The sequence below is a fragment of the Marinicrinis lubricantis genome (genome assembly GCF_042658665.1).
GTDB lineage: Bacteria > Bacillota > Bacilli > Paenibacillales > KCTC-33676 > Marinicrinis > Marinicrinis lubricantis.
The window spans coordinates 1-55,439 of sequence record NZ_JBHSQV010000170.1 but is presented as its reverse complement, the minus strand read 5'-3'; the positions used below and the strand labels follow the sequence as shown (position 1 = coordinate 55,439).

Sequence of the window (55,439 nt, the reverse complement as noted above, 5' to 3'; positions counted from 1 at the left end):
GCCTACGCTCTTACAGAAAATCGAGGTTCAGAGAACATTCTCCACTACTATCTCTTAAGCTGTCAAAGTTGAAATAATGAGAATGAGTGCGGAAACAGGAGAAAAAAATACTTTTTAGTAGGAGGAAGAGCTCAATTCGGCTCTCCCTCGAAATATATTGCTTTATTTCCTCTAGCCATTCTCTTCATAAAATCGGAAAGGACCAGGTTTATTATTTTTTATTTACTGACTCCAAAGTGTAGAGCAGCAGAAACAATATCATAAAGATCGATGTCGCCGTCTCGATCAACATCGTACATCGCTGCATGGCCTTCAGGTTTTTGCAGATACGACCTGGCAATTAAGGAAATATCAAGTATATCAATTTTCCCGCTGCCGTCGAAATCACCGACAATCATGGTGATGGCAGGAACGTTCACGTCTTCGCCGCTTGACACAGCAACCGCGGCCTCAGCGCCAAGATAGCCTACCGCGGAAACTTTAATGTTGTAGCTGCCAGCTTCAGGTGTGATGAACGTATATCCGCCTTGCGTATCGGTAACCGTTTGATCGATCACCGAGTGTTCTTTTTCTAAAATAACGGTGAATCCGCTCAAGTCATTTAGATGCTGCGACGGATCGACTTCTACGGAACCTTGGATCATTGGCAGATCGACAATTGGTGCACTGTATGCAGCCGTTTGGAACGAAATCGGCTCGTTCCGGCTGTTCGTCATCTGGATCGCTTCATTCACGAATCCGATCTGAACCGTCTCGCCCGCTGGCGCCAGCACCGCGAACGTAATTTCGGCAAGCTGGCCTTCGCCGCTTACTCCGGCTTCTCTTCCCAGCTTGGTTACACCGAACGTTACGGTCCCCTCCGCATGATCTGCTTCATTGGCAATCGCCGTACCGCCTAGCCAATCGCTAATGGAGACTTGTGTGCCTGGCGCGGCTGCATTCGTATCGACGACTTTCAGCTGGGAAGGATCATACGCTATTTTCACGACGGTTCCATATAGATCCTTTGCGCCCTGTGCATCAACGGATAAGGTGAAGGTGTCACCTGTGCTAACCTGAGCCGGACCACTTAATTTCAGCAGTGTTTCCGAGCTGCCTTGAACGTGGAACGCAATCGGTTTGGAATACAGATCGTATGAAGCTCCGTTCTCCAGTGTTTGCGTATATCGCAGCAGGGCATGAGCCGTTCCATAGGTTACACCTGTTACGGTTGAATCGCTCACCTGCACATATTGCTTGCCGTCCAGCAGAACAATTTCCGGCTTGATCTCCTGCTGTTCTCTTTTGTAAGTTTCAATCTTAGCGCTGATATCGACACTTTCTTGGGTACTGAGGTTCAAGGACTCGCTGCTTGGAATCAGCTCTGCCGCCCAATCGGCAGACCAATGTGCATAGTCGGTCGTTAATCCATAAGTGCCGTCCAAGAAGTACTTGATGTAATCGTCTTGATTCCGGTAGGTCCATGGCCAGATCGTGAGGCCTCGATGCTTCGCTGCTTCCATGAATTGTTCACCTAAACCGCCATAGCTTGTATTAAACGTTGCATTGAGTGGTTGCACCGTCTTCAAAGCTTCACGCAGTGAACGCAGCACTTTGTCTTCATTTGCAATGCCTCCGGTTAAGAAACCGAGAGACATGCCCGGCATTTTCTCGCCCAAGCGTTTTAATTGGTCGGCGCTGAAGGAAATGACGACAACTTGATCCTCGATATCTTTTTCTTGAATGAGCTCGATGAGTGCATCCACGATCTCCGGTTTGTAGCTCTTAATTTCCACGAAATGAACAAGCTCGGTATGTTTAAATTCATCGAAAAACTGCTCCAGTGTAGGAATTTTTGCTGTAGGGTACTCCGCCGGGAATTGATCATTCGCGAGGATATTTTGGAGTTGGGCCAAAGTGTAATCCTCGACGTTGCCTGTACCGTTCGTTGTCCGATCTAACGTCGCATCGTGCATGATGACGATGTGACCGTCTTTCGTAATGTAAATATCGTTCTCAATGATATCTGAACCGTTGGCATAGGCGACTTTCGCACCCTCGAGTGTATTTTCAGGAGCGAGTGCAGGAATGCCGCGATGTCCGATAACGAGCGGACGGCGAAGCAGGGTTGTGCCGTAATTGTACACATCAAGAGCGTTGTAAATCCCTTCGGGTGACGGTGTCACGATACCGTTGACGCCTGCTGTTAACAGCTCGTGAATGGACAGCGGATCAGACGCTTCCTGTGCTGCCGCCCATACCGTGATGAGGCGCATTTGCAAATACGATACCTGCTCACGTGTTGCAGCTTCCTTTGGAAGCTGGGCGATTTTGGCCAGACTGCTGTTCGTCGTACGGCGAATGTCCATGAGCTGTTCCTCGGTCAGCTCCCCGCTTACTTGAAATTCGACAACGCCGCGAAGGATAGGATATGCTTCCCTGGCTCGTTTGACGAGATTGCCGTCAGCTGAAATGATAAAGGCATCTTCGATTTGACTATGTTTCAAGAATTGAACGGCCGCATCCGTCTCAGCCTCGGTTCGGACGTAGATAGCAGGAATAATCTGATCAGCGACCACCGGCAATACCATCTTCAAATTACCAATGGTACTGCCTGTGCGGTCGATGATGCTCAGCTCTTCATTGATACGGAAAATGACTGTAGCCGGCATAAAAGGTGTTTCTTGGCCAATCATGTGCTGCAGATGCTCGGCTTCGGTAATAATGGAAGGCGCGAGCGGTACCGTCGACTGTGGTTCAGTTACTTGAACGAATCGGTCCGAAGGCATCTCCGGCAGTGCTTCTTGGCGCAGTGTGACGCGAATGTTGTCCACCTTCATGATGCTTCCGTTAGCCTGTAGGCCGATTCGGCCGGCTCCGTAATCGGAGGCGAGATCCGTATCGATCAGCAGCTCGTCATCGATCCATTCTCTAACACGATGGTCGTAGGCTTGGATCGTGTAGCGATACATTTTATTCGCATCGATGACTTCGGAATAAGCGCCTTTTTCAGGCACATGCCATTGATTTGCCGGCGTACGGACAGCGAACTCGACACCATTCGCCGGAGTCGCGTTCTGCCTTACAGCCATTTGATAATAGGGATAATTGTCATTCTGCACACGGAACATGATGGAGTTCCAACGCGTTGATTCGTTTGCAGCAAGATGCGTCACATCCGCTTCGATATTGTAATTGCCGAATTGCCCCAAATACGCTGGCAGCAGCACACGGGATGGGTTGTTTGGAGCGGCCGAGGCATCGATCACGAGAGAGCCGTCGACTACGCTGATTTTGCTAGCGGAGCCTTCAATGACGCTCCATTCATCCGGCAGTTGACCGCTAGTAAGCTGGTCGAACGATTGTTCATACAGCACATATTCACTTTCCGCATCTGCCCTCGCCACGATCATGACTGGGATAGAGAGCTCTTGGCTGATTGCATTCACAGTAAATACCCCAGCTTTGCTGACAGTCATCGTATCCTCGGTGAACTGAACCTCTGGGTGAGCAGACTGCCATTCCACATCGGTACCTTTTACCGTGCCTGTCGTAAAGTCATTGAAATCAGCATGGAATTCGATGCTGTTTAATGAGACAGATTCGCCCACCGTCGCTAAAATATAACCAGGTTCATGGGACAGCTCTATGACAGCTGGTCCTTGCGTGGAAGGCGTTACGGTGATTTCCGTCGTAAGTTCAGATTGATAATAGACGGCCGTGAGTGTGACGGTACCCGCTTGCATAGGATACAGCTGATTGTCAACGATTTTTAGAACTTCTTCGTTCGAAGAATGAAGCTGGAGCCCATCGGAATATACCGCCTCGACGACTCCATCCGAGTAAGCTGCGGTGAAAGCCGGCTCAAATGGCCCCGTCAGCGCTTCTACTGTTTGGGGAAGATTGCTGTGCAGCTCATCCACCGAAATTCGAGTGACTTTCAAATTGTCAAAGGACACTTTGCTTTGATCGGCCTGAAAGCCGACTTTTCCTCTCTCTACTAACAGCTCAGTCGGAAGGGTTCGATCGGTCAGCAGGGTGTACTGCTCGTCTTCCGCAGCTTTGATATATTCCTTGATGTTGCGGCCAAAGACGCGAACCTTCATCGTGTAATCTTTGCCCAGCTCCAAAGGTGCACCCCAGCTGCCGCTTTCAGGGACGGCCCAATTGTTGCTTGCGTCGCGATATGCGATTTCATATGTACCGTTTTGTCTTACGGCCATTTGATTATACGGTGCATCGCCGGAAGAAGGCGCACGGAACATCAAGGCTGCCCACCGCGCACTGTTCAATACGGATTCAAAGCGGACGTCTGCTTCGATCGTATAGTTATCCCACTGCACCGGTGCGACGATACGGCTTTGCTGTCCAGCGCTGCTTCCGTCAAATTGAAGGCGTTTATTGCCGTACGTGTCTTCCACCACCGTGAATTCAGGACTGCTTCCGTTGATACTGGAGATCCAGCCCTGCGGCGTTTCACCCATAGCATAACCCTCGAAGTTTTCGTTCAACAATACATCGTCTGCATCTCCAGCGACGATTTCCTGCGAGAGAAGCAAATCGCCATAGCCTGTTGTGTCATTCCAGAACGAAACGGAGTTGTAGGCGCTCCAGTAGCTGTTTTTCGGTGATGTACTCGGGTCGTCACGGTCCGTGACACCGATTTCAAATCCGAGCGTTTGACTTGTTAAGGGATTATATTGCAGCATATCCCACGGAATCGCGATTTCGGCCGTCCAACCGAAGTCTGTCGTTTGAATGGCTCTTAAAATAGAGTTTTCGTCTTTGCTTGCATGGTTTGGCGCTGAACCGAAATAAAAAGAAGGCGTTGTTGTATTCGGCTGATAGACCAACCCGATTTGCAGATCATTTTCGGTAAAAGGTGCGGAGCGGTGATGTGTAGGATCTAGGAAAAGGCTGACGCTGTCCTGCTCGAACCAGCTGCCGGGTGCATTATGCACATACTTCTCGTCTTCTATAGAAACGGCGACATATAAATACTGGTTGTCCCACAGTACGCCAAACCAGGCGTCTTGCTCGTTTCCTTCTTCGAATCTAACATCGACGGGTGTGTTTACTTGCCAAAGGGTCTCCGAAGGAAGTCCGTCAATGACAGGAGGTACTGCCGTTTTGCGAATCTGTAATGATTTTCTCTCCGATATCTCTTCCGCTGCATCTGCTGTCCATGGGAATGAAGTCAAAAGGATTGCCGTAATGAGTGCCCATACGAGGGATTTGCCAAGTTTCATTCGGATTTCATCCTTTCCCAAATATTTAAGATGACTTGCACACTTTCAGCTCGTGTGGTGAGACCGTGAGGCACAAAAAGCTGGTTTCCTCGTCCCAGCATCAGTCCGTATTGAGCGGCCTGCTGGATGTAGGACTTCGCCCATGATGCGGAGTTATCCAAATCTGTGAACGTCGACTGCATGCTTTCCGCTGGGCTCACAGTCGGTGCTGCATCCTGCTCTACATACATCAGCGAACGTACCGCGATCACAGCCATCTCCTGCCTGCTGATGAGCGCATTCGGAGCGAACGTGCCGTCCCCTTGTCCAGCGATAATTCCTGCATCCGCAGCCGCTTGGACATCGGCAGCATACCAGGCGGAAGGATGGACGTCGTTAAAACGTACCATGCCGCTGGCTTCTAGTCCCAGCGCCCGAGCCATAAGCGCTGTAAATTCAGCACGCGTCACTTCACGTCCCGGAGCGAATGTATTCGCATCGATGCCGGATGTGATCTGCAAAGCCGTAGCGCGCCCGATGGCATCATAAGCCCAATGTGTGCTTGAAACATCACCATACGATTTTGTAAATTCAAATATGCCAAAGGTACCGAAATTTCGCAGCTTTGCACTCAATTTTCCTTGCTCTACGCGGCTGTCTATGTAAGTGAGGACTCCATCTTCTGTAACGTCATACAGTGCAGTAAGAACTGGATTGATACTGCTGCGCACATCCATCTCAATACGCACGGGAATATCCAAAGAGTGGAGACTTTGAGAGGAGCCGTCTTCTTGCTCAACTGACAGTTGCAGCTTCAAAGCTGGCCCTGCGCTGACGATTTCTGCATAATGGAGGGCCGAGGCTCTCACAGCGATCTGCAGCGTTTCTTCAAGAGATAGCTCCTGGGCTGTGAAGACGATACGGGCATCCGTCATGTTCGGCTGATCACCGAGCTTCGACAGTGATGCCCAAATTTCATATGCTAAATGCAGGCTGACACCGGAGGGAGTCGTCACGGTTAACTGCTGTCCGTTCAACTGCATCGCCGTCTCTAAAGGAAGAATTAGCGTATCCACACCAGCTGGCATTGTGATGTTCAAGCGTCCTTGATCCAAAAGCTCTCGCAGCTGCTCAGCCGAATATTCCATTCGATCACTGTCATCCGAGATGGAGCCGCTGTTTGGCAGGTTTGGTACACTGCCAGGAGTACCCCCGTTACTCGGTTTATCCGGATGTTGACCGCCTGGATCTTGTCCATCCTCTTCAGGAACGGAGACGACAGTGTAATTCATCACTTCCAGATTAGGATTGACCAAGGTGACTTCAGCGAACTTGACTAGTGCCATATCGACGGAATCGGTCAGTGATTTAAAAGTCACCTTGTACAGGATGGTGTCTTTCATACTTAATCCGGGATGTTCTCCTATTTGGATCCAGCTAAACTCAGCTAAGCCCTGCTCCTTATTTACCTTGTTCCGTATAACGTGTCCCTCCCAATTCCCCTGCTGCACATTCACCTCACTGCTGCTCGTGTGTGCGTCGAGGGGCTCCAGCATAGAGGCCGGGAACGAGAGATTCACCGTCCCGCTGTACAGTTCCCTCGCTGTAATGTACACATGAATACGAACTTCATCACCGGATTGCACATGACCTGTCGCTTCCGCTTTAAGGGAAAGTGCAGCTTCACCAGCGGCAGAGGCGTTTTGGCTATGCCCTATCCATACACTTGCGATCATGACGATAACGACGGTTAGACTTATCCATTTTCGAATGATCCTGTAATTCACTTTCATCCCTCCTCTCCACAGAAGTAATCTGCATGGATAAATGTAGCAGTATTACAATAAAGAAGTGTAAATTCCAGATCAATTATTCGTAAATTTGGCGCATATCGCCATAAAGTGTTTGTTAACAAAATGTCGAACGCGCATCGTTTATTAGCGATGGTCAGGCAAGCAATAGCCGCATGAATTGGTTATAATATCCAAAAGGCGATTTGTTGAAAATGAGGAAACGGTAAACAGCTGCGTGAAGGAGGAAGTAGATATGGTGCAGGGAATGAAGCAGCAAATCTTAAATGAACTGAGCCGAATCGAGCAGGAAGAACAAGTTCGTATACTATACGCCTGCGAGTCCAGCAGCCGTGCTTGGGGTTTTCCTTCGAAGGACAGTGATTATGATGTGCGCTTCATCTATATTCGTCCTGTCGATGATTACCTGTCTATTTTTGACACAAGAGATGTCATTGAACGGCCGATCAGCGATATGCTGGACATGAACGGGTGGGATATCAAAAAGGCGCTGAATTTATTTCGCAAATCCAATCCGCCGCTGCTGGAGTGGCTGCATTCACCGATTCAATACGCGGAACGGTATTCGGTTGTTGAACAAATTCGGCAAATCTCACCGCTCACGTTCTCACCGAAGTCGTGTATGTATCATTATCTCAACATGGCCAAAGGGAACTTTCGCGATTATTTGCAGGGCGAGGTGGTGAAGATCAAGAAGTATTTTTACGTACTTCGGCCCTTGCTCGCATGTGCTTGGATTGAGAAACACAACTCAATGTCGTCTATGGAGTTCGATGCATTGCTAACGGATCTCATCCCGGCAGGCAGTCCTCTGATGGCAGAGATTCAGGAGCTGCTTACTCGGAAGAGAGCGGGGGATGAATTACATATGGAACCCAAGCAGCACGCGATCCATGAATATATTGAGCAGAGCATTGCTCATTTTGAACAGACGGCAGCGAAGATGCAGACGTCGGATCAGGTACAGGATTTATTTCGTGATGCCCTAAAGGAAGTATGGGGAGGCTGGAGATAGGAAGGTTGACTGTGAAACCTAATAGTCTATCTTGAACCGAAAACGAACCCCACTTTCACTAGTGGGGACTAAAGTCTGTTATAGAGATCACGTACCTTTGGTTTTATAACAGACCCTGAACATTCGTTACCATTGATTTTAATGGATGACCGATTTCCACATGGAACTCACACTCTGGAAAAAGGAGGGATTGTAACTGAAATCTTGAATAATTAGCTAATACACACAACCAAATGGGTTGAACTGTAATTCACCGTTTACATGATGGTTGTTATCCTCCTCTCAAATAGAACAACGATGGGAGGAGAAGTCTAGGAGGCAGAGGACAATGCATAGATTCAAAAGTGCATCAGGAATGCGTCAAATCTATGATTCTTATAATAGGCTTCTAGAAGCATGGAATATTCCAGTGGAGGAGCGGGATATTGAGACGTCATATGGGAAGACGCATCTCATTTCAGCAGGAGATTCGCAGAATCCGCCGCTGTTATTATTTCATGGTACAGCAGATAATTCCGCCATGATGTGGATCTACAACGCCAAGGCTTTAGCGGAGCATTTTATGTGGTTGCGGTAGATATTATCGGAGGTTCGGGTCGAAGTGAACCGAATTCGAATTATTACAGTCAGTTCAGTCAAGTAGTTTGGATCGATGAAGTGATGGACGCGCTTCAGATTCAGAAAGCCCACATTTGCGGGGTCTCGTATGGAGCTTACTTGAGCTATTTATATACGCTGAAAAGACCGGATCGGGTAAATAAAGCGGTATGTTTAGCTGGGAGAATTCCATCCAGCCAGTTCGAAGTGATGATGAAAATGATGGCGGCATTTTTACCGGAAGCCTTATTTCCGTCTGAAAAGAGCTGCAGGCGCCTATTAAACAAATTGACAGCTCCAGGCAGCATCGTGTTTCAAGAGAATGAGGCGTTGATGAGGCATTGGTACTACTTATTGAAGTATTTCAATAATCGATCGATGATGCAGCATAAGATCGAAATTCATCCAAATCATGAATTGAAGATGTTAAAAAAGAATACGCTGTTTTTGATCGGAGAGTATGATCGGCTGACGAATTACAAGAAGGCCATTCATCGATTAGATGAAAATGAACTGAACTATACAGTGATTCGAGATGCGGGTCATGCTATTAATCATGAGCAGGCCGCAGTGATTAACCGTGAGATTGTGGGATTTTTGAGTTAATTAACGATCTTCAAATAGCCAATTAGAATTGGAGTCACACATGCTTCATAAGGAGGAGTTAAGATGAGGGCACTCGTTGTCATTGATTATACGGTGGATTTTATTACAGGGAAGCTGCCATGCGGAGAACCCGGCATGCAGATTGAGAAGCGCATTGTGGAATTGACGGAATCGTTCGTTCAGGCAGGAGATGAAGTGGTCATGGCCGTTGATCTGCATGAGGAGAACGATCCATATCATCCGGAGACGAAGCTGTTTCCGCCTCATAATATCCGAAATACCGAAGGCAGAACACTGTATGGGAAGTTGAACAAAGCCTACCAACAATATCAGGATCGTATTTACTGGATGGACAAAACGAGATACAGTGCATTTTGCGGGACAGATTTGGAATTGAGATTAAGAGCAAGGCAGATTGAGGAAGTCCATCTTGTCGGGGTTTGTACGGATATCTGTGTGCTGCATACCGCAGTCGACGCATACAATAAAAATTTCTCCATATGTGTGCATGCAGACGCCGTTGCCAGCTTTAATCCGGCGGGTCATGATTGGGCGCTAGGACATTTTCAAAACACGCTTGGAGCCCAGCTGCTAAGGGACGGTAGGCCCTATAAGCTATAAGTTCATTAAGTTATTCAGTAGAGTCATCGAATCTAAATAAAGAAGCAGGTGAACATGTGATAAACCACATTCAATTAAAACAACTCACCCACATGGAGGAAGTCCGATTGCTGGATCAAGAGTTCGCCCGACGGTATCCGTGGTATAGGCAGCGTAATTATTATGAAACCTGTCTTCAAGAAAATGAAACAGGAGAGCGATTGACGCTTATGGCATACGATAAAGGCGTGTTGGCAGGCTGCTGTCATTTGCTTTACCGTTCTACCTATCCGTATTTCAGAGAGCACGATATTCCAGAAATTAATGATCTCAATGTATTTCCGGAACACCAAAGAAAAGGCATTGCAAGCAGACTTTTCGATGAATTCGAGCGAATCGCATCCCAGAAATACAGTCAAATTGGTCTGGGAGTTGGACTCTATTCGGACTATGGAAAGGCACAGAGAATGTATGGAAAACGTGGATATGTCATGGATGGCAACGGATTGATGTACAAGAACGTTCCTGTTAAACCAGGCAGTCAAGTAAGCGTAGATGATGATCTATTGATGTATTTGGTGAAGGAACTGCATATAAAAGCATAGATGATGGGAGGCGTGTCACTATGTTCGTTTATAGGCATCAGGATATCGCGGTCAGACGTCTCACGGAAGAAGATGCTCCTACATTGGTCAAATGGCTTAGTGATAAACGAGTTTTGAAGTATTACGAAGGGCGGGACCGGCCGCATGATTTGAAACGGGTCCTGGAGCATTACTTTGAACAAACCAGTGAGGTAACCCCCTGCATTGTGCAGTACAAATCCGTGGATATCGGATATATTCAATTTTATCCAATCCTTGTTGAAGAGCTTCAAATCTACGGATATTCGGATTTTACAGAGAGCATTTACGGCATGGATCAATTTATCGGGGAAGTGGACTACTGGAACAGAGGGATTGGCACGAAACTAATCCAATCGATGGTAACGTATCTGCTAGAACATGAGCAAGCCGATAAAATTGTGATGGATCCGCAAGCTTGGAATCAACGCGCATTACATGTCTATGAAAAATGCGGATTCAGGAAAGTGAAGCTCATGCCCAAGCATGAGTGGCACGAAGGTGAATATCGAGATTGCTGGTTAATTGAATATGATAAGAATCGTCAAAACAGCGTATAAGGGACTTGATTTTGATAGACTTTCATTGTGGAGAGAATAAATCACATTTAAGGGGAAGTCAATAAATGGGTTATATCGAAACATTAAGAGAACTTGTCGGGAACACACCGCTTATTTTGGTGAGACCGACCGTATTAGTGATCAATGCCAAAGGTGAAGCGCTGCTTGTTCGTTATCAGGATGATGTTTGGGGATTGCCTGGGGGAATGATGGAGCTTGGGGAATCGGTAGAAGCATGTGCGGCGCGCGAGGTGAAAGAAGAAACAGGTCTTACGGTAAGGAATCTTCAGCTGTTCGGTGTATTTTCTGGCAAGGAATTATACACGAAGCTAAGGAATGGCCATGAATACTATAATATCGTCATTGGATACATTTGCACGGACTATGAAGGAGTCATTCAACCAGACCAAGATGAAGTCTTAGAGGCGAAGTTTTTTCAACTGCAGCAGCTGCCTGAAAATACTTCGCCTTTCATCAAATCTAAGGCCAGCGAATACGCTGGACAAATCAGCAGGCTGTTGAATCAACCTCGCTGAATTTATTGAATGGGATATTTTTTGCAGCCTATTGGGCATGAACGACAATGGATGAAGATCATAAGTTTAGCCTTTTCTATACCACATGGATGGTTCAGAAGAACTAAAATGACAGATTACGAGATCTATTTATATCGAACATATGTTCGTAATTCATAGTCTGTGGTATAATATGGATGCAATAGAATCGGCTCTCAAGGGTGGTCGGCTAACCTCTATGCAGGAGGTGATGCCTGTGGAAGTGAAAGACACATTGATGATAATGATCTCATTCGCTACCTTAATTGTCATGATCCTTTCATTCCACAAAAAGAAATAGACCTCCCTTGAGCCTGGAAGCTTCGGAGGTCTAATTCATTTGAAATTCCTGTGTCGATCGCCCTTGAAGGCAGTCTATTGCAAGACCGTAGATGCGCCAACATCTGCGGTCTTTGTCCGTATGTTCTTTTATTCACGAATACATACTCATTTTAGCATAGAACACCTTGTTTGAAAAGAAATGTAAGTCGGATCTGTGATGGAGAAATATTAATCATCATGATAAATCGTACATTTACATAAAAACAAATGTTCGGTATAGTGTAAATTGGTTTTATATTCTAATTTTAGGAGTGGATTGTATGGCGAGAGTGGTAGGATTTGAAATGAACAGCCAAGATCCTCAGCGGGCCTCAAGCTTTTATTCATCTGTTTTTGGTTGGAAAGTGGGTGCACCCAATTGGGGTTATCATCCTGTGACCACAGGATCCGAGGAACAGCCTGGCATTAACGGCGGCATTGCTCTCGGGCCGCATGATTACGCACACGGCACTCGAATTCAGATCGAAGTGGACGATATCGATGAAGCGATCCGCAAATCGAAGGACGCAGGTGCACAAATCGTGAGGGACAAGATGGAATTTGATGATTTCTATTTAGCCTATTTAGTAGATCCGGTGGGCATCGGTTTTGGTTTAATTCAAAACAAATAATACAAGCTTGGTCTATAGGGGTCTGCATGCGAGCGGGCCCGTATAATAAAGTTCTTCAACTTTGCTTAACAAGGATGGAGGATGAAACATGATTCGATCCTCTCATTTTACAGATCATCAATAATATCTTCGTTCTTTTGAATTTATCAGTCGTTTAGAGGATGATCACTCTATTGTTGAAAAAGAATAGGAATGATACGCATTGAAGCATCAATGGATCATCAAATTCCCCATAATTTGCATAATTCTATCTATTTTGATTAGGTCATATGTCTACTATCAGGTTAGGTATCAAATGCAAGAGATTCAACATGTTAAACAAGATATTACCGTGGCGGCAAACAAGTATTTTAAGCAGAGAGGCATGGATGCAAAGGTTCAAGAAGTAGATATTGATTTTCATACTTATACCCTGTTTGATTCGCGGGATTGGAGGGTCAAGACGGATAATAATGATATATGGATAGCTGAGGAAGGATTAATCCATTTCTATGACGAAGATGAGAAGGTTTATTATGAATTAGATCGGAGTAAACAAGAGTTTGTGAAGACACATCATCCGAAGGATACTTATCCTGAGAGAGATCAAGGTATTCTCATGATATCAGCCCTAATCCCTTACTATCTCGCCTTTGCTTTTGTTGGTTATTTCATCATTAAAGGGTACCTTTTTATCATGAACAAGCTGGGAATCAAACCGTAGAAATTCATAAGGCGGTAAGGAGTTTCAAATGACAAGCCCTATTCGCCCAAACCGCTGGAACCGTATTTACAGCAGCTTGGGCTGGAATCGAAGTGAATTGGTTGATATCGCAGCGTCAACTTTTAAGTATTACATATTTGAAAGGGATTCTTTCTTCACATAATGACGCAGCTCAAGATTCGTGGCTTGGATCGCATGAGCCAACACGTTCGCTATGGCGTCAGCTCCCTTTAAAGTGAAATGCGTGTGATCTGTGCCATTCACAGATACCATGAAATAACTGTGCACCTCTTCTTCTCCCACTTGTGAGAAATGAGCCAAGCTTTCACTCATGAGGTCGATGAGTGGCACTTGTTCTTCGTCTGCCACTTGCTTTATCGCTTCGCAATACGTCGGAAAATCGTTTATATACGACCCGTCTACGGCTTGATGAAGTCTGGCGACGGGAGTAATGAGTAGGGGATGAGCTTGTTTTCCTCTCGCACCGGATACATATTGCTTCAAATACGCTTTGTAATCGGTAAAGGGTTCCGTGTAGCGTTCCGGCCGACTTTTTGTCGCGTCATTATGTCCCATTTGAATCCACAAATAATCACCAGGCTCCATCTTTTCTAAAATAGCATCCAGCCGTCCTTCGGTGATGAAGGTCTTGGAGCTGCGGCCGCCAATCGCATGATTATGGAAAGTCGCCTCAGAAAGGAAGTACTTATCAATGAACTGTCCCCAACCTCCTTGGGGAGCAACATCCTCCCTGTAGGTTTGTACGGTAGAATCCCCTGCTAAATAAATGTGGATCGATTTACGTTCGTTCATGCCTTCCTCTCCCTTCATTTGCTTAACACAAGGCTAACTCGTTCCAAAAGTTCATTCAATCGTACATTTTTGCATGTGGGCATTAGACGACGAAAGATGAAGTGATCGAACTGCAAGGAAGGGCTTGGTGAGTGGTATCTCGCTTCTGCAAAAGAGTATAATTTTACGATAATGTTCAGCGGTGCATCCGATGATTCAAAAAGTCGAAGCAGCAAACGATTCGTATTGAATTCAGGCAAATCGTCGACCGACATTCGTATTTCGTATGATCTATGTTTTTGTAAGATAATCACCGTGTTACAAAAAAAGATATTGCTTTTCATAGGGATTGGATTAAAATGTAATAAATTGTGATATGAGGAATTTGGGAAGGGGGTCATATGATATGCCGAATCATACCGAGATTTACAAAAATCAAGCAGAAATGTACGAGAGAATGATCAGCAAGCAGCCAAATCTATCATCGGTGATGAAAGAAATACGAGATTACCAAGGTTTAGATGTCGCAGATCTAGGAGCCGGTTCGGGCAGATTGTCCGCGGTCATCGCTCCTGAAGCAAAATCTTTAACCAGTATCGATCAATCGAAAGCGATGCTGGATGTATTGGAGTCCAGAATGCCTGCTGGCTTATCGAACCTGCGGACCGTGGTGGCGGATCATCGAGATTTGCCAATAGAGACGGCTTCCGTGGACTTTGTTGTATCTGGCTGGAGCTTATGCTATTTGGCGAATTCGAACAATCCGAATTGGCAAAATGATTTGCGCACGATCATGTCGGAGTTGGATCGGATTCTTCGTCCCGGCGGAACGATCGTCATTTTTGAAACGATGGGAACGGGAACAGAAATCCCAAATGCGCCAGACTTTTTAAAGCCGTATTATTCCAAGCTGGAAGAAGAATACGGTTTTGCTTACCGATGGATTCGAGCTGATTATGAGTTCTCAAGTTTAAGTGAGGCGGAGGAACTTATTCGATTCTTTTTCGGAGATGAATTAGCTGATCGAGTATTAGAGCATCAGTGGCAGGTCGTACCGGAATGCGCAGGCATATGGTGGAAGCATACATGCGTATAATCAGATGGTTAGTTGTGATCTTCTTTTTCCTCTTCACTGCATGTTCCACGGATTCCGATGATGAGCTGCGCACCATTTTCCAATCGGAGGGACAATCTTGGAGCGTTGCCATTACGAATGAAGTGATCGAACATGGGGGCAAACGTTATTTCCAAATCCATTATCAGTACAAAGGAGCTTTAGAAGATCTGCAGCAAGTTGAACGAATTTCGTTTGCGCAAGGGACGAGATTGAACACCCAGATAAAGAACATTTACGATCCCTCCTATAAAGAGAAGCTGCAAGGCGAAGGACAGTACCAAGAGGAATATGAAGCGCAGTATGGCATAGTGATAGAGCCCATAAAACATCGAACGACAAAGGAGTTCCTGATCTCATCGAAGGCAATGAATTCACATCGCTAGATGTGATTGAGAATGACCGCATGAATATCCAAATTCAGTGGGAGACAGCGACTGAAAAGTATCAAGATGTCGTGAAGTAGCTTTATTGAGATCGAGAAAATGCAGCTAACATCTATTTCAAGCACTAAGATCAAAATAGAGATTGCATATGAGGGAACACTGGCTGTCGATCTTCCAAACGGCCTGAAAGCAGGAGAAAGTCTCGAACTGCAAGGTAAGTCCGTCTTTAAAATCAAGGACAACAAGCTGATCATGATTGAGGATTATAGCTAGTGACCGTTTCGCCCGAAGGGAGATAACCAATGAATTTCACAAAACGTGCTATCGAAATAATTGAAAATGATTCGAAACAAGACACTTTTTCTGGAGCGATATGTATCGTTGAAAATAATGAAGTCGCGGCTGAAGGTTACGGATTTGCCAATCGAAGTGAGAAAATAAACAATACAGCGACGACACGCTTTGGCATGGCATCGGGCTGCAAAGTATTTACCGCTGTGGCGATTTGCCAGCTTGCCGAGCAGGGGAGATTGTCTTTTGAGACGAGATTAAAAGATTGTCTGTCCATCACGTTTCCACACTTTGATCCTGAAATCACAATTCATCATCTACTCACTCATAGTTCGGGCATTCCCGATTATTTCGATGAAGAAGTGATGGACGATTTCGAACAGCTGTGGGAGACGGTTCCGATGTATCGCATACAAGAACCGAAGGATTTCTTACCGCTCTTTCAGCATGGCGAGATGAAGTTTCGTCCGGGAGAAAAGTTTTCATACAGCAATGCAGGCTATATTCTGCTTGGGTTAATTGTAGAGCAAGTATCAGGTAGATCCTTCACAACCTATGTGGAAAATAACATATTTCGGCGATGCGGAATGAATGATTCTGGATATTTCAGGATGGATCAGCTGCCTGAACGAACCGCCTTTGGATATATCGAACAAGGTGAATCATGGAGAACGAATATCTATTCACTGCCTGTACAAGGGGGTCCGGATGGAGGCGCCTTTACGACCGTCTTGGATATGAAGACGTTCTGGGATGCTCTCTTTTCGAACCAGTTATTATCTCCACAGAACACAGACAAGTTGCTGTCCCCTTTAATCCAAGTGAATGAACGTACGTATTACGGTTACGGAGTATGGATGCTCGGGTTTGAAGGCAGGATTAGAAAGCATTTCGTCATGGGCTCGGATCCCGGCGTAAGCCTGCAGTCTTCGGTTTATAAAGATCGGAAGCTGCAAGTCCATTTGATCGGAAATGTGGGTGGTAGAGCTCATTCGCTTTCAAGAGTATTGGATGAGATGCTGTTTAGCGAATCGGATTAAAACTTATAAATTTGAAAAAAATTAGGTACTGGTCAAGAAGAAAGAGAATAATAGACTTGCGCGATGAACTGGGGGAAGCGATATGGAAGTATCATTTGCAGAATATATGATCAGCACGGACAAATCGAAGCTGGATCATCCGACCATTCATCGGCTGTTAGCGGCTACGTATTGGGCGAGTTTGAGGATGAATGGGAGTGGAGAATATTAGATGAGGAGTCTAAGAGTGTATATTATTATTTTGACAGTATCCCTCATTCTCGCAAGCTGTAGTAATTCCTCCGGGAATTCAAGCGGTGTCGCTGCCGAGAAAATCACGGACTCTCATGGCGTGGATACAAATCAAAACCCCTTTACCATCAGAATCGATGTGCTTTCAGAAATTAAAGTGAATCAACCCTTCAATGTGGTCGGAACTTTGAAAAACAATACAAATGCTCCGATTCGGATTTCATATGGTGCGAACCTATTTACGTATCAAATCATGGATCAAGAGGGAAAACCCATCGAACAGGATGCTGAAATTCTTCTTGCAGTCAATGATATTGGTTTTGAAACCGAATTAGAGCCGGGTACAGCATTTCGATACAATGGGGAGGACCATCGAAGTAAAGCATATTACGAATTTACAATGAGTGAACCGGGGACATATCGAGTTCGAGCGACTGCAACTTTTTAAACGTATGATGGTGACACGCGACAAGAACAAGAAATCACATCTGTAGATTAAGTATTCACGGTGGAGTAGTGTGCCGTTTTAAATATCTTTCATTCTGCTCACTCCAGACCGATATGTACGTTATTCGTATCGTATAATATCACAACGAGAATGTCATGTGTACACCATTCATTGAGGAAAGTGGATCTTCGTGAAAGAGTTCGAAATCAGGCAGGCAGTGTTTATATGAACGGAACGGCTACGAAAAGGATTCTCAGTTTCTTCATTATGATTTAACCTTATTAAAATACAGAACCTCATTTCATCGCTTGCCATGGAAAGGCTCACTCCACAAAGATTATTTATTGTGGAATGAGCCTTTTTCTCTCCGCACAAGCTAAAAAAAAATGTTGACAAGTGCGGAGTGGGGCCTATATAATTCCTTTTGTACTAAAACGTAACACTTACGATTAAGAAATGAGGGATCAAGAATGAAAAAGGTAACAGGTTTTATTGTACTGATTATGATGATGATCGCACTCGCGGGATGCGGGGATGATAGTAAATTTACTTTGGAAGAAGGCAAGACGAACGTTGTGACGACATTTTATCCTGTCTACTTCTTGGCTTCTGAAATTGGCGGAGACTACGCCCACGTGATCAACCTCGTTCCTGCCGGTGTGGAGCCGCACGATTGGACGCCGAAGAGTCAAGATCTCGTGAATATGAAAAAAGCCGATATGTTCGTATACAATGGGGCCGGGTTTGAAGGCTGGGTCGAAGATTTTCTAAGCAGTCTGGACGCTTCCGAGGATCTGAGCATTATCGAGGCTACGAAAGGCGCCGACTTGATACATACCGATGAGGAAGAGGGATCGGAAGAGGCTCATGATCATGAGGAAGGTGCTGCGGGAGAAGACGAAGCAGCTCATGATCACGAAGAAGAAGCAGCGGAAGAGGAGCATGGGCATAGTCACGATCATGGTGTGGATCCTCATGTATGGATGAGTCCGGTGCAGATGAAGACAATGGCTCAAAATGTATACGATGGATTTGTTGCAGCTGATCCGGAGCATCAAGTGGTGTATAAGGAAAACCTCGATCAGCTTGTAGCGGAACTGAATACATTGGATCAGCAATATCGTGACGTAGTAGACGCGGCATCAAGGAAGGAATTGGTCGTTTCCCATCAGGCCTATACTTATTTGGCTAGAGAGTACGGACTAACGCAAATCGGCGTCATGGGCCTTTCCCCGGAAGCGGAACCTACCGCACAGGATATTAAGAAGGTATCGGATTTCATTAAAGAGCATGATGTGAAATATATATTATTTGAAGAGCTCGTCTCCCCGGAAATCGCCCAAATGCTTGCGAATGACCTGGATATCGAAAGTCTGGTGTTTAACCCGCTGGAAGGATTGTCCGAAGAACAGGAAAAAGCTGGGGAAGATTATATTAGCCTCATGAAATCGAATTTGACATCCTTGGAGAAAGCTTTACAATAGTAACGATATACACAAGATCATATGTGTTTCATCTAATCGAATTCTACGAGGAGAAGTGTCTTATGCTTGACCAGAGTGTTTGTCACGAACCGGTCATTACTATAGAAAATGTATCCTTCGGCTATGAAGATCGGCAGGTCATCCGCGATTTGAATTTGAACGTGCTGCAGCGGGATTTTGTCGGATTGATTGGCACGAATGGAGCGGGCAAAACGACGCTGCTGAAAATGATTGTCGGTCTGCTTCGGCCAAAGCAGGGAACCATTCGTCTCTTTGGGACCCCGATCAAACAATTTAAGGATTGGGAACGTATCGGGTATGTACCGCAAAAGAATTCCTTCAATCCATTGTTTCCGGCAACGGTGAAAGAAGTGGTCATGTCCGGATTATATAATCGAAAGAAGTTGTTCCGGCCGATTCATAAGAAGGATCAGAAGAAATGCATGGATGCCATGAAAGCTTTAGGTGTTGAGCATCTTGCCGATCATAAAATCGGCCAATTATCCGGTGGACAGCAGCAGCGGGTGTTCTTGGCAAGAGCGTTGATCAACAACCCGGAGCTGCTCATTCTCGATGAGCCGACCGTCGGTATTGACAGTGAGACACAACAATCATTCTTTTATATGATTCAGCATATGCATCAGCACCATAATATTACATTCTTGATGGTATCACACGATCTGGACATGATGAAGGCCTATTTGGGGCATGAGCCGAAGCAAAGCAGCGGCAAGCTGAACTTCTTTGTGAAGCACTCACACGAGGTTCAGGACTGTGTGGAGACGGATTTGATGCACTCATTGGAGTATTTTCACAAGCAGGCTGTCCGTGAACCGGTACAGATAGGGGAGTAAGAACATTGGATATCATCTATGAACCTTTTTTTCAGAGAGCGCTCATTGGCGGGGGGCTGATTGGTCTCATGGCACCGTTAATCGGCATTTTGCTCGTACTGCGCAGATTGGCCATGATTGGGGACACACTCGCTCACGTATCGATCGCTGGAGTGGCTCTCGGCGTACTGATTAATTGGTATCCGCTCGCTACGGGCATTCTTTTTGCGGTGGCGGCGGCTTTTATTATCGAGAAGCTGCGTAAAACGTATAAAACGTACGCGGAGCTTTCGATCGCCATCATCATGTCAGGAGGGGTAGCGTTAGCGTCCATTCTGTTCACGGTAGGCAAAGGATACAATATTAATGTACAGAGCTATTTCTTCGGCAGCATCTTTACGATGGATCAGACGGATTTATCGACGATACTGATCGTCACCATCGTTGTGCTTGGTCTCGTCAGCTTCCTGCTGAAGGAACTGTTTTTGCTCACATTTGATGAGGATGCGGCCGCTGTGAATGGACTCCCAGTCCGATGGATGAATATCGTATTAACTGTCCTGACAGCCCTAGTCATCAGCTCAGCGATTAAAGTCGTCGGGGTTCTGCTCGTGAGCGCCTTGTTGACCATACCGGCTGCCAGTGGCTTGGCACTTGGCAAAAGCTTTAAGCATACCGTTATCGTATCTGTCATTATATCGGAGGCGGCAGTGATCGCGGGGCTAATGGCTGCAGGCTTGTACAACATCGCTCCGGGCGGATCCATCGTGCTGCTGTTAATTGGCATTTTGGTGACAATCCTGTTCTTCAAAAAAGGATTTCGTGTATAATAAACGAATACGGTTCAGAGTATGAATCCCGCAAAAGATCTTGGAAACCCATTTTCAACTTTTGTGGGTTTTCTCTTTGTCTCATATATCCTAGAGGATTCATTATTTGGAAGGAGTGGATTGGATTTTGGAAGTCAACCTATGGATCGCGTTGTGGGCAGGTGTTGCATCCTTCATTTCACCTTGCTGCTTGCCGCTGTATCCTTCCTATATTTCTTACATAACGGGAATTTCCGTGAATGAGTTGAAGTCTGGACAGACGAAGGAAATGCGTGTCAAGACCATGACACATACTTTGTTCTTCATTCTTGGATTCTCCGTGATTTATTACACATTAGGAGCTGCGGCTGGATTTGTCGGCGACTTATTTCGGGACAATCGGGAATTGATCAGTTCTCTGGCAGCAATTTTGATTATCGTCATGGGATTGTTTCTGATGGGGGTCTTTAAGCCGCAGCTGCTTATGAAAGAAATGAAGCTGAATGTCGGCTTGAAACGAGCGGGCTATCTTGGGACATTCTTGATTGGTATCGGCTTTGCAGCAGGCTGGTCGCCTTGTGTTGGACCGATCCTGTCGGCAATTATCGCCTTAGCTTCGACAGAGCCAGGCAGCTGGTTTCCGCTGATGACGGCTTACACGATCGGTTTTGCAGTTCCGTTTTTCGTGATGGCGTTTTTCATTGGTTCTACACGTTGGATTTTGAAGTATTCGAATATCATTATGAAGATTGGCGGAGCGTGTATGATCGTGTTCGGTATTTTACTGTACACCGGTCACATGAGCAAAATCACTCAATGGCTTAACAGCATTACACCGGAATGGCTGACATTCTAATATCATAGAAAGAACCCGTAGAAGACTGACGCAGCTTTCTACGGGTTCTTCGTCATGGTATGAAAATTTTAAGTGAAATACTCAATCCGCGCATCGGGAAAATGCAAAAATATTTGCTCCGTAATGAACATCCTAAGGGCTTCAGCCTGTTCGTCTGGATAGACGTATTTGCCCTGTCCCCAACGTCCCCATTTATACTTGCGCTTTGCTTCATCCATTTCCAGTTTCGTTTTCGGATATCTTTGCTCAATAACGCGCTTGGCCGTCTTCGTAAACCGGTGTTGGATCAATTCGAACGTAAGATCCGTCTTTTCTTGCAGCTCCAGCCGCTCAGCAAGCTTCTCGAGAAGCTCCGTATATCCCTGCTCCCATCCGTCATACCATATGATCGGAGCAATAATGAATCCCAGCGGGTATCCCGCTTTTGCAATTTTCGAAGCCGCTTCAATACGTTCTTCGAAGCGGGACGTTCCCGGTTCGAACGTCCGAATGACATAATCGCTGTTTATACTAAAACGAATACGCGTATGAAGCTGGTGGTTTAGCCCGATCAGCGGCTCTACATGGTGGTACTTCGTCACGAACCGAAGCCGTCCATATTCCTGCTTGCCCATAAACTCAATTAAATCCTGCAGCGATCCCGTTATATGCTCCAAACCGACTGGATCTGAAGTGCACGCCGCTTCAAAACGGGTGATTTCCGGTTTGCGTTCATCGATATACTGCTGCGCCGCCCGCAAAATATCGTCCGTGTTCACATACACTCTGACATAAGGCTTCGCTCCCAACGTGGTCTGCAAGTAACAATAATGACAGTGTCCCATGCAGCCTGTAGAAATCGGAATCGCATACTCTGCGGAAGGCTTGGAGGTATCGAATTTTAAGGTTTTGCGAATGCCGACAACGAGTGTTCTTTTCGCATTTCGATATTTCTCCAGCTCCGTATCTCCGGGAAGATCGGTGATCCGATTATGCGATGTCGTCATTCGGATGGGAAGGCCATGCGACTTGGCCCAATCATATATTTTTCGTCCTTTTGGATATTCCAGTGCATCTGGCTCGAAATAGACAAGATCGGGTAAAAAGGGCTTCGTGACAAGCTTCTTCCGACCGGCTTCCAATACCTGTGTAGGCATAGATGAATTCTCCTTTTCACTCATTTTAAAGCTAGTTTCTACTGGCTGCTGTGCCTTCATGAAGGGAAACATTGGGCCGCAGACGGTTGCAAACGAAAAGGAATAAAGTGTAATATACTAAGAGTGGAACGCACAATCGGAGGAGGAATCAGAATTGGCTACGCCAAGTATGGAAGACTATTTGGAACGCATATATCAACTCATCGATGAGAAAGGGTATGCCAGAGTTTCTGACATTGCAGAAGGTCTGGAAGTCCATCCTTCTTCCGTGACGAAAATGATTCAAAAGCTGGATAAAGACAATTATTTGATATATGAAAAGTACAGAGGCTTGATCTTGACCGCGAAAGGCAAAAAAATCGGCAAGCGGCTTTTGGACAGGCACCAGCTGCTTGAGGATTTTCTAGGTTTGATCGGGGTCAACGAAGAGGAAATTTACAGAGATGTCGAAGGGATAGAACACCATCTAAGCTGGGAATCTATAACATGTATTGAAGCGTTGGTTGAATATTTAAAGCAAAATCCGGAATCCAAGCAGCAGCTGCTTAAAATTCGTTCCGAAATGGAATCAGGTTAAATCATGGCGTCATCCGTATGAATCGGGGGACGCCTTTTTTCATGAAATCGGTCATAGGGCAAGCGATCATTGCATACATCATAACATGCAGGAATCCGTCTGGGGGAGCGATGGCGATGAAGTGTAATGCGGTATTCGAAGGCGGGGGTGTAAAAGCAATTGCCATTGTAGGAGCGGTCAAAGCGGCAGAGGAGAAGGGCATACGCTTTGAGTCTGTCGCCGGAACATCCTCTGGTTCGATCATTGCGTCTTTTTTGGCCGCAGGATACGATGCTGATGAAATAAGGCAAATGATTATCGATACGCCGTTTACGATGTTTACGAAGAAAACAGTGATTCATAAGACGACCTTCGGACCTATAGCCAGAATGATCATTAAAAAGGGACTCTATTCAGGCAATGAATTGGAGGATTGGGTTCGCCGCATTTTACTCCAAAAGGGCATTCGCACCTTCTCGGATCTGAGGCCGAATCAACTGCGGATTATCGCGTCGAATATTACAGATGGGAAGCTGATGGTGCTTCCGAACGATATTGCCCAGCTGGGTGTGGATCCAGGCAAATTAGAAGTGGCCAGAGCAATCCGAATGAGCTGCAGCATTCCTTATTATTTCGATCCTGTCGTGATCCGCAAGCCTGCCGCATTATCAACGGGGGAAGGAAAAAAGAAGCGCAAGTTCGCTTCACAGGTCACATATATAGTCGACGGCGGCATTCTTAGTAATTTTCCGCTTTGGTTGTTTGACGAGGAGCAGCAGCAATCGAAGATGATTCCTACGATCGGTTTTCAGATTGTCGGACGCAAGGATGCGAAAACGAAGGAAATCCACGGGCCGATCAGCATGTTCCAAGCGCTGTTCTCAACGATGATGGATGCACATGATGAGCGTTATATTGAAACACATAATCGCTTTAGAACCGTTAAAGTACCTTCACTAGGTGTCCGAGCAACTCAATTTGACCTGTCTAAGGAAGAGAGCTTGGAGCTGTTTGAGGCAGGGTATTTGGCTGGACGAAAGTTCTTCCAGCATTGGTCCTACTCTGGATATTTGGATGCGTACAGCAAATATGTGTTGGGAAACGGAGAAAAAGTTCAAATCCTGAAGGCATAGATTGATAGGCTATTCAAAAATAAAACCGCTTGGGCTGCATAGGCACCGAGCAGTTTATTGCTTGTGAATTAATGATACATTCGCTTTGGCGGATCATCGGGATCTTTATTTTTGTTTCCATCAATAACGCGAAATTTGGCCTTTTTGGCTTGTTTGGATCGTTGGATTTGATTCAATCGCATACGCGTCCAGATGAGCTTCCATCGTTTCGGAGGAAGCTTGTATAGGACGAAAATCAGACCCAGTACGATGATCGGAATCAATAATTGACGTACGCTGCTGACAATTCCGATGATCATGACGATGATGATTACGGCTGCAATCCATTTTTGATTTTGGCGCATGGGGTCACCATCCATTTATTTCGTATTTAAATTTCGCTGCTCTAGCTCCAGCATATGCTTGAAGGAAGCAATCGAGACTTCGACCTGAGAATCATCCGGCTCCTTCGTTGTCAGCTTCTGCAGCCACAGTCCGGGATAACCTAAATATTTTAATACCGGAATATCTCTTAAACTGTTCGTGAGTCGAAGCACCTCGAACGATACTCCGATGACAACGGGAAGAAGCAGGATCCGATCGAGCATTCGATCCCAGATGTTATCGTATTCAAAGAACGAATAGATCAACACTCCGACAATGACCGTAAACACCATGAAGCTGCTGCCGCATCGATAATGCAGCGTATTGAATTTTTGTACATTTTCTACGGTTAACTCCTGCCCGGATTCATAGCAGCTGATCACTTTATGCTCTGCGCCATGGTATTGAAAAAGGCGCTTGATAAGCGGTGTTAATGAAATGAAGTAAATGTAAGAGAGCAGCAAGATTAATTTGATAAGTCCCTCCAGAAGGTTATGAAGGAAAAGATGATCGAACATTTGCCCGAAAATTAATTGTTCTAACGCCGTAGGTACTAAAGTAAATACGAATTTGCCGAAGAGGAACGACAAAACGCCGACAACGGCAACGCCCAGAATCATCGATAAGCTGTTACGCGATTTTTTTTCGGCGGGTTCTCCTTCTTCCTCCGCAAAAACCTCTGCAGAAAAATTCAGATGCTGTGCGCCCTTTGCGCTGGAATCAATGATGGCCACGATCCCTCGGATGAACGGAATTTTCTTGAGGGCAGCCACCCATTTTTTATCGCTGCGAGGGGCATCAAAAAATTCAATCTCCTGGGTTGATTTTCGCCGAACAGCCGTTACATTCACCGTTTTACCGGCGAACATCACCCCTTCGATGACGGCTTGGCCCCCGTAAGCCACGTTTGCATTCTTTTGAGGCAAAAAACACACCTTCCTTACTCATTCGTCTATTCCCATTGTACTCAATTTATGTTGGAAAAGCCAACTGTTTACCTGGAGGGAATTTGTACATAATAGGAGATGAATGTTGGAGAACAAACGAGGAGGATATACATCATGAGCACCGTTTCTCAAACCGTTCATCGCAGTAACAAATGGCTGTATGCGCTGCATATCGGATTTTTCGCTGGTTTGATTTGGGGCGGAATCCAGAGCTTGCTGTATTATTTTGAAATGACTGAATGGTTTCCTGCTTTTCTCGCAGAACCATTTTATAAGCATGAGTATCTGCAATCGACCGAAGGAAGAGTTTTGGGGTGGCTTTACTTCATACTGTTTTCCATTTTGGCTTCGTTCATCTATACCTTGTTTTTGGCCAAATTCAACGGGCCATGGATTGGTCTTATTTACGGCTTCGCTTGGTGGGTGATCATTGCTGTGGCTATCGGGCCTTTCATGGGTATCATTGAACCGATCACAAGAGTGAGCCTCAATACAATGACGACGGAGTTTTGTTTATTCCTACTGTGGGGGATCTTTATCGGCTATTCAATTACTCTGGAATTTAATGATGAACGGAAGCGTGAGCCAGAGCCGTTAACGAAGATGCTGAACAAATAATAGTTAACAAACGAAACATGGATATGGTAAAATGGCTAGTGGTAATTGCAGGGTCTAATTTGGTTGTTAGAATGGATGAAGAAAATGAATAAAACCTGTAAAGTCGTTGTCATCAACGGCCCTAATCTGAATATGCTTGGCGTTCGAGAACCGTCAGTTTATGGTACGTTAAGTCTGAAAGCGATTGAACAGAAACTGAATGTTCTGGCAGAGTCCTTAGGATGCGAGCTGGAATTTTTTCAATCGAATCATGAAGGGGCATTAATCGATCGAATTCATGAGGCGTATGGCAGCGCCGACGGCATATTGATAAACCCAGGAGCGCTGACTCATTACAGCTATGCACTCCGGGATGCCATCTCGACGGTTCAGCTGCCGACGGTTGAAGTTCATATTTCCAATATTCATCAGCGTGAAGCATTCCGACATGTGTCCGTTACCGCTCCGGTGGTGATAGGCCAAATTGCCGGATTTGGACCGTTAAGCTACGAACTGGGTTTAAGAGCATTGATCGAAAATATCCATAAAGCCGGGTGAATGAAAATGGAGACAGCAAGAGTGGAGAAACTTCGCCAAAGAATGGAACATTTGGGCTATGAAGCTTATTTTACAAGCCATAGCTATAATCGGAGATATATTAGCGGTTTTACTGGCAGCTCTGGTTATGTGCTTGTCACGAAGCATAAAGCCATTCTATTTACGGATTTTCGGTATATGACCCAAGCGCCGATGCAGGCGAAAGCCTTTGAAGTGATTGAGCATGGTCCGAATGTGATGGAGCACGTGCTGAAATCTCTGCAGGAGCAAGGCATTCGCCAGCTTGCTTTCGAGAAGGAACATGTATCCTATGCAGAATATGAGCAGTTTCAATCCAGCTTGTCCGGCATCGAGTTGATTCCGGCGGATTCGTTAATTGAACAGCTCCGGATGTATAAGGATGCAGAGGAAATTCAAATCATGCAGGAAGCTGCGGATTTGGCGGATCGCACGTTTGAGCATCTGCTCCATCTCATTCGTCCGGGAATGAAGGAATTGGACGTCGCACTGGAGATTGAAATGTTCATGCGCAAGAACGGTGCTGCTTCGACGTCGTTCGATACGATCGCCGCTTCGGGGGAACGTTCAGCGATGCCGCATGGTACAGCATCTGATCGCGTACTCGGGAAGAATGAGTTTTTGACATTGGATTACGGTGCGTATTATAAAGGGTATTGCTCCGATATTACCCGTACGATCGTGATCGGCAAGCCTAGCGAGAAGCATAGGGAAATTTACAATATTGTCTTAGAGGCGCAGCTGGCCTGCTTGGAAGGTCTGAAACCTGGCTTGACGGGCAGGGAAGGTGATGCGCTCGCTAGAGACATCATCGCGAAGTATGGTTACGGAGATCATTTTGGCCACGGTACAGGTCATGGCTTAGGTCTGGAAGTGCATGAAGCGCCACGGTTGTCGAAAACATGTGATACCGTATTGGAATCGGGGATGGCAGTGACAGTGGAGCCAGGGATTTACTTGCCTGGATTTGGCGGAGTCCGGATTGAAGATGACGTCATTTTGACAGATTCAGGGATTCGTGTATTGACGAAGGCACCAAAAGATCTCATTACTATAGACTAATTATTTTGTGAGCAGGGCAATTTTGTTGCTTTTCATATTATTAGGAGGGAATACATTTGATTTCAGTTAACGATTTTAAGACAGGACTTACGATTGAGGTAGAGGGAGACATTTTCACAGTTCAAGATTTCCAACACGTTAAACCCGGGAAAGGCGCCGCTTTCGTAAGAGCTAAAATTAAAAACCTGCGTAACGGCAATATCGTAGAGCGTACCTTTCGTGCAGGTGAAATGGTAGGAAGAGCTCACATTGAAAATAAAGAAATGCAGTATTTGTATGCAAGCGGCAATGAGCATGTCTTTATGGATTTGGAAACCTATGATCAAATTACACTGGACTCTAACCAGTTGGAATGGGAACTGAAGTTCCTGAAAGACAATATGAATGTCAACATCCAAAGCTATCAAGGTGAAATTCTGGGTGTCAGCTTGCCGAACTCGGTCGAATTGAAAGTAACGGAAACCGAGCCGGGCATCAAAGGAAACACAGCAACAGGTGCTACGAAAAATGCGGTCCTTGAAACAGGTCATACGGTTCAAGTGCCTTTATTCATTAATGAAGGCGACGTTCTACTGATCAACACATCGGATGGCAAGTACGTATCCCGCGCTTAAATTTGATGATCGAACCAGCCCCTCGGCTTACTCCAGCTGAGGGGTTTTCTGTGAAAAGGTGCTGAACTAACGAAGCTCCTATGCTATAATATGCCTTATATGCAAAAGAGCAATCTAGGGAGTGAGAAAGCTTTGTCATTATATGTAATGAAATTCGGAGGCAGTTCTGTAGGTTCTGCGGAACGTATGCAAAAAGTTGCTCAGCGAATTGTGGAAAAGAAACTGGCTGGCCATCAGTGCGTCATTGTCGTATCGGCCATGGGAGATACAACAGATGAATTGATCGACTTGTCGAAGCAGATAACGGATCGTCCATCCGCTAGAGAAATGGATATGCTTTTAACGACGGGGGAACAGGTTTCCGTTGCCCTCTTGTCAATGTCGATTCAACAATTGGGTCACGAAGCTGTATCATTCACCGGCTGGCAAGCAGGGATGCGAACGGATGACGGCCATGGTAGAGCGCGTATAAAAGATATTAAGCCGGATCGAATCATGAAAGCTCTGGATGCAGGAAAGATTGTCGTTGTCGCAGGCTTTCAAGGAACATCGGATGAAGGCGAAATTACAACACTTGGCCGCGGTGGCTCCGACACGACGGCCGTTGCGCTTGCTGCCGCAGTGAAGGCGGATTTTTGTGAAATTTATACGGATGTGGACGGGGTTTATTCCACGGATCCGAGAATTGTTCGCTGCGCGAAAAAGCTGGATGAAATATCTTACGATGAAATGCTGGAATTGGCCCATTTAGGGGCTGCGGTGCTGCATCCAAGAGCAGTGGAATACGCCAAGCAGTATCAGGTGCCTCTCGTTGTGCGTTCCAGCTTTACGAATAATGAAGGGACTTATGTAAAGGAGGAAGCCGTTATGGAGAATGGAGCATCCGTTCGCGGAATTGCTTACGATAAAAATGTTGCGAGAATCAGTATTTTGGGCGTAGAAGATCAGCCGGGTGTCTTGGCAAAGTTCTTCAACGCACTGGCTGAACATCATATTAATGTAGATATCATCGTCCAAAGCGGTGTCCTGAACGGTAAAGCAGATTTTTCTTTCACCGTCACGTTAGAAGAGATGGACCGAGCTGTTGAAATCGTAGAGAATACGAGATCCGAAGTGAATTTTGATGAAGTGACCTCTGAGACGAATTTGGTGAAAGTATCCATTGTCGGTGCAGGGATGGTCAGCAATCCGGGCGTTGCTGCGAAAATGTTTGATGTGATTTCGAAGCAGCAGGCCAGCATTAAACTGGTAAGCACGTCTGAAATTAAAGTGTCCTGCGTCATTGAACAGTCTTATCTGACTGAGGTGATTTTGGCGTTACATACCGCGTATGACTTGGACACAAATCAAACGGTGTTTGTCGGCGGCCCTAAAGATCGCAGATAATCGCATTCATTAGAAAAGTAAAAGTTCCATTCTCCTCTTGCTGCGCGCTTGGAGAATGGAACTTTTTTTGGGATCCGGGACTTTGTCATTCCATGATCTATGTCTCGCTTATATCAAATAAGCGCTAATGGAATTTACCAAAAATGTAATAAACCAGCTTCAATAAAAATGCAGTAATGCCGGCAGCCATAAGGGGGCCGACGGGGATTCCTCTCATGAAAATAATCCCAAAGATAGAGCCGATGACGAGACCGACGATCAATTGGGGATCCATCTTCAGTAGATCAAGGCCTTTGCCGTTCATATACGTAGCGATGGCGCCGCCTGCTAATGCGATAATGCCGGGTGCCGTCGTAAAGACAGAAGTAATATCCTTCCACGCGATCTTTTCCGTTGCGAAAGGAACGAGCACTCCCATCGTTAGAAAGAGCAAACCTAATTCTAATCCTCTTCTCTCAATCGTGGGCAAGTACCGCTCAAGATGGATCAGCTTAACGATCAGCAGGATGCATGCGGCGGTTGTAATAATGTTCGAGCGGCCGACCATTCCGATAATAATTAAGATGAGTAATAGGATATCACCATTCACATTGATTAACCCCTGTCCTTACGTTCTCTTCAACATTGTATGGACAAGGGATCGCTTTTAGAACCTATAAGGAGTCAGCATCTGACCGTTTAAGATCGGTACGACAGAATATTCATTCAGCCGCGCACAAAAACGAATATCCGCCTCAAAACCGATTTTGCACATTCTTCTGCCGTTGTCGCTGGACATCAGGACTTCTTCAAGATGCTCTGCCATTTGAAGGTACGCTGCACGCATTGCGGTGGCAAAATCGTTGCAGACAAGCTTCGGGTCCGCTTCACTCAACCGCTGGATTAATAAACCTGCACACAGGCCATCCTCCAATGAAAAACGATCTTGGGTACCGGAGCATACGATCGCGACATCCTTCTTGGATTCGAGCGCGAATTGGATGCATGCGTCTATGTTCAGGAAGCAGGCCGCGATCACTTGACTGCCTTTGATTGATTTCTGAATGGCACGGGTGCCGTTTGTCGTAGTGAGTACAATCCGCTTATCTTTCACGATATCCGTTCCATACTCTAAAGGGGAGTTTCCCAAATCAAAGCCATTAATTTTTTTACAGAACCGTTCTCCGCCCAATAGGATTTCTTGATCTGCGCTCTGATATTGCTTGGCGCGGCATACCGTTTCAACCGGTATGACACCGGAGCTGCCGTTGGCTAGAGCTGTAGTTATCGTGCTAGTCGCACGCAGCACATCGATGACCATCACGGTCTTCCCTTGAAGCTCGTCGCTTCGAATTTCATTAATGCTTGGAATCACATCTGCTAACAAAATGCCACCTCCCGGATTTCATCTCCCGTGAGTGTACTGTACCTCAAGACGAGACAGTTTCTTAGAGGGTCATGGTATCGGAGCGAAGGCCTCTTCTTAAGGCTTCCAAAGACATGACATCCTGAGGAGAGATGTTGCCTAAATTCACATTTTGGCCGAAGTGCTGGAGTAAAAACAGCTGTTGAGATTTCAGAGGAGCCTCCCACAGCAATTTATCAGGAGCCGGGAGATGCTTCATAATTTCACTGAACTGCTCCGCCTCCAGCTCTCCTTTTTCATCGAATAAACCGACTCCCACCCCGGATTCTCTGCCTTCCACCGTAACCATCCGAGCGCCGTGCTCAAGATCGAAGGTAAGTGTGCTGAGCAGCTCTTCCGCATCCACTTTTGAGCCGAGCAGCTTTTTACCGTATTCCGTAAATACCTCTAGCCCCAGATCAAAGGAAGTTTGAATAATCTCATTTCTAAGCAGTCGGCTCATTTCGATCGTACCGTCGGAAACCTCAATCGCGTCAAAGCCGAAATCGATGACAGAATGGAAGAAATCCTTCAAAGCGCCTTGCACAATGGCTACCTCTAAAAATGTGCCTCCGGGCATGACAAGCACCTGATACTTCTTGATCAGCTCGATTTTTTGTTTAAGCACCTCTTTGGGATATAGTGCCGATGTTCCGAAGCCCAGCTTGATAATGTCCACGTGCTCCGAAGCGGTTTGCAGAAAATCCTCCAGCGCAGTGATCCCGAGTCCTTTATCTAAAACCATCGTAATGCCTGTGGTAGTTCTTGGCTTTTTATTTCGATTCTTGGTCGGATCAACAAGTCTCGGGTTCCATCCCAACTCAGAAATGATCTCCATTTCTACCTATCTCCTTACTGTAAAAGAATGTATGTGGTTTGTAGGCAATATATGCGGGCATCTGTCTCGATGTGATTGTGTACGAACCGCTCCCCGTTCTGCTCAACTTTCACAGCATGTACTCCTAAAATCGAACAAGCCCGCATATGGTTAAAAAGGAACTTATGGAGGTGTGAGAATTGCTGAATAAATTTGTGATGGCGATGGTTTGTTTACGAGTGCTGTCCGGAACGATAGAAATCATAGCAGCATTCATTATGTTTCGGTTGAATCAAGTGGATAAAGCGCTTTTGGTCAATTCAGCGTTGGCCTTAGTAGGACCCATCATTCTGATTACTACGACAGCGATTGGTCTAGTAGGAATGGCGGATAAACTGTCATTTTCCAAATTGGCATGGATCTTTCTAGGTGTCAGCTGTCTATTTATCGGCATTTTAAAAAAATAGAGTTCGTGTGATCCGCAGTCATAATTTGATAGTCCAAGCATACATATGTGGTAACAGACTGGACAACTTGGGGGATTGAAGATGACGCAATGGATCGATATGCTGCCTGTCTCGATGCGACAAATCTTTCAAAACATGCCGCAAACTATGAAACAACAGCTTGAAGAAATAAGAGTTAGAGAACGAAGACCGTTAGAGATCGCTTTTGCCGGTGGTTTTGGCTTTGTAACGCCCAGCGGTGCGGTTGGAGGGGATCCGCAGCTGGCATATATGCCGAGTCAAGAAGATTGCAGACAATTTATCGATTGCATAACCGAGCATTCTTTATATTCATATGAAGAGCAGCTAAAGCAAGGATACATTACGATAACCGGCGGACATCGTGTGGGCCTCAGCGGGACGGCCGTAACTGCAGACGGAAGAGTCAAGCATTTGAAGGAGATCAGCAGCTTTAATTTTCGCTTGGCCAAGGAATACAAGGACAGTGCACTTCCCATGATCCCTTATCTTTGGAGCCGCGAGAAACATACGTATCTGCATACCCTGATACTTTCTCCACCCATGTTAGGCAAGACGACGATGGTTCGTGACCTGGCCCGCCTGCTGAGCAGCGGAATCATCCAGGGACAGGCCTCTTATCCCAGCTTGAAAGTTTCGATTGTGGATGAACGATCTGAAATTGCTGCGTGCCATAGAGGGGTTCCCATATTCGATGTTGGACCGAGGACCGATGTTCTCGATCGCTGTCCGAAAGCAGAAGGCATGATGATGCTGATTCGTTCGATGTCCCCCGAGATGATCGTCGTTGATGAATTAGGCAGCGCTGACGATGCGGCTGCGGTAAAGGAAGCCGTTCGGTCCGGAATCAAGCTTTTGGCGACGGCCCATGCAGCTTCTTTGGCGGAACTCCGTTCCAGGCCGGCGATGAAAGAGCTGCTGGAGATGAAAGCATTTGAGAGATACATCCTATTGGAGAGCAGGTCAGGACAGTTTTATCAGGCTCGAATCCTGGACGGAAACGGGCAAACCATGGGAACGGTACGCTCTTTGGTAAAGGCGGGTAGTCATATTGCTTCAAATCATAGGTAGCCTGTTCATTCTAGTTGCCAGCACGGCAGCCGGATTTTATCAGGCGTCGCTTATTGCCAATCGTCCGAAACACATTCGCCAGCTGATCCAAAGCCTGCAAAGACTGGAAACGGAAATTTTTTATGCACTTACGCCTCTTCCTGAAGCAGTGCATCGGGTAGGAATGCAGTGCAGTTCACCGCTTCATTCGATCTACATGCACATTGCCGATCTCCTGCGGGAAAAAGGAGGCAGAACGGCGCAGCAGTGTTGGAATCAAGGGATTGAACAGGGATGGGGAAACACCGCCATGCGTAAAAACGAAAAGGAGATCATGCTTCGTCTGGGGCATACGTTAGGGATTTCAGATCGGGAGGATCAGATGAAACATATTAAATTAGCTGTCGGACAGCTTTCGGCCGAGGAAGATACAGCCAGGGAAAACCAACTGCGCTATGAAAAAATGTGGAAAAGCTTGGGGGTCCTTTTTGGCGTATTGGTTGTGATCCTATTGTTGTAGCAGCGAAGCTCTAGAAAGAGGTGCTCTAGGAACTATGGGTATGGACATCAATGCCATTTTCCAAATTGCAGGTATCGGCATCATTATCGCGATGATTCATTCCGTATTGAAACAAATGGGTAAGGAGGATATGGCGCATTGGGTAACCGTCATTGGTTTTGTCATCGTCTTGTTTATGGTCGTTAAGCTGCTGGATCAGCTGTTTACCGAGATCAAAACGATATTTCTATTTCAATAAAGGTCAATCTATATGGGTAGCTGACGCAAAATTCTGCATTTGAATCTTGGCAATCCATTTCATAAATGATCTAAATACCGAATTTGTAACTACATATGGACCGATTGAACCGTTCGATACAACATGTAGTATTGATGAAAGCTGCTGAAGGTATTATGAAATTGATTTGGCTGTAATGGACCTTCGTGCGATTCGAATGCGATGGAGTGAATTGTTTTGGAGATCGTTCAAATTGTCGGGCTGGGACTCATCGCGACCATACTCGTCCTTGTCATAAAGGAACAGAAGCCGTTGTTCGCTTTCCTGTTAACGGCGTTTACGGGCATCATGATATTCATGTTTCTGATTGGCAAGATCTCATCTGTCATTAAGGTGATCGAAGATTTGGCGATGCAATCGAACGTCGATCTTATTTTTCTAAAAACGATACTTAAAATTATCGGAATAGCCTATATAGCAGAATTCGGGGCGCAGATCATTCGAGACGCCGGACAGGAATCCATTGCCTCCAAGATTGAATTGGCAGGAAAGGTGCTCATCTTGTTCATGTCCATACCAATTATTACGGTCATCATTGAGACGGTGCTCAAGCTGCTCCCCGCTTAATGGAGTTGGAATGAATGAAATGGAAATGGGCAGTGGTGATCGCGGCTATGATCTTCATCGGGACGCATGGCGCGACCCTTGCTGCGGGACCCGAAGAGTACATCATCGAACAGCAAGCGGAACGACTCCATACGGAGCCGGTGGAGCAGTATTGGAATGAGCTGATGAAGCAGTACAAGGAAGCGGTTCCCGGTTCCGAGCCGCCGACATTGATGGAAATGATCGTCCCTGGGGGAGAAGGCTTCAGTCTGAAGCAGATCTTCATGCTGCTGCTGCAATTGTTCTTTAAGGAAGTGCTGTATAACGGCAAGCTGATGGTGAGTATCATCATGATTACGATTTTTAGTGTTCTGTTAGAGACGCTGCAAAGCGCGTTTGAGAAAAAAGCCGTGAGCAAAGTCGCCTACACCGTTTCCTATCTCGTCTTGATGATCATCGCGGTGAACAGCTTTAGTGTCGCCATTGGATACGCTAAGGACGCGATATCCAGTATGATTCATTTCATGATTGCCATGGTACCGCTGCTCATGACTTTGCTCGCTTCCATGGGGAATATCGTGACGGTTTCCGTCCTTCATCCTTTAATCGTATTTATGATTCATGCGGTGGGGACGTTGATATATACAGTGGTTTTCCCGCTGCTCTTCATCTCAGCAGTGCTGCATATCGTCAGCTCGATGACGGAAAGGTACAAAATTAACCAGCTGGCCGATTTGTTCCGCAATATCGGGATCGCCTTGCTGGGAGGCATGCTGACGATCTTTCTAGGCGTCATCTCGGTTCAGGGGGCGACAGGCGCCAGCACGGACGGAGTAACGATCCGAACGGCAAAGTACATTACAGGCAACTTTGTACCGGTCGTAGGAAGGATGTTCTCCGACGCTTCGGATACGGTCATCGGCGCATCATTGCTTGTCAAAAATTCGATCGGGATCGTCGGCGTCATCATTATTATCATGCTCTGCGCTTTTCCGGCGATCAAAATATTGACCTTGGCGCTCATATACAACTTGTCCGCAGCCGTGCTTCAGCCGCTTGGGGCAACGCCGATCAGCGAATGCTTGAAAACAATTGGCAAGAGCATGATTTATGTGTTCGCCGCCCTCGCTGCCGTCGGATTTATGTTTTTCTTAGCCGTGACCATCATGATCGCAGCAGGCAACTTATCCGTCATGATGCGCTGAAGCGGCAAGGTTTCGAGTAACCGTTGTTTGATCTTGCAAAATTGAAACTGCGCTTCATTCAGTACTCAAGGAAAGGATGGAGGTCTATAGGTGGGTTGGTTATATGATTGGTTGAGAGAAATTATTATGATCATCATGCTGGCCACCTTTGTGGAGCTTTTGCTCCCCAACAATAAGCTCCAGCGGTATGTGAAAGTCGTCATCAGCTTAGTGATATTGCTGACCATCCTTCAACCTGTTGTACGGTTTTTGTTAAGCGGTACGGAGCTGGAGGTATACACCGCATCCTTGAGCAGAACTGAGGCGCAAATCAATCAAAATGAGATGACCGGGCTGGGGTCGATCATCGACAATGCGGAACAGATGAAGAAGGAGCAGGAGCAGCAAACGCTGGCCGTGGTGCAGAGGGAAATTGAAGAGCAGACCCGAGCAGGGCTGCAGCAGGAACTGAATCAGGAGGTGTTGGAGGTTCATGCGGAGCTGAATATAAGCCCCGATGGGGAACCGAGGCTGCAGCGGTTGGAAGCAGTTATTTCAAATCAGCCTACAGCTGCAGTGGAGAAGGAAGAAGAGAAGTTTGAACCAATTGAGGTTCAGCCTGTCGAGTCTGTAGATATCAAAGTGAATGTCGGCGAACAAACGAAGCCCAAAGAAGAACGGGTGAATGAAGAGGATAAGCAGATCATTGAGCAGTCGCTAAAATGGCTTGAGCAGCAGTGGGGTTTAAACCAGGAACAAATCCACGTTTCCGTTATTGCGGAAAACGTTGACCATAAATTCTAACTCGATCTTCGAAGGAGGTGAGGCCAGATTGGGGAAATGGCTGCAGTTTCTTGAACGATGGATTGGCGGTGGAAAGGATGGAGAAAAGAAGGTCAAAACGCTGCGCATGCTCATTTTACTTGGACTTGTCGGTGTTGCGTTCGTTGTTCTCAATTCTTTCATTACGGATCAAAGCATGAACTTAAACGACGACCGCGCCTCTCCTCCGGAGGAAGGTCTGGAACAGCCGTTGTCATTAGAAGAAGGCGCATCCGATTCACTCTTCTTGGAGTATGAGAGAGATGTAGAGAATCGTGTAAAGGAAGTGCTTTCAAAAATCGTCGGTGTTGGGGCAGTGGATGTGATGGTCAGCATTGAGTCAACCGAGGAAAAGGTGGTCTATCGCAATACCCGTGAATCTCAACAGCTGACCAATGAGAAGGATGTCGACGGTGCAACCCGCCATATTACGAGCATTACGAAGGATGGCGAGATTGTACTGTATGAAGTTTCGGGCGGTCAACAGCCGATTATTCTGAAAACGATCAAGCCCAAAATTAGAGGAATTATCATTGTGGCCGGCGGAGCAGAGAATGCGACAGTCAAGCAGCTCATCGTGGAGTCGGTCAGGAAGGGACTAGGCGTCCCAAGTCATCGATTGTCAGTCGTACCGAGAAAGCAGTCTTAATTGAACGATAAAAATGAAATGATAACACAATTCAGGAGGTAGAATAGAATGAATTCGAAGAGACAAACAATTTGGCTGGTCTCCATGTTAAGTTTAATGGTGGTGCTGTCTGCTTACTACTTGTTCACAGAGGATGTAAATGAAATCGATACGGCAGCGCCAACCGGTACTTTCACATCTGAAGAAATTGTCATTGATGATATCACCGCCCAAGAAACAGCAGATGAAGAAGTTGCAGAAGAGTATGTTGCAGATGTATCGGCAGAACCGGGTGCAGAGGAAGATGTAGCAGCGAGCACATCCGAGGACGCGAACATCCTTGAAATGCTGGAGCAAGGTTCCAATTTAACAGCTGAGGATTATTTTGCGACAATGCAAATGGAACGGAATGAAAATTTCGACAAAGAATACGAAAAACTGATGACAATCATCACCGAAGGGGACGCGGAAGCCCAAGCGAAAGCCTATGAGGATATGCACGCTTTAGAAGAAAAAGATAATAAAATCAGCCAGCTGGAAGAGCAATTGATGCAGGAATACAGCCATGCGCTTGTTTCTGAGCAGAATGGAACCTGGAAAGTAAGCATCAAAGCAGACAGTCTTGAAAAAAGTGATGCTGCCAGCATTGCGAATATGCTGATTAAAGAGCTTGGCGTACATCAAAGCGATATCGTCATTAATATGGTCCACTAAGACTTGAAAAGTCGATATTTGGCGAAGAGCTCGTGATACTCGGGCTCTTTCTATTTCTTGCGTTTATGTTATAATACTAACGTTGCAGTTGGGACAAACTGCCTCTGGCATTCTTAAGATTTTACATAAAGGATAAGGCATAAACGCAAGGGAGTGATTGTTGTGATGTATAAATTAAATGAAATTAAAGAATTAATTAAACTAGTCAATCAATCGGATATTCAGGAACTGGAAATAGAAAATGAGGGCTCTCGTTTGCTTATCCGTAAACCAGGCAAAACGGAATCGATCGTGATTCCTTCTGCGCCTTCTCAACCTGCTTTTGCTCCGGCAGTTCCAGCCCAGCAGCCTGTAGTACAGCAGCAGCCTGAAACAGCGCCAGCAGCAGAGAAAAATACGGAAGCAGCTGCTCAGGAAAGCGGTCAGTATCATCAGATCACTTCCCCGATGGTAGGCACTTTCTACGCTTCCCCATCTCCGAACGCGGCTCCTTTCGTCAGCAAAGGGGACAAGGTGGATGAGAAGACCGTGGTATGTATCGTAGAAGCGATGAAGCTGATGAATGAAATCGAAGCGGAAGTTAAAGGAGAAATCGTGGAGATTCTAGTAGAGAACGGTCAGCTGGTTGAATACGGTCAGCCGCTCTTTAAAGTAAAGGCGCAGTAAATTAGGGGGATCTTACGAATGAAATTCAACAAAGTACTGGTAGCCAACCGCGGTGAGATTGCAGTTCGTATTATTCGAGCATGCCGTGAAATGGGAATCTATACGGTCGCGGTATACTCGGAGGCAGATCGGGACGCGCTGCATGTAAGGCTCGCAGATGAAGCTTATTGTATCGGTGCAACCGCTTCGAAAGACAGCTATTTGAATTTGACGAACATTATGAGTGTGGCCACTTTAACGGAATGCGACGCCATTCATCCAGGCTATGGCTTTCTTTCCGAGAATGCTGATTTCGCAGAAATTTGCGAAAGCTGCAATATCAAATTTATTGGCCCATCTCCCGAAGCGATCAGCAAAATGGGCGACAAGTCTGTGGCGAAGCAGACGATGAAGGATGCAGGAGTGCCGGTCATTCCTGGTTCCGATGGATTGATCGAGGATATTGACGAAGCGTTGATGTTGGCTCGCGATATCGGCTATCCGATCGTCATTAAAGCAACGGCAGGAGGCGGCGGTAAAGGAATCCGTATCGTTGAGAACGAGGAAATGCTGATACGCCAAATTACGGCTGCCCAGCAGGAAGCTCAGAACAACTTCGGCAATGCCGGTGTATATATGGAGAAATTTTTGACCGGCATGAAACACGTAGAGGTCCAAATTCTTGCCGATCAGCATGGGAATGTCGTGCATTTGGGCGAGCGGGATTGCTCCGTGCAAAGACGCAGGCAAAAGCTGATCGAGGAAGCGCCATGTCCGATTCTTACGCCTGAGCTTCGCAAAGAAATGGGAGACGCGGCAGTGAGAGCGGCAATGGCCGTAAATTATTCCGGCGCGGGAACGCTTGAGTTTTTGCTTTCTCCGGACGGTCAATTCTACTTCATGGAAATGAATACACGAGTACAGGTGGAGCATCCGGTGACGGAGATGGTGACAGGCATAGATATCATTAAAGAGATGATCTCTGTTGCAGAAGGCAATCCGCTTTCCATCTCTCAAGAAGATTTTCACATTAACGGCTGGTCGATTGAATGCCGGGTCAATGCGGAAGATCCTGAACGCAACTTTATGCCTTCTCCTGGAGAAATCAAGTTCTATCTTCCGTCAGGGGGTCCCGGAGTTCGTGTGGACAGCGCCGCCTATCAGGGCTATCGTATTCCGCCGCACTATGATTCCATGATTGCGAAGCTGATTGTATGGGGAGCCACAAGAGATGAAGCGATAGCAAAAATGAAGAGGGCATTGTCTGAATTTGCGATCGAAGGCGTTCACACGACGATCGGTTTTCATCTAAAGGTGCTGGATCATCACCGCTTTGTTCGCGGAGATTTCGATATCAAGTTTTTGGAAGAACACGATGTGAACGATCCGAACTCCTAAGGACATCCGATTTGTCATAAAAAATGCCGAATGTTATATTATTATTATAAGACAACTCTGTGTCCAGCAATCCAAGCTTCACAGCTGGATCATCTCTTCATGAATGCCCCCAGTTCAATTTCCGGTAGGGTCCGTGAAATTCATGGAAAGAGTTTTTGACTTTACAGGAGGTGTAGGTTATGGCAACGATCACCCCGGATTATGAAAAAACGGATTTAGGCACGATACAAATTGCACCGGAAGTGGTGGAAATTATCGCCGGTTTGGCAACGATCGAAGTAGAAGGTGTCGCAGGAATGAGCGGAGGATTGGCCGGCGGTATAGCGGAATTTCTAGGCCGCAAAAATTTGGCCAAGGGCGTTAAGGTTGAGGTCGGAGACAAGGAAGCTGCAGCAGACGTATCCGTTATTGTGGAATATGGACATCGGATTCCAGATGTCGCAAGCGCTATTCAGCAAAATGTGAAAAATGCGATTTCCTCTATGACGGGACTTCACGTTGTTGAAGTGAATGTACATATCCATGGTGTGCATTTTAAATCTGCTGACAAGGAAGAAGAAGAGCCGAGCAGCTTAAGAGTGAAGTAACATTTTAATACACACATGAACCCCCTCGGTACATGAGGGGGTTTCTCCTAATTGAGAGGGTGGACAAGCTATGATACGGATTTTCGACCGTCTGCTGCTGTTTCTTCTCAGCACGGCAGCGGCAGCAGTTTCCGTCTTTATGATGGTAACGGCGTTTTGGAAGGATCATGAAATCTACGATTGGTTGAATCTTCAGCACACCGCGAATAAGTCGGTTGTACTCATCATTTCCATTGCTGCGTTTCTCATCAGTCTTCGTTTTTTTGTCGTTTCCATCCGTGTCGGAGAAGGAAAGCCGGAATCGATTGACCAGAGAACCGATTACGGTGATATTTCCATCTCTTTGGAGACGGTTGAAAATTTAACCTTGAAAGCGGCATCGCGGGTCAAAGGCGTCAAGGATTTAAAGGCAAGAGTCCAGGTTGGACAAGCCGGGATCGATCTGAAAATCCGTGCGTTTGTTGACGGTGATGTTTCCATACCTGTACTGAGTGAAGAGGTTCAAAGAACCGTTAAGGACTATGTGGAAGAGCTAACAGGCATTCCCGTGACTCGTGTCTCGGTTTTTGTTTCCAACATTGTTCAGTCGAACACCTTCAAAAGCAGAGTTGAATAGAGGTGTAACCATTGAGGGACTTATGGGAACAGCATAGGGGCAAATGGATCGGAGCCGCTGCTGGCTTGTTTTTTGGTATCATTTATTTATTTGCAGGTTTTTGGGATATGCTGATAGTTCTGCTGTTAGTGGGCATCGGGTTTTGGTTCGGGAAGAAATCGGATGAAAGAGAGTCCGCGCTTCAGGCTATTTGGGAGTGGTTAAGAAGGTTGAACGATAGATGGAGAATGTTCCGATGAATACTCTGTGAATTAGGCGCGACGCCCACAGAGTTTTTTCATGGTATCATGACCTGTCCCATTTTAGGTAAAAATGTTAGTGCCGCCGCAAAGACGGCAAACAGGAAGATGCAGGTAGTTTTAACGAGACAATAATTATCAGGAGGAATACATGAGACGCAGGGCAGCGAGGGAAATCGTGGTTCAAAGCTTGTATCAGCTGGAGATGAATGAAGCGTCTACGCTGATGGATGCCATTCAGACGGTGCTTGATTCTGCAGATGAATCGGATGGCAACAATCCGTATTTCAATATGGATGTAAATTATGTGACTGGTATTTTGAACGGCGTCATTCAGCGAAAGGATCAAATTGATCAAATTTTGACCCGTTACTTGAAAAGCTGGAAGGTGGACAGACTGTCAAAAGTAGACCACCAAATCTTAAGACTGGCCGTTTACGAAATGCTCTTCGTAAGTGACGTGCCGGAGAAGGTCGCTGTGAATGAAGCGATTGAGCTTGCCAAGCATTTTGGTACGGATGAATCCGGAAAATTCGTGAATGGCGTACTAGGAAAAATGTTGAAAGAATTTGAGGCATAAAGCTTCAAATTGAAGAGCAGTAAGGTGTACACATAATTCCATGGGCGGAGGTAGATGATGAAATGGCGAAAGTGATTGATGGAAAACAAATTCGCGATGAGATGTTATCCGAGCTGAAGGGCAAAGTTCAAGAGCTGACGGAGAAAGGAATGCAGCCTGGCTTGGCTGTCGTGCTGGTTGGAGAAGATCCGGCTTCGAAGCTGTACGTTGGGATGAAAACGAAAAAATGCGGAGAAGTCGGTATCTATTCTGAGATGCACAAGCTGCCTGAGACCGCGACAGAGCAAGAGCTGCTTCAGGTAATCGATCAGCTGAATAAGGATCCGCGCATACACGGTATTCTTGTACAGCTGCCGCTGCCAAAGCATATGAGCGAGAAGGCTGTTATCGACGCCATTGCGGTGGATAAAGACGTAGACGGATTTCATCCGGTCAATACAGGAAACCTGCAAATTGGTGACGATTGCTTCGTTCCGTGTACCCCGGCTGGAATTATTGAGTTGATTAAGCGGACCGGTGTCTCGCTTGCTGGCAAGCACGCTGTTGTCGTGGGCCGAAGCAATATTGTAGGCAAACCTGTTGCCATGCTGCTGCTTCAAGAAAATGCGACCGTTACGATCTGCCATTCCAAGACGGAGAATTTGGCTGAGGTGACGAAACAGGCCGATGTTCTGATTGCGGCAGTGGGAAGACCGGGACTGCTCGGAAAAGAACATGTAAAGCCGGGTGCAGTCGTGATCGATGTAGGCAGCCCGCAGGGCGACGTGAAATACGAAGAAGCCGCTGAAATCGCATCCGCAATCACTCCCGTCCCAGGAGGAGTAGGACCGATGACGATTACGATGCTGCTTTACAATACTGTGAAGTCGGCTGAGATGGCGCTTCGGGCCAAAGGCTAAGGGTGTGAGCGAATGACTTCATCCTCGCAAGAACGTGTATTAACCGTCAAAGAACTGACGAGATGGATTAAGCTGAAGCTGGAGAAGGAACCGCTCTTCAATGACGTTTGGGTGCAGGGGGAAATCTCCAATTTCACGCGTCATTCCAGCGGACACATGTATTTCACCTTGAAGGATAAAGACAGCCGAATCAAATGCGTCATGTTCGCCTCGCAAAACCGATATTTGAAGTTTCTTCCGAAGGAAGGCTCCAAGGTGCTTGCACGAGGCTCGGTTTCCGTATTTGAGAGGGACGGACAGTATCAATTTTATGTGAATCAGATGCAGCCGGACGGGGTTGGCAGTCTATATTTGGCTTATGAGCAGCTGAAGCAGCGTTTGGAACAGGAAGGCCTATTTGCTCCTGAGCGCAAAAGACCTATTCCGAAAATTCCGAAAGCCATCGGCATCGTAACATCGCCGACCGGAGCCGCCATTCGGGATATGATCATTACGCTGCAGCGAAGGTTTCCATCTGTTCCCATATTGCTGTATCCAGCCAGCGTACAAGGGACGCTCGCTGTACCTTCGATTGTAAAAGGGATTGAAATATTCAATCGTCTGAATGAAGTCGATGTCATCATTGTCGGCCGAGGCGGCGGTTCTCTTGAGGAACTGTGGGCTTTCAATGAGGAGAAGGTAGCTAGAAGCATTCATGCCTCTCAAATTCCAATTATCTCCGCGGTCGGACACGAAACGGATTTTACGATTGCTGATTTTGTTGCTGACTTAAGGGCGGCAACACCAACGGCCGCTGCAGAGCTGGCGGTGCCTCATGTGCTTGATTTGAGGCAGCAAATTGGACATTTTCGGCATAGACTTGGCGGCGCGCTGACTTCCAAACTGCAGGAGAGTAAAGACCGATTGGAACGATTGAAAAGCTCAGCGGCTTTGCAGCAGCCGAAGAAAAATCTGCTTCATGATGCTTATCAACAGGTAGACCGGTTTAAAGAGCAATTGGTATATCAATTAAAAAACCGATTGCATCAGTCTAAATCGGCCTGGATGGTAGCGGAGCGTTCATTGCTTAAGCATCACCCTCAAGAACGAGTCGCTTCCGCCCGGAAAGATGCATCATCGCTGCAAAAGCAGCTCAAGCAATCCATGAGCGACTTTATGAAGACGAAAAAGCAGTTTTTTGCTTCGGAAATTAGACAGCTCGATGCGCTCAGCCCACTCAAAATCATGAATCGTGGCTATAGTTTAGTATATGACGAAACATCCCAAAAATTAATAAAATCGGTAGAACAGGTTCAGCTTGGAGATATCCTCAAAATTCGGCTGAAGGATGGTCAGTTGGATTGTCAAGTATGGTCCATGAAGGGAGAGGAGCAGCATGGAGGAGAATAACAGCCTCAGCTTTGAACAAGCGATACAGGAATTGGAGCAAATCGTCAGACAGCTCGAAACGGGGGATGTGCCGCTTGAGGAAGCGATAGACTTGTTCCAAAAAGGAATGAAGCTCTCACAAATTTGCTCGGGGAAACTGGAACAAGCAGAACGGAAAATTGAAATCTTGATTGAGGAAGAAGCGGGCTTAAGCAAAAAACCGTTCCAGCCTTCGGCGGAGGACAAAGGTGATTAAGGTGAATGCCGGAATAATGGATTATATACGAGATTGCGGGCTGCTCGTTGAAGAGCACTTGAAGCTTATTTTTCGGAATGATTCGGAAATTAATGAAGTATTAAAGCAATCGATGGAATATTCAGTGCAGGCGGGGGGAAAGAGACTGCGTCCCGTCCTGCTGCTTTCCGCATGTGAGGCCGTAGGAGGAGAGTTCGGCAGTGCATTGTCTGCGGCGTGCGCAGTGGAAATGATACATACGTATTCCCTTATTCACGATGATTTGCCTGCGATGGATAACGATGATTATCGCAGGGGAAAACTAACCAATCATAAAGTGTATGGGGAAGCGATGGCGATATTGGCTGGAGACGGTTTACTGACGCATGCCTTTTATATGCTCAGTCGGTGTGCGGATGACGTGTCCCCAGAAATCGTCTGCAAGCTGATTGCAGAAATGTCCTATTATGCAGGTCCTTACGGTATGGTCGGCGGACAGGCATTTGATATGCAGGGAGATCAAAGTCCGAATGCCACACTTGAGCAGCTCGAGCAAATTCATCGTCATAAGACGGGCGATCTCATTGTATTTGCTTTAAGAGCAGGTGGAAGGATTGGCGGGGCGGATGAGCTTCAGCTTGAGGCCCTGAAGAAGTATGGCTATGATATTGGACTTGCATTTCAAATTCAGGACGACATATTGGATATTACCGGGGATGAATCTAAGCTTGGTAAAAAAACGCTCAGCGATGAAAAATTGCAAAAGCTGACATACCCGCATTTATTAGGGCTTGAAGCTTCCAAAGAAAAAGTAAAAGCATTGACGGAATCCGGAAAGAAGGCCCTTCTGGAAGCTCGCATTCCAAAGCCTGAAAGGCTGCTCGACATTGCAGACTACCTTGTATATCGGGAGTTTTAGCGCAAGAGAACAATTAACTTCATTGACTTCCAGCGAAGCTGAAGGATGTTCCATTGAGCTATGATTTTAAATTGTGCTATAATGAACATATGACGGGTGGCGCAGTATTCTAGTCAGCCTACCATTTTGAAGGCGGGCCTAAAAATTCGCCGAAGGGCACATCGATGAAGTTCCTTGTGTTGGCTTCCGACGCCCAGTCGGGGGTTGATGCTGGGAGTTAAGGTTGCAGGGCGATCCACAATGGCATGTGGGCGTTGACCCTGCTTCCGCGGAGGCCCAAGTGCGTGGCTATCGTCGGCATCGTCCGCGGGTTACGGCTTGGGGTATGAACCTGCAATTTGCGAGCCTCACCTGCATTTATATTTTTTATATAATGCTAAAACGGCTTGTGTGCAGCGTAGCCTGCCTTGAGCGAATCAGTGGGGATTACAGATGGTAGGATTCGAATTCTTGTGGCCAGAGAAGACGTTTCCGGATGCTGTATGAAAACTGCTTTGCAAAAGAGGCTAAGAGATGGGTCAGGGCTGTAGAGGAAAACTCCTAGACTGTTCGTAAGAGGCTTCTTGGGGATTATAGTGTGGTCTAAGTGGTAATCTAGTCTGATGCTCGGCGACGACATCAAAGCAGGCATAATGGGAAACCGCCCTTTCGGCAACGATCGGGTGATCTGCTTGGGAAAGCCTACTGGACCTAAGCCACAGTGTTTACTCAAGAAGCTGCCACTCCATATATATCAGCTGGTTTCTACATAGGATAAGGAGACAGCCTGAATGAAATTTTCGTTGAGAAACTCCATGAAATGGAGTGTTTTTATATTTTTTCTTACTTTCATACTTTCCTGTGTGTTTTCCGTCGTATCGACGGCACTATTGGAAAAAGTGGTCTGGGGAATCGGCATGCTGATTGTTTTCCTGCTGGTTCTTACAGGAATTATATTTGATATGGCGGGTCTTGCAGCGGCGGCTGCCAAAGAGACACCGTTTCACGCCATGGCTGCAGAGCGAATGAAGGGAGCAAGGCAAGCGATTCGCATTGTCCGCAATGCAGACCGCTTCTCTAACTTCTGTAACGATGTGATCGGAGATATTTCCGGGATCATCAGCGGTGCGGCTTCTGCAATGGTAGTGTTGAAAATTATGACTTCAATGGATGCGGAAAATACCATATTGCATACGACGATCAGCGTGATCTTTACAGGGCTTGTATCAGCGCTAACCGTAGGCGGTAAGGCGTTAGGCAAGTCGTTTGCGATCCACTATGCGAATGAGATTATATATTGGGTAGGAAAATTGTTTTACTTTTTAGAGCGCAGATTGGGAATCAAGCTGTTAGCGGGGAAGAAGAAAACTTCGAATGGAAAGAAGGGAAAGCAAAGTGCTTCTGGATCAAATCAACAATCCTAGTGACCTCAAACAGTTGTCCCTCTCTCAGTTGGAGACGCTTGCAGGTGAAATTAGGACCTTTCTTATAGAACAATTGTCAAAGACGGGAGGACATCTGGCACCCAATCTGGGTGTTGTTGAGCTGACTATTGCCCTTCATTATCTATTCGACAGCCCTAAAGACAAATTTATTTTCGATGTCGGTCACCAATCTTACGTTCATAAAATACTCACCGGTCGAAAAGACCGCTTTGACACGCTTCGCAAATATAAAGGCTTGTGCGGCTTTGTAAAAAGAGACGAAAGCGAGCATGATGTGTGGGAAGCCGGGCACAGCAGCACCTCTTTGTCCGCAGCGATGGGAATGGCGCTGGCGAGGGATTTGAAAGGTGAAAAGAACAAGGTTGTGGCGGTCATTGGGGACGGCGCGCTTACGGGCGGTATGGCGCTGGAAGCCATGAATCATATCGGTCATGAAAAGCCGAATTTGATGGTCATTTTAAACGATAATGAAATGTCGATCGCCCCTAATGTTGGAGCGATTCATAATTATTTGAGCAAAATTCGTTCCGATAAGAAATACTTGAAAGCGAAGGAAGAAGCTCAATATTTACTTAAGAAGATTCCGGCCATCGGAGGGAAATTAGCGAAGACGGCTGAAAAGCTGAAGGATAGTGTGAAATATTTGCTGATGTCCGGCATGCTTTTTGAAGAATTTGGCTTTACCTACATCGGTCCGGTAGACGGTCACGATTTGAATAAGCTTCTTGACACGTTAAAGCAGGCAGAAAATATTCAAGGACCTGTGTTGGTGCATGTCTTAACGGTAAAAGGAAAGGGCTACAGCCCAGCTGAGCAGGATTCGCATAAATGGCACGGGATTAGTCCATACAAGATTGAATCCGGTAAAGTATTAAAAGCGGCGGATGCGCCGCCTACGTATACCGAAGTGTTTGGAAGCACCTTAATTGAGCTTGCGGAGCAGGATGACAGGATTGTGGCGATTACGCCAGCAATGCCTGGCGGATCAGGGCTCATGGAATTTGCCTCCAAGTTCCCGAATCGGATGTTTGATGTCGGAATTGCTGAGCAGCATGCAGCGACACTGTCCGGTGCACTTGCGATCGAAGGCATGAAGCCGGTCTTTGCCGTTTACTCGACATTCTTACAGCGGGCTTACGATCAGGTTGTGCACGACATTTGCAGGCAAAACCTGAATGTGATCTTCGCCATAGATCGTGCCGGTTTTGTCGGTGCAGATGGAGAGACCCACCAAGGGGTATATGATATTGCATATTTAAGACATATACCGAACATGGTGCTGATGATGCCCAAGGACGAAAATGAGCTCAGACATATGATGAAAACCGCTGCTGAATACGATGGCGGACCGATTGCAATCAGGTATCCCCGCATGAACGGGAAAGGTGTAGAAATGGACCAGTATGCCAGTCTACAGCCTATCCCTATCGGGAAATGGGAAATTCTCAAGGATGGAAACGATGCTGTCATCTTAGCCGTAGGGCCGATGATGGATTTGGCAATGGAAGCCTCGAAGCTTCTCGCCAAGGAAGGCATTTCCATACAAGTCGTGAATGCTCGTTTTATTAAACCGCTGGATGAAGAGATGCTTGGTGAGATATACGAGAAATTCAATGCGGTTATTACGATCGAGGAAGGGTCTGTGTTGGGCGGATTCGGAAGCGCCGTATTAGAGCATTACGCTTTGCACCGAATGAATGATATATCTGTGGAACCGTTGGGCGTTACCGATCGATTCATTGAGCACGGCAGTACGCAGGAGCAGCGGCAAGAAGTTGGTCTCACGATCGACAATATTGTGAATGTCATCAAGAATAAAGTGCCTCTTCAAGTGAAGAGAGCTTGAGTTGTACAGGAGAATCGCATGTCATCAGATAAAGAACGAGTAGATGTGCTGCTTGTGGAACAAGGCTTTTTCGAAAGCAGAGAGAAGGCGAAGGCTGCGGTCATGGCCGGGCTCGTGTTTCAAGAGCAGGAAAGGATAGAGAAAGCGGGCACGAAAATTCCGAGATCTTCGAAGCTGCAGGTCAAAGGAGCGGTTCATCCGTATGTAAGCAGAGGCGGACTCAAGCTCGAGAAAGCGATTCGAACATTCAAAATCGACATGAAGAATCGGGTTATGCTCGATATCGGCGCGTCCACTGGCGGGTTTACAGATTGCGCTCTGCAGCATGGCGCAGCGTATGTATACGCCATAGATGTAGGATATAACCAGTTGGATTGGTCTCTCCGCAATCATGAGCAGGTGAAGGTCATGGAAAGAATGAATTTCCGTTATATGACGAAAGAGGATATTCAGGGACCTGTACCGGATTTGGCAACGATTGATGTGTCTTTTATTTCATTGAAATTGATCCTTCCTCCGCTCGTTGAAATTTTGGATAGGAAGGGCAGCATCATTGCGCTGATCAAGCCGCAATTCGAGGCGGGCCGGGACAAAGTAGGCAAATCCGGTGTTGTAAGAGAGCCTTCCGTTCATCGGGAAGTATTGACGCAAATTATTCAATTTGCACAGGATGAGCTTCATTTGAATTTACAGGGGCTTACCTTTTCTCCGATTACCGGTGGAGAAGGGAATATCGAATTTTTAGCCCATTGGTCTTTCGAGGCACCTGCTCGGATAGAAGCGGCTCAAGCCATAGACATCGTTCTCGATGCTGCATACCATTCCTTCTCGCGATCATAACATCATATCAGATTCATTAGGCGGGTAAAGTAATCCGGAGGAAGCACCTCGTCGGCAGAGCCGAACAAGGCGTAAGCTCAGGATCGCTTTACCTTTTTGAATTTTAAGATCGTGCGACAGGCATGGCCTCGTGGAATAGAAGGAAATGGATGAATCCTCTAGAATATATGTACCTGAGGTGATGACATGGCGCAAAACAGTGACTTGTACGTGATCATCATATTAAGTATTTTGATTGTGATCTGGGCCATCAGCTCGTTTCGAAGATGGCTGTTCGCACCGCCAAAATATATTTTGCCCTTCGATTTCTCAGAGGCGGAAGAACCCGAAGGGGAGGCCGTAGATATTTTAGAGGAAGCCGGTTATGAAGTTTGGGCAGGTAAATTGAAAATCCCGATTCATATAGAAAAAGACGATGAAGTGCTGGGTAGTCGGCTGTTTATCGATTATATAGCGAAGCAGCATGGGGAATGGTACGTCGTAAAGGTCAGCAGAGAACGCATGCCGATGGAATGGACAGGCAGCGGGATCCGTGAGAGGCTCATGCCGTATTGGATGATATTTGGGCCGGCGGTCAAAGGCTTGCTGTACGTCGATTGCATGAACCAGCAGGTACATAAAGTAACGTTCCATCTAGGAGGTAGGCCATGAAAGGTCAGAGGCATATTAAAATCAAAGAAATTATCAGCAGTAAAGAAGTGGAAACACAGGATGAACTGGTTGAATCGCTGAGAAATGCTGGATTTCGTGTAACACAGGCGACGGTGTCCAGAGATATTAAGGAGCTCCACTTAATTAAAGTCCCCACCAACAGCGGGAAATATAAGTATTCGCTGCCGATGGATCAAAGGTTCAATCCGTTGCAAAAACTGAAGAGAACATTAGCGGATCATTTCATCAGCGTCGATTATGCAGATCATTTAGTCGTTCTGAAATCTTTACCAGGTACTGCGAATGCCATTGCGGCATTAATCGATCATTTGGAATGGGAAGAAATATTAGGAACCATTTCCGGAGATGACACCTTGTTAATTATTTGCCGAAATAAGAAACAAAGCGAGCACGTTGTGCAGCAAATTATAAGCTTCATTGGATAATCCGTTAAACTTGCAAATGAGGGGAAGTTGTCATAAATGCTTCTGGAGTGTACCATTCGAAATTTAGCGGTTATTGAGTATGTCAGCGTAACATTCTACAAAGGCTTCCATGTCATTACAGGGGAAACGGGGGCGGGGAAATCAATGCTCATTGATGCCCTCAGTTTAATTGCTGGCGGCAGAGCATCCGCCGATCTTGTGCGCCATGGGGAAGACAGGGCTGAAATTGAATGCTTGTTTGAGCTGCCGAATCAGCATCCAGCGCTTGCGTTGCTTCGTGAGTTGGGCATGGTCTCTGAAGAATCAGAGGATCATCAAGTGATCATTCGCAGGGAAGTAACGGCATCCGGTAAAAGTGTAGCTCGAATTAACGGACAATTAGTCAATTTGTCCATGCTGAAGCAGTTAGGGGAGCGAATCATCAACATTCACGGCCAGCATGAACATGGATCTCTGCTGAAGACCGAGGAGCACATTCATCTGCTCGACGCATATGGAGGATCAGAAGTATATCGTGTGCTTGATGAATATTCAGCTGTGTATGGACGATACAGCGACATCCAGAAGCAGCTGCGGATACTGGAACAGACGAGTAAACAAAATTTGCAGATGATGGATTTGTTTCGCTTTCAAATTGAAGAAATCGAAAATGCAAAATTAAAAGCGAATGAAGATGAATGGTTAGCTGAAGAAAAGAGAAAACTAGGTAATGCTGAAAGATTGCTCCACGCAGCTTCGAGTGCTTATGACCATTTATACGGCAATGCGATGGCATTGGACCAAATTCGCAAAAGTCTCCATCTGCTGGAGGATATCGTCAAGTTTGACCAGACAACACTGGGTCCGGTCGCTGAACAAATATCTTCCGCGTTTTATCAATTAGAAGATGCCGCATTCAATTTAAGGGATTATAAAGAAAATATTGAATTCAATCCGGAACGTCTTGAGGAAATTGAGGAGAGACTCAATCTGATTCACAGCTTAAGAAGGAAATATGGAGCTACGACCGAGGAAGTATTGGCCCACTTGGAGGATATTAAGCAAAAGTATGATCAGCTGGAAAATAAAGATGAACGGATTCATGAATTAAACGGGCAGCTTGAACAAATGAAAGAACAGCTGAGGAAGCTTGCGGCTCGGTTAACCACGTTGCGGAGTAAGGCGGCCCATCAGCTGGCTGAGCAGATTGAATTGCAGTTGAAGGATTTGCAAATGAACAAGACCCGATTTGACGTTCGTATAAGCCAGTCTGAACAGCTAGGCCCATTTGGACAAGATACGGTCGAATTCATGATCTCGCCTAACCCAGGCGAGCCGCTTCGTCCGCTGCATAAGATTGCCTCCGGAGGAGAGCTTTCGAGGATCATGCTTTCATTGAAATCGATATTCGCGGAATTAGATCAGGTGCCGGTATTAATTTTCGATGAAGTAGATACAGGCGTAAGCGGCAGGGCGGCACAGGCGATTGCTGAGAAGATGTCGAGGCTCTCTGCGAACTGCCAAGTGTTCTCCATTACACACTTGCCGCAGGTGGCATGCATGGCAGATATTCATTATGAAATCACGAAAACAAGCGATCAAGAACGTACATATACCAAAGTAGAACGATTGGATGAAGCAGGTCGGATCAAGGAATTAGGACGAATGCTCGGAGGTGTGGAAATCACCGAAACAACGCAGCATCATGCTGAAGAAATGCTTGTCATGGCGGCTCAGAAAAAGCAATCGTGGAATCATTTACAGTAATAAAACAAATTCGGTGAGGACAACTTAAAGGTACGCAAGCGGCGCCTGCCGCCATGGCTAGGAGAAGGAAGAAAAGGGAGCGTGATGTTATTGCGACCAATCATCAAGAAATGTTTCGGACTTGTGCTCGTTTTCTTCATCTGCTTCATAAGCATGTCAGCACCGTTACAAAGCTTTGCAACTTTTCCTACGGAACTCCGTTTGTTCAACGGGCAAGATAAGACCTTGCAGCTTGCCGTTCCTGTTCAAGCCAAAGTTACCGTGAAAGACCCCGACATCGTTAAAGTCAACGGCCATTCTACTCCATCCTTTAAATTAAATTTGAACCAGCCCCTTGCTTTTCATTCAGGGCGCACCGGACAAACCGAAATGAAGCTCAAATTATTTGGTGCGATTCCTTTTAAAACGGTAAAGGTGAGTGTCGTACCGGAACTGAAGGTCATTCCGGGCGGGCAGACGATAGGCGTTCGCATGAAATCAGCCGGTATTTTAGTCGTGGGTCATCATTTAGTGCAAAATGGTGAGACGAAGCTGTCACCAGGAGAAGCGGCAGGCGTACAGCTGGGGGACTTAATTACGAAAATTAACGGAGAGACTTTAAATGATGTGTCCAAGGTTTCCAAGTATGCCGAGGAAGCAGGCAAGAGCAAGAAAGCATTGAAATTGACCATTGTAAGAGACGGAAAGACCATAACGAAAGAGCTGAAGCCTCTTCTTGACACAGCGGACCAAACATACCGGCTTGGCTTGTATATTCGGGATACGGCTGCTGGGGTGGGAACCTTGACCTTCTATGCACCGGATCAGCGTGTATATGGGGCATTAGGTCATGTCATTACAGACATGGATACCCAAACCCCTGTTGTTGTCGGGGACGGGACTATTGTTCACTCCAATGTGACTTCCATTTCCAAAAGTCAAGACGGCTCTCCAGGTGAGAAGAGGGCGCACTTTTTTAAAGAAAATCAAATTTTAGGTACGATTGAGAAAAATACGGAGTTCGGCATATTCGGAAAAATGAACAGCAATCCGGATTACGGTATGATGCGAGAAGCGATTCCCGTCGCGTTTTCAGAGGAAATTGAAGAAGGGCCCGCACAAATATTGACGGTCGTCAAAGGGCACAAGGTCGAAAAATTCGATATTGAAATTGTGCATGTTGCCAAGCAGAAGGCTCCGGCTACGAAGGGCTTAGTCATCAAAATTACGGACCCTGATCTGCTGAATAAAACCGGCGGTATTGTACAAGGAATGAGCGGAAGTCCGATCATTCAGAATGGCAAAATGATTGGAGCCGTCACGCATGTATTTGTTAATGATCCTACATCAGGCTATGGATGCTTCATTGAATGGATGCTCAAGGATGCAGGCATCGAACTTAGACCTTCTACCGAAGAGGAACAGCAGCCGGAGGCAAGCTAAATGCTTCCGGCTTTTTCTTTTAGTTTGATGTTTGCTTCGTCTTCGACGGGTCTTTTAGTTCGACAACTCCCAGTGTCTTTAGCATCATTTTATGTCGATCAAACCATCTTTATGAATTCTTTTGTAGAATTATCATATAAATTTTTAATTATAGCGAATTTATTAGAAAAAATAAACATAAACATTCAGAAAAATATTTTTCGACAGAAGGAATTTGAACTGGGATGTCGAAAACTTTACAGGAAGCGGAAAGATGATTTATCTAGGGAGAAGAGAATAGGAGGACTTGCAGTGCAAAAAATTCAAGTTTTATTGGCTGATGATAACAGGGAGTTTACGAACTTATTGTCCGAATACATTTCCGGCCAGGAAGACATGGAGGTCATCGGCGTTGCTTATAATGGCGACGAGGTGCTGAACCATATCAATCAAGGACGAACACCGGACATTTTAATCCTGGACATTATAATGCCTCATCTAGATGGCTTGGGTGTATTAGAGAAATTGAGAGAGATTGACCTGCAGCCGCAACCTAAAATCATCATGCTTACAGCTTTCGGTCAAGAAAATATTACACAAAAAGCAGTTCAACTCGGTGCCTCATATTACATATTGAAGCCTTTTGATATGGAGGTACTCATTAATCGGATTCGTCAATTAGCGGTACCAGGCGGCGTCTCCACGGGAAGCTCATCAATGAGTACGGCAAGACAAAATGTCATTCCAATGTCTAAAGGAAAAAATTTAGATGCGAGCATTACCAGCATTATTCACGAAATTGGTGTTCCGGCACATATTAAAGGTTATCAATATTTAAGGGAAGCCATTACAATGGTATATAACAACATTGAAATTTTGGGTGCGATTACGAAGACGCTTTATCCTGCCATCGCTGAAAAATATAAAACAACACCTAGCCGTGTAGAGCGTGCGATCCGTCATGCGATCGAGGTCGCCTGGACGCGCGGCAACATCGACTCCATCAGTCATTTGTTCGGATACACGATCAACATCAGCAAATCCAAACCAACCAACAGCGAATTTATCGCCATGGTCGCGGATAAGCTGCGCATCGAGCATAAGGTGAGTTAATTTTCACGTAAAAAACACCACTTCATGAGTGTATGACTGGACTTACCCTTGTCAAGTAGACAGCTTTAAAAAGACTAAGCAGCCATCTGGTGTCGATATTGTATCGGTGCCAGATGGTTGAGTCGTTTTTGGAAGCGTTGGAAGTTATAGAAGTAGATATATTGCTCAACGGCTTG

64 protein-coding genes are annotated in these 55,439 nt (G+C 46.1%); 54 read left to right on the top strand and 10 right to left on the bottom strand.

Annotation, left to right across the window (positions count from 1 at the left end; translation table 11 throughout):
- Positions 1 to 218: 218 nt before the first annotated feature.
- The gene (locus tag ACFPXP_RS15445) at positions 219 to 5,228 is read right to left on the bottom strand and encodes a glycerophosphodiester phosphodiesterase family protein (protein ID WP_379895218.1); all 5,010 of its coding nucleotides are present in this window, start codon (positions 5,226 to 5,228) and stop codon (positions 219 to 221) included.
- Complete coding sequence (locus ACFPXP_RS15440) at positions 5,225 to 6,994, bottom strand: S-layer homology domain-containing protein (RefSeq protein ID WP_379895217.1); 1,770 nt, start codon at positions 6,992 to 6,994, stop codon at positions 5,225 to 5,227. Before ACFPXP_RS15440 ends, ACFPXP_RS15445 begins: the two co-directional genes overlap by 4 nt.
- Before the next feature lie 259 nt (positions 6,995 to 7,253).
- Between ACFPXP_RS15440 and ACFPXP_RS15435 the strand changes: the two genes are divergently transcribed.
- From ACFPXP_RS15435 to ACFPXP_RS15390, 10 genes are all read left to right on the top strand, one after another.
- Positions 7,254 to 8,033: a nucleotidyltransferase domain-containing protein gene (locus ACFPXP_RS15435; protein WP_379895216.1), complete on the top strand. Its 780-nt coding sequence runs from the start codon at positions 7,254 to 7,256 to the stop codon at positions 8,031 to 8,033.
- Positions 8,034 to 8,361: 328 nt separating this feature from the next.
- Entirely contained in the window at positions 8,362 to 8,610 is a 249-nt protein-coding gene (locus ACFPXP_RS15430) for a hypothetical protein (protein ID WP_379895215.1), read from the top strand.
- Positions 8,598 to 9,236, top strand: a complete 639-nt coding sequence (locus tag ACFPXP_RS15425; RefSeq protein WP_379895214.1) for an alpha/beta fold hydrolase — start codon at positions 8,598 to 8,600, stop codon at positions 9,234 to 9,236. Before ACFPXP_RS15430 ends, ACFPXP_RS15425 begins: the two co-directional genes overlap by 13 nt.
- A gap of 63 nt (positions 9,237 to 9,299) precedes the next feature.
- Positions 9,300 to 9,857 (top strand): cysteine hydrolase family protein, encoded by a 558-nt coding sequence (locus ACFPXP_RS15420; protein WP_379895213.1) that lies wholly within the window; start codon positions 9,300 to 9,302, stop codon positions 9,855 to 9,857.
- Positions 9,858 to 9,913: 56 nt separating this feature from the next.
- Complete coding sequence (locus ACFPXP_RS15415; protein WP_379895212.1) at positions 9,914 to 10,441, top strand: GNAT family N-acetyltransferase; 528 nt, start codon at positions 9,914 to 9,916, stop codon at positions 10,439 to 10,441.
- 20 nt (positions 10,442 to 10,461) lie between these two features.
- Complete coding sequence (locus tag ACFPXP_RS15410; protein WP_379895211.1) at positions 10,462 to 11,019, top strand: GNAT family N-acetyltransferase; 558 nt, start codon at positions 10,462 to 10,464, stop codon at positions 11,017 to 11,019.
- A 65-nt stretch (positions 11,020 to 11,084) separates the two neighbouring features.
- Positions 11,085 to 11,555 (top strand): NUDIX hydrolase, encoded by a 471-nt coding sequence (locus ACFPXP_RS15405; RefSeq protein WP_379895210.1) that lies wholly within the window; start codon positions 11,085 to 11,087, stop codon positions 11,553 to 11,555.
- 142 nt (positions 11,556 to 11,697) lie between these two features.
- On the top strand, positions 11,698 to 11,874 hold the full coding sequence (locus ACFPXP_RS15400; protein ID WP_379895209.1) for a putative holin-like toxin: 177 nt from the start codon (positions 11,698 to 11,700) through the stop codon (positions 11,872 to 11,874).
- A 301-nt stretch (positions 11,875 to 12,175) separates the two neighbouring features.
- Positions 12,176 to 12,526, top strand: a complete 351-nt coding sequence (locus ACFPXP_RS15395; protein ID WP_379895208.1) for a VOC family protein — start codon at positions 12,176 to 12,178, stop codon at positions 12,524 to 12,526.
- 295 nt (positions 12,527 to 12,821) lie between these two features.
- Positions 12,822 to 13,229, top strand: a complete 408-nt coding sequence (locus ACFPXP_RS15390; RefSeq protein WP_379895207.1) for a hypothetical protein — start codon at positions 12,822 to 12,824, stop codon at positions 13,227 to 13,229.
- 129 nt (positions 13,230 to 13,358) lie between these two features.
- Here the strand turns inward: ACFPXP_RS15390 and ACFPXP_RS15385 are convergent, their stop codons facing one another.
- Positions 13,359 to 14,042, bottom strand: coding sequence for a rhamnogalacturonan acetylesterase (locus ACFPXP_RS15385; protein ID WP_379895206.1), 684 nt, complete (start codon positions 14,040 to 14,042; stop codon positions 13,359 to 13,361).
- Positions 14,043 to 14,427: 385 nt separating this feature from the next.
- Here ACFPXP_RS15385 and ACFPXP_RS15380 point away from each other — a divergent pair, with 385 nt between their 5' ends.
- From ACFPXP_RS15380 to ACFPXP_RS15335, 10 genes are all read left to right on the top strand, one after another.
- Positions 14,428 to 15,117 (top strand): class I SAM-dependent methyltransferase, encoded by a 690-nt coding sequence (locus tag ACFPXP_RS15380; RefSeq protein WP_379895205.1) that lies wholly within the window; start codon positions 14,428 to 14,430, stop codon positions 15,115 to 15,117.
- A complete protein-coding gene (locus ACFPXP_RS15375) occupies positions 15,108 to 15,521 on the top strand; it encodes a hypothetical protein (protein ID WP_379895204.1) in 414 nt (137 codons plus the stop codon). The genes ACFPXP_RS15380 and ACFPXP_RS15375 overlap by 10 nt, the downstream gene beginning before the upstream one ends.
- A 99-nt stretch (positions 15,522 to 15,620) precedes the next feature.
- On the top strand, positions 15,621 to 15,794 hold the full coding sequence (locus ACFPXP_RS15370; RefSeq protein WP_379895203.1) for a hypothetical protein: 174 nt from the start codon (positions 15,621 to 15,623) through the stop codon (positions 15,792 to 15,794).
- 29 nt (positions 15,795 to 15,823) lie between these two features.
- Positions 15,824 to 16,852, top strand: coding sequence for a serine hydrolase domain-containing protein (locus ACFPXP_RS15365; protein WP_379895202.1), 1,029 nt, complete (start codon positions 15,824 to 15,826; stop codon positions 16,850 to 16,852).
- An 82-nt stretch (positions 16,853 to 16,934) separates the two neighbouring features.
- Complete coding sequence (locus tag ACFPXP_RS15360; protein ID WP_379895201.1) at positions 16,935 to 17,063, top strand: hypothetical protein; 129 nt, start codon at positions 16,935 to 16,937, stop codon at positions 17,061 to 17,063.
- A 15-nt stretch (positions 17,064 to 17,078) separates the two neighbouring features.
- A complete protein-coding gene (locus ACFPXP_RS15355; protein ID WP_379895200.1) occupies positions 17,079 to 17,531 on the top strand; it encodes a hypothetical protein in 453 nt (150 codons plus the stop codon).
- A 470-nt stretch (positions 17,532 to 18,001) separates the two neighbouring features.
- A complete protein-coding gene (locus ACFPXP_RS15350) occupies positions 18,002 to 19,015 on the top strand; it encodes a metal ABC transporter solute-binding protein, Zn/Mn family (RefSeq protein ID WP_379895199.1) in 1,014 nt (337 codons plus the stop codon).
- A gap of 62 nt (positions 19,016 to 19,077) precedes the next feature.
- Positions 19,078 to 19,869 carry a metal ABC transporter ATP-binding protein gene (locus ACFPXP_RS15345; RefSeq protein WP_379895198.1) on the top strand — a complete coding sequence of 264 codons (792 nt, stop codon included), beginning with the start codon at positions 19,078 to 19,080 and terminating at the stop codon, positions 19,867 to 19,869.
- 5 nt (positions 19,870 to 19,874) lie between these two features.
- Complete coding sequence (locus tag ACFPXP_RS15340) at positions 19,875 to 20,678, top strand: metal ABC transporter permease (RefSeq protein ID WP_379895197.1); 804 nt, start codon at positions 19,875 to 19,877, stop codon at positions 20,676 to 20,678.
- Positions 20,679 to 20,802: 124 nt separating this feature from the next.
- Complete coding sequence (locus tag ACFPXP_RS15335; RefSeq protein ID WP_379895223.1) at positions 20,803 to 21,513, top strand: cytochrome c biogenesis CcdA family protein; 711 nt, start codon at positions 20,803 to 20,805, stop codon at positions 21,511 to 21,513.
- A gap of 68 nt (positions 21,514 to 21,581) precedes the next feature.
- On the opposite strand, the gene splB is transcribed toward ACFPXP_RS15335, so the two are convergent.
- Positions 21,582 to 22,649 carry a spore photoproduct lyase gene (splB, locus tag ACFPXP_RS15330; RefSeq protein WP_379895196.1) on the bottom strand — a complete coding sequence of 356 codons (1,068 nt, stop codon included), beginning with the start codon at positions 22,647 to 22,649 and terminating at the stop codon, positions 21,582 to 21,584.
- Between the two features lie 154 nt (positions 22,650 to 22,803).
- Here splB and mntR point away from each other — a divergent pair, with 154 nt between their 5' ends.
- Positions 22,804 to 23,226, top strand: a complete 423-nt coding sequence (mntR, locus tag ACFPXP_RS15325) for a transcriptional regulator MntR (RefSeq protein WP_379895195.1) — start codon at positions 22,804 to 22,806, stop codon at positions 23,224 to 23,226.
- 41 nt (positions 23,227 to 23,267) lie between these two features.
- Entirely contained in the window at positions 23,268 to 24,338 is a 1,071-nt protein-coding gene (locus ACFPXP_RS15320; RefSeq protein WP_379895194.1) for a patatin-like phospholipase family protein, read from the top strand.
- A gap of 68 nt (positions 24,339 to 24,406) precedes the next feature.
- On the opposite strand, the gene ACFPXP_RS15315 is transcribed toward ACFPXP_RS15320, so the two are convergent.
- On the bottom strand, positions 24,407 to 24,682 hold the full coding sequence (locus ACFPXP_RS15315) for a hypothetical protein (RefSeq protein WP_379895193.1): 276 nt from the start codon (positions 24,680 to 24,682) through the stop codon (positions 24,407 to 24,409).
- A 15-nt stretch (positions 24,683 to 24,697) separates the two neighbouring features.
- A complete protein-coding gene (locus ACFPXP_RS15310; protein ID WP_379895192.1) occupies positions 24,698 to 25,627 on the bottom strand; it encodes a DUF1385 domain-containing protein in 930 nt (309 codons plus the stop codon).
- 135 nt (positions 25,628 to 25,762) lie between these two features.
- On the opposite strand from ACFPXP_RS15310, the gene ACFPXP_RS15305 reads away from it, so the two are divergent.
- The 5 genes from ACFPXP_RS15305 (at position 25,763) to ACFPXP_RS15285 (ending at position 29,883) form a co-directional block, all read left to right on the top strand.
- Positions 25,763 to 26,266: a YqhR family membrane protein gene (locus ACFPXP_RS15305; RefSeq protein WP_379895191.1), complete on the top strand. Its 504-nt coding sequence runs from the start codon at positions 25,763 to 25,765 to the stop codon at positions 26,264 to 26,266.
- 84 nt (positions 26,267 to 26,350) lie between these two features.
- A complete protein-coding gene (gene aroQ, locus ACFPXP_RS15300) occupies positions 26,351 to 26,803 on the top strand; it encodes a type II 3-dehydroquinate dehydratase (RefSeq protein WP_379895190.1) in 453 nt (150 codons plus the stop codon).
- 6 nt (positions 26,804 to 26,809) lie between these two features.
- On the top strand, positions 26,810 to 27,883 hold the full coding sequence (locus ACFPXP_RS15295; RefSeq protein WP_379895189.1) for a M24 family metallopeptidase: 1,074 nt from the start codon (positions 26,810 to 26,812) through the stop codon (positions 27,881 to 27,883).
- Positions 27,884 to 27,939: 56 nt separating this feature from the next.
- On the top strand, positions 27,940 to 28,497 hold the full coding sequence (efp, locus tag ACFPXP_RS15290; RefSeq protein WP_379895188.1) for an elongation factor P: 558 nt from the start codon (positions 27,940 to 27,942) through the stop codon (positions 28,495 to 28,497).
- 132 nt (positions 28,498 to 28,629) lie between these two features.
- Positions 28,630 to 29,883 carry an aspartate kinase gene (locus ACFPXP_RS15285; RefSeq protein ID WP_379895187.1) on the top strand — a complete coding sequence of 418 codons (1,254 nt, stop codon included), beginning with the start codon at positions 28,630 to 28,632 and terminating at the stop codon, positions 29,881 to 29,883.
- 124 nt (positions 29,884 to 30,007) lie between these two features.
- On the opposite strand, the gene ACFPXP_RS15280 is transcribed toward ACFPXP_RS15285, so the two are convergent.
- The 3 genes from ACFPXP_RS15280 to ACFPXP_RS15270 form a co-directional block, all read right to left on the bottom strand.
- The gene (locus ACFPXP_RS15280) at positions 30,008 to 30,472 is read right to left on the bottom strand and encodes a DUF441 domain-containing protein (protein WP_379895186.1); all 465 of its coding nucleotides are present in this window, start codon (positions 30,470 to 30,472) and stop codon (positions 30,008 to 30,010) included.
- A 57-nt stretch (positions 30,473 to 30,529) separates the two neighbouring features.
- Positions 30,530 to 31,249, bottom strand: coding sequence for a 2-phosphosulfolactate phosphatase (locus ACFPXP_RS15275; protein WP_379895185.1), 720 nt, complete (start codon positions 31,247 to 31,249; stop codon positions 30,530 to 30,532).
- A 61-nt stretch (positions 31,250 to 31,310) separates the two neighbouring features.
- On the bottom strand, positions 31,311 to 32,105 hold the full coding sequence (locus tag ACFPXP_RS15270) for a phosphosulfolactate synthase (RefSeq protein WP_379895184.1): 795 nt from the start codon (positions 32,103 to 32,105) through the stop codon (positions 31,311 to 31,313).
- Between the two features lie 179 nt (positions 32,106 to 32,284).
- Here ACFPXP_RS15270 and ACFPXP_RS15265 point away from each other — a divergent pair, with 179 nt between their 5' ends.
- From ACFPXP_RS15265 to spo0A, 27 genes are all read left to right on the top strand, one after another.
- A complete protein-coding gene (locus ACFPXP_RS15265; RefSeq protein WP_379895183.1) occupies positions 32,285 to 32,551 on the top strand; it encodes a YqhV family protein in 267 nt (88 codons plus the stop codon).
- Between the two features lie 81 nt (positions 32,552 to 32,632).
- Positions 32,633 to 33,640 carry a stage III sporulation protein AA gene (spoIIIAA, locus tag ACFPXP_RS15260; protein WP_379895182.1) on the top strand — a complete coding sequence of 336 codons (1,008 nt, stop codon included), beginning with the start codon at positions 32,633 to 32,635 and terminating at the stop codon, positions 33,638 to 33,640.
- On the top strand, positions 33,621 to 34,139 hold the full coding sequence (gene spoIIIAB / locus ACFPXP_RS15255) for a stage III sporulation protein SpoIIIAB (RefSeq protein WP_379895181.1): 519 nt from the start codon (positions 33,621 to 33,623) through the stop codon (positions 34,137 to 34,139). Before spoIIIAA ends, spoIIIAB begins: the two co-directional genes overlap by 20 nt.
- A 34-nt stretch (positions 34,140 to 34,173) precedes the next feature.
- Positions 34,174 to 34,377, top strand: a complete 204-nt coding sequence (gene spoIIIAC / locus ACFPXP_RS15250; RefSeq protein WP_379895180.1) for a stage III sporulation protein AC — start codon at positions 34,174 to 34,176, stop codon at positions 34,375 to 34,377.
- A gap of 216 nt (positions 34,378 to 34,593) precedes the next feature.
- Positions 34,594 to 34,983, top strand: coding sequence for a stage III sporulation protein AD (gene spoIIIAD, locus ACFPXP_RS15245; RefSeq protein ID WP_379895179.1), 390 nt, complete (start codon positions 34,594 to 34,596; stop codon positions 34,981 to 34,983).
- 14 nt (positions 34,984 to 34,997) lie between these two features.
- Positions 34,998 to 36,167, top strand: coding sequence for a stage III sporulation protein AE (gene spoIIIAE, locus ACFPXP_RS15240; protein WP_379895178.1), 1,170 nt, complete (start codon positions 34,998 to 35,000; stop codon positions 36,165 to 36,167).
- Positions 36,168 to 36,257: 90 nt separating this feature from the next.
- Complete coding sequence (spoIIIAF, locus tag ACFPXP_RS15235) at positions 36,258 to 36,950, top strand: stage III sporulation protein AF (RefSeq protein ID WP_379895177.1); 693 nt, start codon at positions 36,258 to 36,260, stop codon at positions 36,948 to 36,950.
- A gap of 28 nt (positions 36,951 to 36,978) precedes the next feature.
- Complete coding sequence (gene spoIIIAG / locus ACFPXP_RS15230) at positions 36,979 to 37,617, top strand: stage III sporulation protein AG (RefSeq protein WP_379895175.1); 639 nt, start codon at positions 36,979 to 36,981, stop codon at positions 37,615 to 37,617.
- A 48-nt stretch (positions 37,618 to 37,665) separates the two neighbouring features.
- Entirely contained in the window at positions 37,666 to 38,310 is a 645-nt protein-coding gene (locus ACFPXP_RS15225; RefSeq protein ID WP_379895174.1) for a SpoIIIAH-like family protein, read from the top strand.
- Between the two features lie 165 nt (positions 38,311 to 38,475).
- On the top strand, positions 38,476 to 38,976 hold the full coding sequence (gene accB / locus ACFPXP_RS15220; protein ID WP_379895222.1) for an acetyl-CoA carboxylase biotin carboxyl carrier protein: 501 nt from the start codon (positions 38,476 to 38,478) through the stop codon (positions 38,974 to 38,976).
- A gap of 18 nt (positions 38,977 to 38,994) precedes the next feature.
- A complete protein-coding gene (accC, locus tag ACFPXP_RS15215) occupies positions 38,995 to 40,353 on the top strand; it encodes an acetyl-CoA carboxylase biotin carboxylase subunit (RefSeq protein ID WP_379895173.1) in 1,359 nt (452 codons plus the stop codon).
- Between the two features lie 179 nt (positions 40,354 to 40,532).
- A complete protein-coding gene (locus ACFPXP_RS15210) occupies positions 40,533 to 40,940 on the top strand; it encodes an Asp23/Gls24 family envelope stress response protein (RefSeq protein ID WP_379895171.1) in 408 nt (135 codons plus the stop codon).
- Between the two features lie 70 nt (positions 40,941 to 41,010).
- Positions 41,011 to 41,556, top strand: coding sequence for an alkaline shock response membrane anchor protein AmaP (gene amaP, locus ACFPXP_RS15205; RefSeq protein ID WP_379895170.1), 546 nt, complete (start codon positions 41,011 to 41,013; stop codon positions 41,554 to 41,556).
- A gap of 11 nt (positions 41,557 to 41,567) precedes the next feature.
- Positions 41,568 to 41,795 (top strand): DUF2273 domain-containing protein, encoded by a 228-nt coding sequence (locus tag ACFPXP_RS15200; RefSeq protein ID WP_379895169.1) that lies wholly within the window; start codon positions 41,568 to 41,570, stop codon positions 41,793 to 41,795.
- 151 nt (positions 41,796 to 41,946) lie between these two features.
- Positions 41,947 to 42,375, top strand: coding sequence for a transcription antitermination factor NusB (nusB, locus tag ACFPXP_RS15195; RefSeq protein WP_379895168.1), 429 nt, complete (start codon positions 41,947 to 41,949; stop codon positions 42,373 to 42,375).
- Between the two features lie 62 nt (positions 42,376 to 42,437).
- Entirely contained in the window at positions 42,438 to 43,274 is an 837-nt protein-coding gene (locus ACFPXP_RS15190; RefSeq protein WP_379895167.1) for a bifunctional 5,10-methylenetetrahydrofolate dehydrogenase/5,10-methenyltetrahydrofolate cyclohydrolase, read from the top strand.
- Between the two features lie 12 nt (positions 43,275 to 43,286).
- Positions 43,287 to 44,663 carry an exodeoxyribonuclease VII large subunit gene (gene xseA, locus ACFPXP_RS15185; protein ID WP_379895166.1) on the top strand — a complete coding sequence of 459 codons (1,377 nt, stop codon included), beginning with the start codon at positions 43,287 to 43,289 and terminating at the stop codon, positions 44,661 to 44,663.
- Entirely contained in the window at positions 44,650 to 44,898 is a 249-nt protein-coding gene (xseB, locus tag ACFPXP_RS15180; protein ID WP_379895165.1) for an exodeoxyribonuclease VII small subunit, read from the top strand. Before xseA ends, xseB begins: the two co-directional genes overlap by 14 nt.
- A 16-nt stretch (positions 44,899 to 44,914) precedes the next feature.
- Complete coding sequence (locus ACFPXP_RS15175; RefSeq protein WP_379895221.1) at positions 44,915 to 45,796, top strand: polyprenyl synthetase family protein; 882 nt, start codon at positions 44,915 to 44,917, stop codon at positions 45,794 to 45,796.
- Positions 45,797 to 46,566: 770 nt separating this feature from the next.
- On the top strand, positions 46,567 to 47,199 hold the full coding sequence (locus ACFPXP_RS15170) for a hypothetical protein (RefSeq protein ID WP_379895164.1): 633 nt from the start codon (positions 46,567 to 46,569) through the stop codon (positions 47,197 to 47,199).
- Positions 47,150 to 49,066: a 1-deoxy-D-xylulose-5-phosphate synthase gene (gene dxs / locus ACFPXP_RS15165; protein ID WP_379895163.1), complete on the top strand. Its 1,917-nt coding sequence runs from the start codon at positions 47,150 to 47,152 to the stop codon at positions 49,064 to 49,066. The genes ACFPXP_RS15170 and dxs overlap by 50 nt, the downstream gene beginning before the upstream one ends.
- Positions 49,067 to 49,084: 18 nt before the next feature.
- Complete coding sequence (locus tag ACFPXP_RS15160; protein ID WP_379895162.1) at positions 49,085 to 49,906, top strand: TlyA family RNA methyltransferase; 822 nt, start codon at positions 49,085 to 49,087, stop codon at positions 49,904 to 49,906.
- 186 nt (positions 49,907 to 50,092) lie between these two features.
- Positions 50,093 to 50,557: a hypothetical protein gene (locus tag ACFPXP_RS15155; protein WP_379895161.1), complete on the top strand. Its 465-nt coding sequence runs from the start codon at positions 50,093 to 50,095 to the stop codon at positions 50,555 to 50,557.
- Positions 50,554 to 51,003, top strand: coding sequence for a transcriptional regulator AhrC/ArgR (ahrC, locus tag ACFPXP_RS15150; protein ID WP_379895160.1), 450 nt, complete (start codon positions 50,554 to 50,556; stop codon positions 51,001 to 51,003). The genes ACFPXP_RS15155 and ahrC overlap by 4 nt, the downstream gene beginning before the upstream one ends.
- Before the next feature lie 36 nt (positions 51,004 to 51,039).
- A complete protein-coding gene (recN, locus tag ACFPXP_RS15145; protein WP_379895159.1) occupies positions 51,040 to 52,749 on the top strand; it encodes a DNA repair protein RecN in 1,710 nt (569 codons plus the stop codon).
- An 84-nt stretch (positions 52,750 to 52,833) separates the two neighbouring features.
- Entirely contained in the window at positions 52,834 to 54,171 is a 1,338-nt protein-coding gene (gene spoIVB, locus ACFPXP_RS15140; protein ID WP_379895220.1) for a SpoIVB peptidase, read from the top strand.
- 291 nt (positions 54,172 to 54,462) lie between these two features.
- Positions 54,463 to 55,263 carry a sporulation transcription factor Spo0A gene (gene spo0A / locus ACFPXP_RS15135; RefSeq protein ID WP_379895158.1) on the top strand — a complete coding sequence of 267 codons (801 nt, stop codon included), beginning with the start codon at positions 54,463 to 54,465 and terminating at the stop codon, positions 55,261 to 55,263.
- Positions 55,264 to 55,337: 74 nt separating this feature from the next.
- Here the strand turns inward: spo0A and ACFPXP_RS15130 are convergent.
- Positions 55,338 to 55,439 (bottom strand): IS3 family transposase (locus tag ACFPXP_RS15130; RefSeq protein WP_379895219.1); only part of this gene is annotated, 102 nt, incomplete at its 5' end.

Excerpts from the sequence above, each read along its gene's own strand:
- ACFPXP_RS15420 (WP_379895213.1), top strand. The coding sequence starts at position 9,300 with ATGAGGGCACTCGTTGTCATTGATTATACGGTGGATTTTATTACAGGG.
- ACFPXP_RS15345 (WP_379895198.1), top strand. The coding sequence starts at position 19,078 with ATGCTTGACCAGAGTGTTTGTCACGAACCGGTCATTACTATAGAAAAT.
- nusB (WP_379895168.1), top strand. The coding sequence starts at position 41,947 with ATGAGACGCAGGGCAGCGAGGGAAATCGTGGTTCAAAGCTTGTATCAG.
- ACFPXP_RS15365 (WP_379895202.1), top strand. The coding sequence starts at position 15,824 with ATGAATTTCACAAAACGTGCTATCGAAATAATTGAAAATGATTCGAAA.
- ACFPXP_RS15210 (WP_379895171.1), top strand. The coding sequence starts at position 40,533 with ATGGCAACGATCACCCCGGATTATGAAAAAACGGATTTAGGCACGATA.
- ACFPXP_RS15445 (WP_379895218.1), bottom strand. The coding sequence starts at position 5,228 with ATGAAACTTGGCAAATCCCTCGTATGGGCACTCATTACGGCAATCCTT.
- spoIVB (WP_379895220.1), top strand. The coding sequence starts at position 52,834 with ATGTTATTGCGACCAATCATCAAGAAATGTTTCGGACTTGTGCTCGTT.
- ACFPXP_RS15190 (WP_379895167.1), top strand. The coding sequence starts at position 42,438 with ATGGCGAAAGTGATTGATGGAAAACAAATTCGCGATGAGATGTTATCC.
- ACFPXP_RS15385 (WP_379895206.1), bottom strand. The coding sequence starts at position 14,042 with ATGAACGAACGTAAATCGATCCACATTTATTTAGCAGGGGATTCTACC.
- ahrC (WP_379895160.1), top strand. The coding sequence starts at position 50,554 with ATGAAAGGTCAGAGGCATATTAAAATCAAAGAAATTATCAGCAGTAAA.
- recN (WP_379895159.1), top strand. The coding sequence starts at position 51,040 with ATGCTTCTGGAGTGTACCATTCGAAATTTAGCGGTTATTGAGTATGTC.
- spoIIIAA (WP_379895182.1), top strand. The coding sequence starts at position 32,633 with ATGACGCAATGGATCGATATGCTGCCTGTCTCGATGCGACAAATCTTT.
- ACFPXP_RS15375 (WP_379895204.1), top strand. The coding sequence starts at position 15,108 with ATGCGTATAATCAGATGGTTAGTTGTGATCTTCTTTTTCCTCTTCACT.
- ACFPXP_RS15175 (WP_379895221.1), top strand. The coding sequence starts at position 44,915 with ATGGATTATATACGAGATTGCGGGCTGCTCGTTGAAGAGCACTTGAAG.
- xseB (WP_379895165.1), top strand. The coding sequence starts at position 44,650 with ATGGAGGAGAATAACAGCCTCAGCTTTGAACAAGCGATACAGGAATTG.
- ACFPXP_RS15225 (WP_379895174.1), top strand. The coding sequence starts at position 37,666 with ATGAATTCGAAGAGACAAACAATTTGGCTGGTCTCCATGTTAAGTTTA.
- ACFPXP_RS15390 (WP_379895207.1), top strand. The coding sequence starts at position 12,822 with ATGCAAGAGATTCAACATGTTAAACAAGATATTACCGTGGCGGCAAAC.
- ACFPXP_RS15295 (WP_379895189.1), top strand. The coding sequence starts at position 26,810 with ATGGAGACAGCAAGAGTGGAGAAACTTCGCCAAAGAATGGAACATTTG.
- ACFPXP_RS15170 (WP_379895164.1), top strand. The coding sequence starts at position 46,567 with ATGAAATTTTCGTTGAGAAACTCCATGAAATGGAGTGTTTTTATATTT.
- splB (WP_379895196.1), bottom strand. The coding sequence starts at position 22,649 with ATGCCTACACAGGTATTGGAAGCCGGTCGGAAGAAGCTTGTCACGAAG.
- ACFPXP_RS15400 (WP_379895209.1), top strand. The coding sequence starts at position 11,698 with ATGTTCGTAATTCATAGTCTGTGGTATAATATGGATGCAATAGAATCG.
- ACFPXP_RS15305 (WP_379895191.1), top strand. The coding sequence starts at position 25,763 with ATGAGCACCGTTTCTCAAACCGTTCATCGCAGTAACAAATGGCTGTAT.
- ACFPXP_RS15380 (WP_379895205.1), top strand. The coding sequence starts at position 14,428 with ATGCCGAATCATACCGAGATTTACAAAAATCAAGCAGAAATGTACGAG.
- ACFPXP_RS15430 (WP_379895215.1), top strand. The coding sequence starts at position 8,362 with ATGCATAGATTCAAAAGTGCATCAGGAATGCGTCAAATCTATGATTCT.
- accC (WP_379895173.1), top strand. The coding sequence starts at position 38,995 with ATGAAATTCAACAAAGTACTGGTAGCCAACCGCGGTGAGATTGCAGTT.
- ACFPXP_RS15320 (WP_379895194.1), top strand. The coding sequence starts at position 23,268 with ATGAAATCGGTCATAGGGCAAGCGATCATTGCATACATCATAACATGC.
- ACFPXP_RS15315 (WP_379895193.1), bottom strand. The coding sequence starts at position 24,682 with ATGCGCCAAAATCAAAAATGGATTGCAGCCGTAATCATCATCGTCATG.
- aroQ (WP_379895190.1), top strand. The coding sequence starts at position 26,351 with ATGAATAAAACCTGTAAAGTCGTTGTCATCAACGGCCCTAATCTGAAT.
- spoIIIAE (WP_379895178.1), top strand. The coding sequence starts at position 34,998 with ATGAAATGGAAATGGGCAGTGGTGATCGCGGCTATGATCTTCATCGGG.
- ACFPXP_RS15360 (WP_379895201.1), top strand. The coding sequence starts at position 16,935 with ATGGAAGTATCATTTGCAGAATATATGATCAGCACGGACAAATCGAAG.
- ACFPXP_RS15405 (WP_379895210.1), top strand. The coding sequence starts at position 11,085 with ATGGGTTATATCGAAACATTAAGAGAACTTGTCGGGAACACACCGCTT.
- ACFPXP_RS15410 (WP_379895211.1), top strand. The coding sequence starts at position 10,462 with ATGTTCGTTTATAGGCATCAGGATATCGCGGTCAGACGTCTCACGGAA.
- ACFPXP_RS15435 (WP_379895216.1), top strand. The coding sequence starts at position 7,254 with ATGGTGCAGGGAATGAAGCAGCAAATCTTAAATGAACTGAGCCGAATC.
- xseA (WP_379895166.1), top strand. The coding sequence starts at position 43,287 with ATGACTTCATCCTCGCAAGAACGTGTATTAACCGTCAAAGAACTGACG.
- ACFPXP_RS15160 (WP_379895162.1), top strand. The coding sequence starts at position 49,085 with ATGTCATCAGATAAAGAACGAGTAGATGTGCTGCTTGTGGAACAAGGC.
- ACFPXP_RS15270 (WP_379895184.1), bottom strand. The coding sequence starts at position 32,105 with ATGGAGATCATTTCTGAGTTGGGATGGAACCCGAGACTTGTTGATCCG.
- dxs (WP_379895163.1), top strand. The coding sequence starts at position 47,150 with ATGGAAAGAAGGGAAAGCAAAGTGCTTCTGGATCAAATCAACAATCCT.
- amaP (WP_379895170.1), top strand. The coding sequence starts at position 41,011 with ATGATACGGATTTTCGACCGTCTGCTGCTGTTTCTTCTCAGCACGGCA.
- ACFPXP_RS15350 (WP_379895199.1), top strand. The coding sequence starts at position 18,002 with ATGAAAAAGGTAACAGGTTTTATTGTACTGATTATGATGATGATCGCA.
- spoIIIAC (WP_379895180.1), top strand. The coding sequence starts at position 34,174 with ATGGGTATGGACATCAATGCCATTTTCCAAATTGCAGGTATCGGCATC.
- ACFPXP_RS15155 (WP_379895161.1), top strand. The coding sequence starts at position 50,093 with ATGGCGCAAAACAGTGACTTGTACGTGATCATCATATTAAGTATTTTG.
- ACFPXP_RS15370 (WP_379895203.1), top strand. The coding sequence starts at position 15,621 with ATGCAGCTAACATCTATTTCAAGCACTAAGATCAAAATAGAGATTGCA.
- accB (WP_379895222.1), top strand. The coding sequence starts at position 38,476 with ATGTATAAATTAAATGAAATTAAAGAATTAATTAAACTAGTCAATCAA.
- ACFPXP_RS15395 (WP_379895208.1), top strand. The coding sequence starts at position 12,176 with ATGGCGAGAGTGGTAGGATTTGAAATGAACAGCCAAGATCCTCAGCGG.